Here is a 57671-nt window from a genome sequence, read left to right as displayed (position 1 = left end):
TATTTACGGAAAACTGGAAACCCGTGGTTTAGCGACAACAATCAAAGCCGCTAAAAAAATGGTTGAGCGCGAAGAAGCGGTTGTTTGGGATATCTTAGATGAAGTTATCCGCGAACACCCAGTAATGCTAAACCGTGCACCAACACTTCACCGTTTAGGTATTCAGGCATTTGAACCAATCCTTATCGAAGGTAAAGCTATTCAGTTACACCCACTCGTTTGTGCGGCATATAACGCCGACTTCGATGGTGACCAAATGGCGGTTCACGTACCACTGACATTAGAAGCACAGTTAGAAGCTCGTGCGCTGATGATGTCAACAAACAACATTCTGTCTCCAGCAAGTGGTGACCCAATCATCGTTCCTTCACAGGACGTTGTATTAGGTCTGTACTACATGACTCGTGACTGCATCAATGCCAAAGGTGAAGGCATGGTGTTAAGTGGTCCTAAAGAAGCTGAACGCGTTTATCGCGCAGGTTTAGCCTCTTTACACGCACGCGTTAAAGTACGTATCACTGAAGAGATCAAAGATGGCGAAGGTAACATCACCACTGAAACTAGCTTAAAAGACACAACTGTCGGCCGAGCTATTTTATGGATGATCGTACCAAAAGGCCTACCTTACGCGCTGGTTAACCAACCATTAGGTAAGAAAGCAATTTCTAAAATGCTGAATACCTGTTATCGCGTATTGGGCTTGAAGCCAACGGTTATTTTTGCTGACCAAATCATGTATACCGGTTTTGCTTACGCAGCACGTTCAGGTGCTTCAGTAGGTATCGATGACATGGTTATCCCTGCGAAAAAAGCAGAGATCATTGCAGAAGCAGAAGCAGAAGTTGCAGAAATTCAGGAACAGTTCCAATCCGGTCTGGTAACAGCGGGCGAACGTTACAACAAAGTTATCGATATTTGGGCTGCGGCGAATGAGCGCGTAGCGAAAGCGATGATGGAAAACCTGTCTACTGAAACCGTTATTAACCGTAATGGTGAAGAAGAACAACAAGTATCTTTCAACAGCATCTTTATGATGGCTGACTCCGGTGCTCGTGGTTCTGCAGCTCAGATCCGTCAGTTAGCAGGTATGCGTGGTCTGATGGCTAAGCCAGATGGCTCAATCATCGAAACACCAATCACAGCGAACTTCCGTGAAGGTCTGAACGTACTCCAGTACTTCATCTCAACCCACGGTGCTCGTAAAGGTCTTGCGGATACCGCACTGAAAACAGCAAACTCCGGTTACTTGACTCGTCGTTTAGTTGACGTTGCACAAGACTTAGTCGTTACAGAAGACGACTGTGGTACAACCGAAGGTGTTATGATGACTCCGGTTATCGAAGGTGGTGATGTTAAAGAACCACTGCGTGAACGTGTATTAGGTCGTGTGGCTGCAGAAGATATTCTGAAACCAGGTACTGCCGATATTCTTGTTCCACGTAACACCCTGTTGAACGAAAAACTGTGTGACTTGTTAGAAGAAAACTCTGTTGACAGCGTAAAAGTTCGTTCAGTTGTAACCTGTAACACAGACTTCGGTGTGTGTGCGAATTGTTATGGTCGTGACCTTGCTCGTGGTCATATCATTAACAAAGGTGAAGCTATCGGTGTTATCGCAGCACAGTCAATCGGTGAACCAGGTACACAGTTAACGATGCGTACGTTCCACATCGGTGGTGCGGCATCTCGTGCGGCAGCAGAATCTAGCATTCAAGTACGTAACAAAGGTACTCTGAAGCTGTTCAATGCGAAGTTCATTACTAATACTGCGGGTAAATTAGTTATCACCTCTCGTAACACAGAATTACGTTTAATTGACGAATTCGGTCGTACGAAAGAGAGCTACAAAGTGCCTTACGGTGCTCAATTAGCGAAAGGTGATGGCGAAGCAGTTAACGGTGGCGAAACTGTTGCTAACTGGGATCCACATACAATGCCAGTTGTGAGTGAAGTATCTGGTATCATCCGTTTTGCAGACATGGTTGATGGTCAAACTATCACACGTCAAACAGATGAATTAACAGGTCTTTCTTCACTGGTTGTTCTGGATTCAGCAGAGCGTACAGGTAGCGGTAAAGATTTACGTCCAGCATTACGCATCACTGATGCACAAGGCAATGACGTATTAATCCCGAACACTGATATGCCAGCACAGTACTTCCTGCCAGGTAAAGCGATTGTTCAGTTAGACGATGGCATTGCAATTAACGCAGGTGACACTTTAGCGCGTATTCCACAAGAATCTGGCGGTACTAAAGATATCACCGGTGGTCTGCCACGCGTTGCTGACCTGTTTGAAGCTCGTCGTCCGAAAGAGCCTGCAATCCTTGCTGAAATCAGCGGTATTGTTTCGTTCGGTAAAGAGACTAAAGGTAAACGTCGTCTAGTTATTTCTCCATTAGACGGTAGCGATGCATACGAAGAGATGATCCCTAAATGGCGTCAGCTCAACGTATTCGAGGGTGAGGTTGTGGAACGCGGTGATGTTATTTCCGATGGTCCAGAATCACCACACGACATTCTGCGCTTACGTGGTGTTCATGCGGTTACTCGCTATATCACTAACGAAGTACAGGAAGTTTACCGTTTACAAGGCGTTAAGATTAACGATAAACACATCGAAGTTATCGTTCGTCAAATGCTACGTAAAGTTACCATTGAGAACGCAGGAAGCTCTGAGTTCCTCGAAGGTGAACAGGTTGAATACGCTCGCGTTAAAGTATCAAACCGTGTTCTGGAAGATGATGGCAAAGTACCAGCAACGTATGCTCGTGACCTGTTAGGTATCACGAAAGCGTCTCTGGCAACAGAATCCTTCATCTCTGCTGCATCGTTCCAAGAAACAACTCGTGTTCTGACGGAAGCTGCGGTAGCGGGTAAACGTGATGAATTACGTGGCTTGAAAGAAAACGTTATTGTTGGTCGCTTGATCCCAGCTGGTACTGGATATGCGTATCACCAAGATCGTATGAAGCGTCGTCAATCACAATTGCCGACAGATGAAACTGAAACAACAATCAGTGCTGATGAAGCATCTGCAAACTTAGCAGAATTACTGAATGCTGGTTTCGGCGGATTAAAAGACTAAAATCTAATCTAGGTTAGATTGAAATGCCCTCCATTGTGAGGGCATTTTTTGTTTCTGTTCTACATAAGTAGGCGAAATGATGAGAGTAATAGCGAATAGTTTGATTATTCTATGTTTTATTTTTACTGGATTTGCTTCAGCAGTACCTTATGAACGAGGCATTCCAACAGAAGCTCAATGGGATTTAAAAACCCCCATCACAACACTGATGCAACTACGTCAACAAAAAACGCTATATGCGTTTGTGGGGGATAAATTGCGGCCTGTTGCAGAGCTTTGCCCTAATCAAGGTTTTTATGCATCAGTTGCGAAGGGGGATTACCACAAAATACAATTTGGAAATGCCCAAGGTTATCTTGAAGCGGGCTATCTAGAAGATGGCTATTTTGAAGATATTGCCTCAATGAAACCGGATAAAAAAACACGTTTCTTATCAGATAGCACGAAGAAAACCGATTATCCTATCTACGAATATTTAATTACGACAAAAAATACGCCCATCTATAGTGATAAAGATATTGCTAGCCCACAAATAGCGACACTCTTACCCAATTTACGTTATCCCGTGTTATCTCGCACAATAAAAGAAGATACTAATGAAAGTAAAATCAATTGGTTTGAAATCTCTTTAGGTGATCGCTTAGGTTATATTTCATCAAGGGATGTAAAACCTGATTTAGGAATACCGGTACTTACTTATCACCATATTCTTAAAGCAACGGAAAACCATAATTTTCGCCATACATCAACAACAACATCATTAACTGCCTTTACAGAGCAGATGAATTATTTAAAAGAAGCTGGATACGAAACGCTTTCGCTCAATCAAGTGGCTGGCTATTTAAATAAGAGTGTTAATTTGCCAGGCAAAGCGGTTGCATTAACATTTGATGATGGTCTGCAATCCGTTTATCGCTATGCTTATCCCCTTTTAAAAGAAAATGGTCAACGAGCAACACTATTTGTTATCTCATCACGAATAAAATCCAAAACACCTAAGTGGGCGCCTAATTCATTACAATTTATGAGTTGGCAGTCACTTAAATCGAGCCGTGATGTTTTTGATATCCAATCGCACTCCCATTTTTTACATCGTTTAGATAATAATAAAAAACCTATCATTTTTAGCCGTCAGTCCCACACGATTATATTAGATTTACAACGCTCACAACGTGTATTGCGATTATTAAACCCACATCAATATGCCTTTGCATACCCTTTCGGTGGATATAATCAAAGGGCAATTACGGCAGTCAAAGCGTCTGGTATGACATTGGCGGTGACGACTCAGCAAGGAAAAGTTCGTTTAGGTGATCCTCCTTTTGCGCTAAAACGGCTCTATGCTTTGAGTACAGATCCTATTGAGAAATTTGCCAGAATGGTGGGTAATGATGAATATGAAGTCGTTAATAAAAATATCGTTGTTGATAAATAATTAAAAATAAAATTTATAATCTTAAAAAATACCTTTGATATTTATTGAAGGTATTTTTTATTCTCCTCTAACTTATTCAGGTAAGATCAATAAATAACTTATATTTTTCAGATAATTATGATGATTTTTTAGTAAGGGAAATACATTTTTTTCTGTAAGCTGGCAGTCCAAATTCGGCATGGAGTCAGTTATGAATAAATCCATATCAATTTCTACTCATGATTCTGCATTCAAACGTTTTATGATGAATGTCAGTAATGCGAAAGATTTTTTCTTTATCCACTTACCTGAAGAATTAAAAAGCCAGTGTGATTTTTCGACTTTGCAATTACAGAATTCTTCTTTTATTGATATAAAATTACGTTCTCGTATGTCTGATATTTTATATTTGGTGAAAACCAAAGAGGGTGATGTTCCCATTTATTTACTTGTAGAACATCAATCTAGACCTGATAAAATGATAGCTTGGCGTATGATGCACTATGCATTTTGCACCATGAATCAGCATTTACAGCAAGGTTATAAGTCTTTGCCTCTCGTTGTTCCAATCTTGTTTTATCATGGAAAGAAGAAACCTTATCCTTTTCCTGTTAATTGGATGAAATGTTTTCCACTTTCTTCACTTGCTAATCAACTTTATTCTAATGACTTCTCTTTAATTGATTTGACCTCAATTGATGACGATATTTTGCTGACACATAAAAAAGCGGCAGTAATGGAAATTGCGATGAAACATGTTAATAGTTGTAAAGATATTAATAAGATTGCAATGCTGCTATCAAAAGCAATAAATCAGAAAAACTGCAGAGATGAAGACACTGTTGCTGTTGTACAATATTTATTCTCAATCATGGATGCATCAGATTTTGAATTCATCATAAATAAGATAGCTGAACAAGTAGATAACCATAGAGAGACAATTATGAATATAGCGTGGAGATTAGAAAATAAAGGATTTAAATTAGGTATAGATGAAGGGTTTGAAATAGGAAAAAATGAAGGTATCGAATTAGGAAAAACGGTAGGTATTGAAATAGGAAGAAAATCAGTGCAGTTAGAATTGGCAAAAAATTTATTAAAAGAGAATTTTGATCTTTCATTTATCGAAAGAGTATCTGGTTTAAGTATACAAGAAATTGAAGAATTGACCGTAGCATGATAATGCATAATAAATAGAATTCGATAAAAATAATAACAGTTGTTCTAATTTTTTTTCTAGTTAATTGCTAAATTCTAAAAAAATTAATATATAGCGTGTAATATCGTTATTATCTTTTTTAATTATGTTTTCTTAATTATTTTTTATTATTAATTATTTTAATAAAAACCACCCTTGTTATTTTTAATTAAATAAATTAAAGGTGGTTTTATATTATTTAAATTTTAATTAACGACCCAAGTAATTATCCCAGTCCTTCCATACAGGTTGTAATCCTCGCTCTTTTAATACGTTAATAACATCATTTACATGGCGATTATCATTAGGTGAAAACTGTTCTAACTCTTCATGACTATCAGAATATCCACCGGGTTGAGTTTTAGAACCTGCGCTAATGTTATTAATGGCTAATGGCACCGTGTTATCGCGAAAATAAGGCGATTCTCGTGTTGAAAGTGAAAGCTCCACATCCGGTGCTAAAATGCGAAAAGCACAGATAAGTTGTACTAATTCTGCTTCACTCATTACCGATGCAGGGCTAAGCCCACCAGCGCAAGGGCGTAACCGAGGAAAAGAGATAGAATAACGACTTTTCCAATAGCGTTTTTGTAAGAACAAGAGATGTTCTGCCACCATATAGCAATCGCTACGCCACTGGCTTGAAAGACCAATCAATGCACCTAATCCAATCTTATCAATGCCTGCTTGCCCTAATCTATCAGGTGTTTGCAGCCGCCAGTGAAAATCTTGTTTTTTGCCTTTTAGGTGATGAAGCTGATAAGTGGGTTCATGATAGGTTTCTTGGTAAACCATCACGCCATCAATGCCTAGTGTTTTTAATTCTGCATATTCTTCTGTTGCAAGAGGTTGTACTTCCATCATTAATAAACTGAAATGCTGTCGAATGAGAGGGATGTACTGGCGAAAATAATCCATACCCACTTTTCTTTGGTGTTCTCCAGTCACTAATAACAAGCTATCAAAACCTAACTGCCTGATACTATTACATTCGGCAACTATTTCACTTTCATTTAATGTTTTACGTTTAATGGCATTACTCATTGAAAAACCACAATAAGTACAGTCATTCGCACATAAATTAGAAAGATAAAGCGGCACATACAGTCCCACTACATTACCAAAACGTTGTCGAGTGAGTTGTTGAGCGCGTTGTGCCATTGGCTCTAAATAATGTCGCCCTGCAGGCGAAATCAGTGCCATAAAATCATCAAGTGTAAGGGAATGGCGATTTAATGCGGCTTCAACATCTGCATTAGTTTTACTATTGAGTTTTAATGTAATGTCATCCCAGTCGAGTTGTTGCCAATAATCAGAAAAAGTGTCCATTAGAATGCCTCTAAATATTGAGTTAATGGGCTAGAGGCTTGTGCTTGCATATTCACAACTGAAGTGGGTGTAGCAAGCCCTGATTGTCGAGCAAGTTCACCAGCATCAAGGGCTGCTTTAAAGGCTTGTGCCATTAGAACAGGATTTTTGGCAACCGCAATTGCGGTATTAACTAATACTGCATCAGCACCTAACTCTAAAGCTTCGAGTGCATGACTTGGTGCGCCAATACCCGCATCAACAACAACAGGAATTGAGGCTTGTTCAATGATAATTCTTAGAAAATCACGAGTCTGTAAGCCTTGATTGGAGCCAATAGGAGAACCTAAAGGCATTACAGCGGCACAGCCAACTTCTTCTAAACGACGACATAAAACAGGATCAGCACTGCAATAAGGCAAAACAACAAACCCTTCTTTAACGAGGGTTTCAGCAGCTTTAAGTGTTTCAATAGGATCGGGTAATAAATATTTGGTGTCAGGATGAATTTCTAATTTTACCCAATGGGTACCAAAGGCTTCTTTAGCTAAACGAGCTGCAAAAACCGCTTCTTGTGCTGTTTTTGCGCCCGATGTATTAGGTAATAATTTAACCCCTAATGATTTAAGTGGTGCGATTAAATCATCATTAGCATTCTTCAAATCCACCCGCTTCATTGCCATCGTTACTAATTGGCTACCCGAAGCTTTAATAGCTTCTGTCATTAGCGTTGGTGTTGCAAATTTTCCTGTACCTGTAAAAAGTCTAGATGTGAATGTTGTATCAGCAATTTTTAACATATCAGCCCCCTGCAATTGCTTGGAAGAGAAGAATAGTATCGCCATCATTAATAAAATGTGTTTCCCAATTTTCACGGGGAACAATGGTTTCATTGATAGCAAGTGCTACACCAATGGATGGTTGCTCTAACTGAATAAGGAGCTGACAGAGAGTGACAGGCATATCCAGAGAATATTGTTCGTCATTTACGGTAATGTTCATGCTACCCCTCGACAAACAGGACATGTTTTTGATGGTGTTAAATGCAAAGTACTCCAATTTTGTTTTCTACCATCGAAAAGGCGGAGTTTTCCACTTAGAGAGCAAGGTAAACCAGAAAGCAATTTAATCGCTTCAAGTGCCTGAAGTGTGCCAATTACGCCCACAACAGGGCCTAGAATTCCGGCTGTTCTGCAATTTCTTTGTGGTTCAGTCTCATCAGGATAAAGGCAGTGATAGCAACCGTGAGTAAAAGGAGGTTCAAACACCATAAGCTGACCACTAAACCCTACGGCACTGCCACTAATAAGCGGAGTTTGCTGTGCAACACAAGCACGATTAATCGCTTGGCGTGTGAGCATGTTATCGGTGCAATCTAAAACTAAATCGACCTTTTTAACTAATTTAGATAATGAATCATCATCAATACGTTGTTTATAAGAGGTAATTTTTATATCCGGATTTAGTGCATGTAGAGACTGCTTTGCGACCTCTGATTTTGCATCAGGAATATCTTGAGTACGATAAAGAATTTGACGTTGTAGATTAGAGACATGTAACTCATCATCATCCACTAAAATAAGCTCACCAATACCTGCACCAGCAAGATAAAGTGATGCGGGAGAGCCTAATCCACCAAGCCCAATAATCAGTACTTTTGCTTGTTGAAGTTTGTTTTGACCTTCTAAGCCAATATCTTCTAACATTACTTGTCGGCTATAACGCATAAAATCATTATCATTTAGCATGATGGTTTTCCTTCTACTAATTCTAATAATTTACGAGTCACTTGTTGCCAATCTGGCGCTTTTGTTATTGCACTGACCAAGGCAACGCTCCCCACACCGGTTGCAACAACATCAGGTACTCTTTCTAGTGAGATCCCACCAATAGCAACTATTGGAAAATCAGGTGTCTGCTCTACTTGATGTCTGAGTGCCTTTAAACCTTGAGGTTTAGATGGCATATCTTTTGTGGTGGTTGGAAATATATGCCCTAGCGCGATGTAAGATGGACGTAATGTTTTCGCTCTTTGTAATTCAACTTCGTCATGAGTGGAAATACCAAGGCGTAATCCTGATTGTTTAATGGCATTAAGGTCGGCAATATCGAGATCTTCTTGACCAAGATGAACACCGTAAGCGTGATGTTTAATGGCGAGTTGCCAATAATCATTGATAAACAGTCTTGCATGATACTGTTTGCCCAATTTTATCGCTTCGATGATCTCTTGTTCAACGTCGTCTGGCTGTTTATCTTTTATGCGTAATTGCAGGGTGGTAACGCCTGTTTTTAACAGGCGCTCGATCCATTCAACAGAATCAACAACAGGATAAAGCCCCAGCTTTTTTTCTGTTGATGCAAAAGGTGTGTTAGAGGATCTGTTCATTTTCAGTTACCTCAACACTGGCGATTTCTGCACTGTGGTATAACTCACTGCCATGCTCTTTAAAGGTTTGGGACATTTGTTCCATACCCGCCGCATAATCACGCACTTCTTGCGTTATTTTCATTGAGCAGAATTTAGGACCACACATCGAACAGAAATGAGCGACTTTTCCTGAAGCCTGAGGGAGCGTTTCATCGTGATATTGACGCGCGGTTTCAGGATCAAGCGCCAAGTTAAATTGGTCTTCCCATCTAAACTCAAAGCGTGCTTTCGACATTGCATTATCACGAATTTGAGCGCCGGGATGCCCTTTGGCTAAATCGGCTGCATGAGCGGCAATTTTATAAGTGATAAGACCTTGTTTCACATCTTCTTTATTAGGTAAGCCAAGGTGTTCTTTAGGGGTGACATAACAGAGCATTGCACAACCAAACCAGCCAATCATTGCCGCACCAATACCTGAGGTAAAGTGATCATAACCCGGTGCAATATCTGTAGTGAGCGGACCTAATGTATAAAATGGTGCTTCATGACAATGTTCCAATTCTTCGGTCATATTGCGGCGGATCATCTGCATTGGCACATGACCAGGACCTTCAATCATCACCTGAACATCATATTCCCAAGCAATTTTTGTCAGCTCACCTAAGGTATGTAATTCAGAAAATTGTGCTTCATCATTGGCATCTTGAATAGAACCCGGTCTTAACCCATCACCCAATGAGAGGGAAACATCATAAGCGGCACAAATTTCGCAGATTTCACGGAAATGTTCGTAGAGGAAATTTTCTTTATGATGTGATAAACACCATTTCGCCATTATCGAACCGCCACGAGACACAATACCCGTTAGACGTTTTGCTGTCATTGGCACATAACGTAACAATACACCGGCATGAATAGTAAAATAATCAACCCCTTGCTCTGCTTGCTCAAGCAAGGTATCGCGGAACATTTCCCAAGTGAGATCTTCAGCAATACCGTTAACTTTCTCCAGTGCTTGATAAATTGGAACTGTACCAATAGGAACAGGGCTATTGCGAATGATCCACTCACGCGTTTCATGAATATAACGACCTGTTGAGAGATCCATTACGGTATCCGCTCCCCAGCGTGTAGACCAAATTAGCTTTTCAACTTCTTCTTCAATCGAGGAAGTGACCGATGAGTTTCCGATATTGGCATTCACTTTGACTAGGAAATTACGACCAATAATCATTGGCTCTGATTCTGGGTGATTGATATTGGCAGGAATGATTGCGCGACCCGCTGCAACTTCTTGGCGAACAAACTCAGGGGTAATATTGTCAGGGAGATGAGCGCCAAAGCTAAATCCTGCGTGCTGTTGGCGTAAAACTTTGCTACGAATTCTCTCTCGCCCCATATTTTCACGAATAGCAATAAACTCCATTTCAGGCGTAATAATGCCTTGGCGAGCATAATGTAATTGCGTCACTCTTTTGCCATTTAACGCTTTTTTCGGCTTTGGTTTTAAGGGGAAACGTAGATGTTCTAATCCAGCATCAGAAAGGCGCTGTTGGGTGAAATCCGAACTTAAAAGTGAAAGCGTTTCGGTATCATTGCGCTCATCAATCCATGGTTGGCGTATTTTTTTTAATCCAAGATTAACGTCAAGTTGAGAAGCCGGATCGCCATAAGGACCTGATGTGTCATACACAGGTACAGGTTCATTATCTTCAAAAACAGGGGAGTCTTTAGAGCCTCCGACTAGCGTTTTATCAAGTTGGATCTCACGCATTGGTACTTGAATGTCAGTACGTGATCCTTCAAGGTAAATACGGTTTGAATTTGGGAAACTTACGCCTTGAATAGTGCTAATAAACTCTTGAGCTGCATCACGCTGCTCTTTTCGTGGACGCTGTTTATTGTTTGTTGGTGAAATATCTTTAACGGATATAGTTTGATTTTGGGACATAGCATTTCCTAATAAATATCATGCAGGCGGTAGCCTGTCGGGTGAATATTGAGAAAAATGCTTGTCTGGAGGTCGCAGGGAGTATCGACAGATAGGTGTATATAGATGTGTAAAAAATATACGCAATGAAGCTATCAAAAGGTCGAATCACTCTTGTTCCCTTCGCGGGTATTAACCCGATCAGGTTCCGCGGATCCCGAATTAACGGTCTCAGCCTGTGTTTATAATAGCCTTATAAACACTAGGCACTCCGACAAGAAGATGTCCAGTATATGAAAGATTTTAAAAACTACAAGTCCGACATGGGTTATTTATTTAACGCCCAGTGTTGCTGTTCCCATGCTTTTTCATCTGCAGTTTGTACTAATTTGGGGTCGGCATTAACCGCTATAACATGATTGGCTTGGTAACATAAAGGGAGGTCATTGGATGAATCCGTATAGAAATAAATATAAATATTATTTATGTTATTGGCTTTTTTCCATTGATTTAAACGCTCAACTTTTCCTTCTCGAAATGTAGGAATACCTTCAATCAATCCAGTGTAATGATTGTCCTTAATTTGCATATCAATGCCCATTGAAATATCCGCATTGAGTTGCTTTGCAATCACATGAACTAAAAAAGACATTGTTGCTGAAATAATCATAACGGGAATATTTTGTTGTCGATATTGTGTAATTATTGATATTCCTTGTGGATAAAGCAGAGGTTGAATTTTTGTTTTAGTGAAGTCATTAACCCAATGATTTATCTTATTTATATCGTAATGTTTAAAGTAAGCTAAATGTTGAAAAAGATATTGGTTTATATCTAGTTTTTCAGCGTAATAGTCTGCGATCATTTGCTCATCTAGTTTTAAAAAATGAGGATCTGTGACTATTTTTTTATCCCACAAATAGTTTGTCCATAAGCGACTAGAGTCGCCAGCTAAAAGCGTTTCATCTAGATCAAAAATAGCAATCTTGTTTTTTGTTTTATCTGTCATTCTAAGGGTTCTTATTATTAATGGAATTTATGTTTATATTTTAAGAATGTTAATGAATTATAGAAGATAGTCATAATTCATTGAGTGCTTCTTGCTAAAGAGAGTATCCTTTATTCTATATCATTATTTTGGATAAAATGGTCGTTATGCATTTATATACATTAACAGGCTCCGAAAAAGGCTGGTGGACAGTCAGTCTTGGTGGGCGAGTATGGTTACCTAAAGGTGAACTGCCGTTTGGTTTAGCTAAAGATTGGGATCTCATTGGTCAGCACGCTAAAATTGTGGGGGAATGGCAAGGTGAAACAGTTTGGCTTATTCATGGAAAAATGGATAACGACATGTGCTCACCAAGACTTATCGCTTCACAAGATGAAAATTTATTTAAATTAGTCGGTCGTGGTGTCCAACTGGCTGAATTTTATCGTTCTCACCGTTTTTGTGGTTATTGTGGTTCTAAAATGCGCCATAGTGAGAGTGAATGGGCATGTTTATGCGATAATTGTCATGAACGTTATTATCCACAAATTGCTCCTTGTATTATTGTCGGTATTCGCCATGAAGATAAAATCTTATTAGCACATCATGTTAGACATAAACATTCACCGCTTTACACGGTACTCGCTGGTTTTGTTGAAGTTGGTGAAACACTAGAAGAAGCCGTGGCTCGTGAAGTGTTTGAAGAGAGCAATATTCGTATTCGCAATATTCGCTATGTATCATCTCAGCCTTGGCCGTTTCCTCATTCCTTAATGATGGGCTTTTTAGCTGATTATGATGGTGGCGAGCTACAACATGATCCTTCTGAATTAATGAGTGCGGGTTGGTATCGTTACGATCAATTACCTCAGATCCCACCACCTGATACTATTGCTCGACGCTTGATAGAAGACACGATAGCGAATATTAGACAAGATAAAGAAAAGAACTAAATAAAGACGCTGTCTGCCAACAGTTATTTTTCTAGCATGTTACAATGCATGCTATTTTGCGGCCCTATTACTGTTAATGGAGTTAGTCATGAGTGAGTTGAAAAACGACCGCTATTTACGTGCGCTGTTGCGCCAACCTGTTGATGTCACCCCTGTTTGGATGATGCGTCAGGCAGGCAGATATCTTCCTGAATACAAGGAAACACGGGCACAGGCGGGAGATTTCATCTCATTGTGCAAAAATACAGAACTAGCATGTGAAGTGACATTACAGCCTTTAAGACGTTTCCCTTTAGATGCCGCTATTTTATTTTCTGATATTTTAACTATTCCTGATGCAATGGGGCTAGGTCTTTACTTTGAAACAGGTGAAGGTCCTCGTTTTAAATCACCCATAAATAGTCTTGATGACATTAAAAAATTGCCTATTCCTGATCCTGAAGATGAACTGGGATATGTGATGAATGCAGTACGCGCTATTCGTCATGCATTGCAAGGTAGTGTGCCATTAATTGGTTTTTCAGGAAGCCCTTGGACATTGGCAACCTATATGGTTGAAGGTGGAAGTAGTAAGGCCTTCACAAAAATTAAAAAAATGATGTATTCAGAGCCTCAAGCACTACATCTATTACTGGATAAACTGGCAGATAGCGTTATTCTTTATTTGAATGCTCAAATTAAAGCGGGCGCACAATCTATCATGATCTTTGATACATGGGGTGGTGTGCTAACGGGGCGTGATTACCAACTCTTCTCATTACACTATATGCATAAGATTGTTGATGGTCTTATTCGTGAATATGATGGAAGAAAAGTACCAGTCACTTTATTTACTAAAGGTGGTGGCCGCTGGTTAGAAGCGATGGCGGCGACAGGTTGCGATGCATTAGGACTTGATTGGACTATTGATATTGAAGATGCACGCCGTCGAGTTGGGGATAAAGTTGCGCTACAAGGTAATATGGATCCTTCTATGCTGTATGCACCACCTACCAGAATAGAACAAGAAGTCGAAACTATTCTTGCTGGATTTGGTAAAGGCAACGGTCATGTCTTTAATCTTGGGCACGGTATTCATCAAGATGTTCCACCTGAACATGCTGGAGCATTCATTGATGCGGTTCACCGTTTATCGAAGCCTTATCATCAGGATAATGATTAATACCCAACAATTACGTCAAGAGCAGACAGAAAAAGCTCAACAGATTATTTTAACAGACCAATTTACAGCACCAACTTATATAGCCGGTGCTGATGTTGGTTTTGAAGACGGTGGCGCGGTCACTCGCGCCGCCATCGTGATTATGCATTACCCTTCTTTTGACATTCTTGAATACCAAATCGCGCGAATTCCTACAACACTTCCTTATATCCCAGGTTTGCTTTCATTTAGAGAGTGCCCAGCGCTCATGGCTGCGTGGCAATTAATCAAACAGAAGCCTTCTCTTATTTTTGTCGATGGGCAAGGTATTGCTCATCCTAGAAGGCTTGGTGTTGCAAGTCATTTTGGTTTATTAGTGGATACACCGACTATTGGCGTGGCAAAAAGTCGTTTATGTGGCATTGATAAATCCGTTAATGAAGAGATGGGAAGCAAGGAGCCGTTAATGGATAAGAATGAGCAAATAGGATGGATTTATCGCAGTAAGAAAAAATGCAAACCCCTGTATATTTCTCCGGGTCATAAAGTGAGTATGGAAGGTACTTTACAGTGGGTTGAGCTGTGTATGAAGGGGTATCGATTGCCAGAACCAACGCGTTGGGCTGACGGTATTGCTTCAAATAGGCGATTATTTGAGCAGTTGAATAAGAATAAGCTCTAAATGACCGGGAAATATGTGGATATTTTTAATTTTCAGGTAAACTGCGCCTAAGTTAAGAAAATGAGTAATCACGAATGTTGAAGAACCCAATCCATTTACGTTTAGAAAAGCTAGAAGCTTGGCAACACCTGACGTTTATGGCATGCCTGTGTGAGAGAATGTACCCAAATTATCAGGTATTTTGTCGTGAAACAGGTTTTACCGATCCAATGCTTTATCGCCGTATTCTCGATCTGGTTTGGGAAACTTTAACGGTGAAAGATGCAAAGGTTAATTTTGATTCTCAATTAGAGAAATTAGAAGAAGCTATTCCTGATGCATCTCAGTTCGAGATTTATGGTGTCTATCCTGCGATTGACGCCTGTGTTGCACTTAGTGAAATTGTTCACTCTCGTTTAAGCGGTGAATCGTTAAGTCACGCTATTGAAGTGAGTAAATTATCAGTAGGGACAGTTGCTTCACTTGAAATGACACAAGCAGAAAGAGAAATGAGTGAAGAAGAACTTAGATCTCTACCTGCTGTTATTGAAGAGTTCGATATCCAATGGGAAATTTACCGTCTACTTGTAGAATGTGAAGAAAGAGATGTCGAACTGATCAAAGGTCTACGTGCAGACCTTCGTGAAGCTGGAATGAGCAATATCGGTATAGAATTAACGCACTAAATCAGAAAAACGTGATTTAGTGCTTGAAAAGCGACGTTTAAAGACTTCACATCACCCCCGTGTATGTTCTACATTGGGTACGAAAAGAAGTGGCTCAGGTGTTTTACTTAATTTATCCTCTTAAAAAGATAAGTTAAGTTTTTTCACCAGATGTTTTTCAAACGATAAAACATACTTTAAGGACTATTTTATGAACAAAGCTGAATTAACCGAATCAGTTGCTGAAAAAGCGGATCTGACAAAAACTCAAGCAAAAGCTGCTATTGAAGCGTTTATCGATTCAGTAACAGGCGCTCTGAAAGAAGGCGATTCTGTACAGTTAGTTGGTTTCGGTACATTCAAGGTGAATCACCGTGCAGAGCGTACTGGTCGTAACCCTCAAACTGGTAAAGAAATTAAAATTGCAGCAGCTAACGTTCCTGCATTTACTGCCGGTAAGGCACTGAAAGACGCAGTAAAATAATTCCTTTGAACGGAATGAACAATAGAGGGGGATTTACTCCCCTTTTGTTGAAACGACAGGGGCTGTTAGCAATAGGATCTGCTTTTTTGCTCAGCGCCTGCTCCTCTACTGTGCAACTACCTGAATTTTCTGCAACAGGTTATATCGCGGATGAAGGTGTTGTGCGACTATGGCGTTTAAATAATACAGCGTCAGAACCTCAAGTGATCATGAGCGTTTATAGCTTTTATAAAAAGCCAGAAACTATCATCACATTCTATGAGTATCGCCAAAATAAGCTTTGGCAAGTCCGCTCTGAAGTTATCAATCCTAACGATCCATCATCTTGGCACCTTCGTTTAAATAAACGAGGTGAAGTTATTTTCATGCAACAAGAAAGCCATAAGCAAAAACGAGCATTAACAGAAGATGAACGTTTAAGAATGGTATTTGCTGCAAGTAAAGAGCGTGAAATTAGCGAAGCGCTTACTATCGGGAAAGTAAATTTAGTACAGGGTGTCTGGTATCAAAATACAATGACAACATGTGCTGGCGAGAAGGTGAGTGTTTCATTTGAAGGTCCTGAACAACGCTGGTTAAAAACAAGATCGCGCAATTCAAATAAGCCTTCTTATGTTGCTTGGCTTGATTCACCAGAAGGTAAGCAATTACTTATGGTTGCAGAACACGATTTTTGTAAATGGGAACCAACAAAAGAGAGCTTGTGATCACTCCCTTTTGCCGTTGTTAATTTATTTCTTTAAGCGAGCAATCGCTCGATAGCCGATATCATGGCGATAAAAACTACCATCCCAATGAATACCTTTCGCTAAAGCATAAGCATTTTTTTGAGCTTGTTCGATATCATCACCTAATGCAGTTGCACAGAGTACCCGCCCACCGGCAGTGATGACCTCGCCTTTCTCATTGAGTGTTGTTCCAGCTTGAAATACTTTGGCCGTTGTTGACGATGTTGGTGTTAAGCCTTCGATAACATCACCTTGACGATAATCCGCAGGATAGCCGCCAGCTGCAATCACAATCCCTAAAGCCGGACGAGGGTCCCAATGGGGATTTTTATCTTTTAAATTACCGTTTGCTCCAGCTAAACAAAGCTCTACTAAGTCAGATTGCATACGCATCATAATAGGTTGAGTTTCTGGATCACCAAAACGACAGTTAAACTCAATAACCTTAGCAACACCTTGTTTATCAATCATCAGCCCAGCATAAAGGAAACCTTGGTAGCGATGTCCTTCAGAAGCCATTCCTTTTACTGTTGGATAAATGATCCTTTCCATTACTTGCTGGTGGATTTTTGGTGTAACAACAGGTGCTGGCGAATATGCACCCATTCCCCCAGTATTAGGACCTGTATCGCCATCGCCGACACGCTTATGATCTTGGCTTGTTGCCATTGGAATAACGTGTTCACCATCAACGATGACAATAAAGCTAGCTTCTTCACCATCAAGATATTCTTCGATAACAATACGATGCCCTGCATCACCAAAAACATTGCCAGCCAGCATATCTTTAATTGCAGCTTCAGCCTCAGCTTGTGTCATTGCAACAATAACGCCTTTACCTGCTGCTAAACCGTCTGCTTTGATAACAATGGGTGCGCCCACTTTATTGAGGTACTCAAGTGCAGGTGCTATTTCTGTAAAATTTTGATAATCCGCAGTTGGAATTTTATGACGAGCTAAAAAATCTTTTGTGAAGGCTTTCGAACCCTCTAATTGAGCGGCACCTTTTGTTGGGCCAAAAATGGTCAGCCCCGCTGCTTTAAAGGCATCAACAACACCAATAACAAGTGGGGCTTCAGGGCCAACAATCGTTAAATCAATATTATTTTCTAGCGCAAAGGCAACTAATGCAGGAATATCCGTTGCACTGATTGCAACATTTTGTACGCCTTGCTCTAACGCTGTTCCAGCATTACCCGGTGCAACAAAGACTTGTGTAGTAAGCGGTGATTGAACCGCTTTCCAAGCTAAAGCATGTTCACGACCGCCATTACCAATAATCAAAATCTTCATATCAATACCCTATTAATGACGGAAGTGGCGCATATTGGTGAATATCATTGCGATGTTATGTTCATTTGCAGCTGCAATCACTTCATCATCACGAATTGAGCCACCAGGTTGAATAACACAAGTCACACCAGCAAGTGCGGCTGCATCAATACCATCTCGAAATGGGAAGAATGCATCTGATGCCATTGCACAGCCTGCAACTTCTAAACCTTCATCAGCGGCTTTAATACCCGCAATTTTGGCAGAATACACACGGCTCATTTGTCCTGCGCCAATACCGACGGTCATATCGTTTTTAGCGTAAACAATAGCATTTGATTTTACAAATTTTGCGACTTTCCAGCAAAACAGTGCATCTTTAAGTTCACGTTCACTTGGTTGACGCTGAGTAACCACTCTTAAGTTTTCTTCTTTTACCATACCCAAGTCACGATCTTGAACTAACAGCCCACCATTAACACGTTTGAAATCTAACGCTGGTTTAGCTTCTTGCCATTGACCGCAAGCTAATACACGAACATTTGGTTTTGTTTCTAAAATTGCTAGTGCATCTTCATTAATAGAAGGAGCGATGATCACTTCGACAAATTGACGTTCAATGATTGCACTTGCTGTTTTTGCATCTAATGGACGATTAAATGCGATAATGCCACCAAATGCAGAAGTTGGATCGGTTTTAAATGCGTTGTCATATGCTTGTGTGAGAGTGTTCGCAATTGCAACGCCACACGGGTTTGCATGTTTCACAATAACACAAGCAGGCTCGGAGAATGATTTCACACATTCTAACGCTGCATCAGTATCTGCAATGTTATTATAAGAAAGCGCTTTGCCTTGTAATTGGTTTGCAGTGGCAATAGACGCTTCTTCTATATTCTCTTCTATATAGAAAGCGGCTTGCTGATGAGCATTCTCACCATAACGCATATCTTGTTTCTTTATATAGTTCAGATTTAAGGTACGAGGGAAAGTGCCTGATGGTTGTGAAGTATCACCATAATAAGGTGCAACCTTTTGACCAAAGTAGTTAGCAATCATTCCGTCGTAAGCCGCTGTATGTTCAAAAGCTTTAATCGCCAAATCAAAGCGTGTATCTAAAGTAAGGCTATTCTCGTGATTATCCATTTCTTCAATCACTCTTTCATAGTCATTACTATTTACTACAATCGTCACATCCTTATGATTCTTCGCGGCAGAGCGAACCATGGTTGGTCCACCAATATCGATATTCTCCACAGCATCTGCTAATGAGCAATCTGGGCGAGCGACTGTTTTAGCGAAAGGATAAAGATTTACGACGACCATATCGATAGGACGAATTTCATGTTCTTCCATAATTGCATCGTCTTGCCCACGACGACCTAAAATTCCACCATGTACTTTAGGGTGCAGCGTTTTCACTCTGCCATCCATCATTTCTGGGAAACCTGTGTAATCGGAGACTTCAATAACCGGTAAGCCAGCTTCTGCTAATAGACGTGCGGTTCCGCCTGTCGATAAGAGTTCTACTTCTCTTTCAACAAGTGCTTTAGCAAATTCTAAAATACCTGCTTTATCAGACACACTTAAAAGTGCACGGCGGATAGGACGAAGATGTTGCATGAGTTTTATCCCTTGGGTTTGGTATAACGGTAGTAATGGTAGAGTTAAATCACATTAATACAGTGAAATTGTGTTTGCTTAACTAACATTTCAGAAGATGGACACAAAATCAATCTTACTTAATCGACCGTCATAATAGCGCAAACGTTTGCGTTTGACATGCTAATTTTATGTAAAAAGGCAGTCTGTGGATAAAATTGTTGATAAGTGCGTATAAGTGGGCGTTTTGCTGTGGAATTAAGCAAACGATTTTTTTTCTTAAAAAAACTATTGCCAGCCTCAGAAAACTCCCTATAATGCGTCCTCGTTGTCACGGCAAACCACGCTAAGTGAGTTAGCCGAGAGAACGAAGAAAAAAGTGAAAAGCCTTGAAAATAAACGCTTGACACTGAATGAGGAAGATGTAGAATGCACCTCCTCGCAACAACGCAGAAGACCGGAAACGGCAGCGAAAGTTGCACCGCTCTTTAACAAATTATCAGACAATCTGTGTGGGCACTCGCAGAGACGATATCTTCTAAAATATTAGATGTATCAAGTCTTGAAGAGTGAACAACAAAAGTAAATTCATTTATGAATAGCTAAGTTTTCGATTTCTTTGAGCATCAAACACTTTTAATTGAAGAGTTTGATCATGGCTCAGATTGAACGCTGGCGGCAGGCCTAACACATGCAAGTCGAGCGGTAACAGGAGAAAGCTTGCTTTCTTGCTGACGAGCGGCGGACGGGTGAGTAATGTATGGGGATCTGCCCGATAGAGGGGGATAACTACTGGAAACGGTAGCTAATACCGCATGACGTCTACGGACCAAAGCAGGGGCTCTTCGGACCTTGCGCTATCGGATGAACCCATATGGGATTAGCTAGTAGGTGAGGTAATGGCTCACCTAGGCGACGATCTCTAGCTGGTCTGAGAGGATGATCAGCCACACTGGGACTGAGACACGGCCCAGACTCCTACGGGAGGCAGCAGTGGGGAATATTGCACAATGGGCGCAAGCCTGATGCAGCCATGCCGCGTGTATGAAGAAGGCCTTAGGGTTGTAAAGTACTTTCAGCGGGGAGGAAGGTGATAAAGTTAATACCTTTGTCAATTGACGTTACCCGCAGAAGAAGCACCGGCTAACTCCGTGCCAGCAGCCGCGGTAATACGGAGGGTGCAAGCGTTAATCGGAATTACTGGGCGTAAAGCGCACGCAGGCGGTCAATTAAGTCAGATGTGAAAGCCCCGAGCTTAACTTGGGAATTGCATCTGAAACTGGTTGGCTAGAGTCTTGTAGAGGGGGGTAGAATTCCACGTGTAGCGGTGAAATGCGTAGAGATGTGGAGGAATACCGGTGGCGAAGGCGGCCCCCTGGACAAAGACTGACGCTCAGGTGCGAAAGCGTGGGGAGCAAACAGGATTAGATACCCTGGTAGTCCACGCTGTAAACGATGTCGATTTAGAGGTTGTGGTCTTGAACCGTGGCTTCTGGAGCTAACGCGTTAAATCGACCGCCTGGGGAGTACGGCCGCAAGGTTAAAACTCAAATGAATTGACGGGGGCCCGCACAAGCGGTGGAGCATGTGGTTTAATTCGATGCAACGCGAAGAACCTTACCTACTCTTGACATCCAGAGAATCCTTTAGAGATAGAGGAGTGCCTTCGGGAACTCTGAGACAGGTGCTGCATGGCTGTCGTCAGCTCGTGTTGTGAAATGTTGGGTTAAGTCCCGCAACGAGCGCAACCCTTATCCTTTGTTGCCAGCACGTAATGGCGGGAACTCAAAGGAGACTGCCGGTGATAAACCGGAGGAAGGTGGGGATGACGTCAAGTCATCATGGCCCTTACGAGTAGGGCTACACACGTGCTACAATGGCAGATACAAAGAGAAGCGACCTCGCGAGAGCAAGCGGAACTCATAAAGTCTGTCGTAGTCCGGATTGGAGTCTGCAACTCGACTCCATGAAGTCGGAATCGCTAGTAATCGTAGATCAGAATGCTACGGTGAATACGTTCCCGGGCCTTGTACACACCGCCCGTCACACCATGGGAGTGGGTTGCAAAAGAAGTAGGTAGCTTAACCTTCGGGAGGGCGCTTACCACTTTGTGATTCATGACTGGGGTGAAGTCGTAACAAGGTAACCGTAGGGGAACCTGCGGTTGGATCACCTCCTTACCTAAGAGATACGTGTTATGTGCAGTGCTCACACAGATTGTCTGATGAAGAACGAGCAGAAATACCGGTATAGGCTTGTAGCTCAGGTGGTTAGAGCGCACCCCTGATAAGGGTGAGGTCGGTGGTTCAAGTCCACTCAGGCCTACCAAATCGTATTGATACTGCGTTATGAAGCAACTCGTTTACTTAAAGTAAACTTCGTTACTCCATGCCTTGTCTCACTACGATTAGCTCTCTTCTTAATTAAAGGAACATTTCCGATAAGAGAGAATGCTGAGTAACAAAAAACGGTATTAAGAATGCATTATGGGGCTATAGCTCAGCTGGGAGAGCGCCTGCCTTGCACGCAGGAGGTCAGCGGTTCGATCCCGCTTAGCTCCACCATAATCTCTTGAATAAAAAATAATAATTCAGAGTATATTAGCAATAGTATACTGCGAATTATTTTGCTCTTTAACAATCTGGAACAAGCTGAAAAATTGAAAACAAATCAATATATCACCGAGGTATATTGATGAGTCTCTCAAAATCTCAAACTTTGAATGTGTTTTTGACATCAAAGTGGGATGAGCGAGCAATTTACAGTTCGAGGCGGCCAGCGCACAGCAAGCGGAACATACTAAAGTATGTGAGCATTGCGAGCACTGCCCAACGATGAAATGTAATCTGCGCAGCCATCACCACCAAGAGAGTCATCGAAAAAGACACCTTCGGGTTGTGAGGTTAAGCGAATAAGCGTACACGGTGGATGCCTAGGCAATCAGAGGCGATGAAGGACGTGCTAATCTGCGATAAGCGTCGGTAAGGTGATATGAACCGTTATACCCGACGATTTCCGAATGGGGAAACCCAATATCCAATGGATATTATCATTAACTGAATACATAGGTTAATGAAGCGAACCGGGAGAACTGAAACATCTCAGTACCCCGAGGAAAAGAAATCAACCGAGATTCCCCTAGTAGCGGCGAGCGAACGGGGAACAGCCCAGAGTCTTAATCAACAGCAGCATCAGGAGAACGGTCTGGAAAGTCCGGCAGTAAAGGGTGATAGCCCCGTATCTGAAGATGCTGTTATTGTGAACTCGACGAGTAGGGCGGGACACGTGTTATCCTGTCTGAATATGGGGGGACCATCCTCCAAGGCTAAATACTCCTGATTGACCGATAGTGAACCAGTACCGTGAGGGAAAGGCGAAAAGAACCCCGGCGAGGGGAGTGAAAAAGAACCTGAAACCGTGTACGTACAAGCAGTAGGAGCCTCTTCGTGAGGTGACTGCGTACCTTTTGTATAATGGGTCAGCGACTTATATTCTGTAGCAAGGTTAACCGTATAGGGGAGCCGTAGGGAAACCGAGTCTTAACTGGGCGAATGAGTTGCAGGGTATAGACCCGAAACCCGGTGATCTATCCATGGGCAGGTTGAAGGTTGGGTAACACTAACTGGAGGACCGAACCGACTAATGTTGAAAAATTAGCGGATGACTTGTGGATGGGGGTGAAAGGCCAATCAAACCGGGAGATAGCTGGTTCTCCCCGAAAGCTATTTAGGTAGCGCCTCGTGAACTCATCTTCGGGGGTAGAGCACTGTTTCGACTAGGGGGTCATCCCGACTTACCAACTCGATGCAAACTGCGAATACCGAAGAATGTTATCACGGGAGACACACGGCGGGTGCTAACGTCCGTCGTGAAGAGGGAAACAACCCAGACCGCCAGCTAAGGTCCCAAAGTCATGGTTAAGTGGGAAACGAAGTGGGAAGGCTCAGACAGCCAGGATGTTGGCTTAGAAGCAGCCATCATTTAAAGAAAGCGTAATAGCTCACTGGTCGAGTCGGCCCGCGCGGAAGATGTAACGGGGCTAAACCATGCACCGAAGCTGCGGCAGCGACACTATGTGTTGTTGGGTAGGGGAGCGTTCTGTAAGCCTGCGAAGGTGTACTGTGAGGTATGCTGGAGGTATCAGAAGTGCGAATGCTGACATAAGTAACGATAATGCGGGTGAAAAACCCGCACGCCGGAAGACCAAGGGTTCCTGTCCAACGTTAATCGGGGCAGGGTGAGTCGACCCCTAAGGCGAGGCTGAAAAGCGTAGTCGATGGGAAACGGGTTAATATTCCCGTACTGGTGGTAACTGCGATGGGGGAACGGAGAAGGCTAGGTTGTCCGGGCGACGGTCGTCCCGGTTCAAGCATGTAGGCAGAGTGATTAGGCAAATCCGGTCACTTAATGCTGAGGTGTGATGACGAGCCACTAAGGTGGTGAAGCAATTGATGCCCTGCTTCCAGGAAAAGCCTCTAAGCTTCAGGTTACCAACAATCGTACCCCAAACCGACACAGGTGGTCAGGTAGAGAATACTCAGGCGCTTGAGAGAACTCGGGTGAAGGAACTAGGCAAAATGGTGCCGTAACTTCGGGAGAAGGCACGCTGGCGGTAAGTGAAGTCCCTCGCGGACGGAGCCGAAGCCAGTCGAAGATACCAGCTGGCTGCAACTGTTTATTAAAAACACAGCACTGTGCAAACACGAAAGTGGACGTATACGGTGTGACGCCTGCCCGGTGCTGGAAGGTTAATTGATGGGGTTATCCTTAGGGAGAAGCTCTTGATCGAAGCCCCAGTAAACGGCGGCCGTAACTATAACGGTCCTAAGGTAGCGAAATTCCTTGTCGGGTAAGTTCCGACCTGCACGAATGGCGTAATGATGGCCAGGCTGTCTCCACCCGAGACTCAGTGAAATTGAACTCGCTGTGAAGATGCAGTGTACCCGCGGCAAGACGGAAAGACCCCGTGAACCTTTACTATAGCTTGACACTGAACATTGAGCCTTGATGTGTAGGATAGGTGGGAGACTATGAAGTGTGGACGCCAGTCTGCATGGAGTCAACCTTGAAATACCACCCTTTAACGTTTGATGTTCTAACCTAGGTCCATAATCTGGATCGGGGACCGTGTCTGGTGGGTAGTTTGACTGGGGCGGTCTCCTCCTAAAGAGTAACGGAGGAGCACGAAGGTTGGCTAAGCATGGTCGGACATCATGCGGTTAGTGCAAAGGCATAAGCCAGCTTGACTGTGAGAGTGACGGCTCGAGCAGGTACGAAAGTAGGTCTTAGTGATCCGGTGGTTCTGAATGGAAGGGCCATCGCTCAACGGATAAAAGGTACTCCGGGGATAACAGGCTGATACCGCCCAAGAGTTCATATCGACGGCGGTGTTTGGCACCTCGATGTCGGCTCATCACATCCTGGGGCTGAAGTAGGTCCCAAGGGTATGGCTGTTCGCCATTTAAAGTGGTACGCGAGCTGGGTTTAGAACGTCGTGAGACAGTTCGGTCCCTATCTGCCGTGGGCGTTGGAAGATTGAGAGGGGTTGCTCCTAGTACGAGAGGACCGGAGTGAACGCACCACTGGTGTTCGGGTTGTCATGCCAATGGCATTGCCCGGTAGCTAAGTGCGGAAGAGATAACCGCTGAAAGCATCTAAGCGGGAAACTTGCCTCGAGATGAGTCTTCCCTGTCACCTAGAGTGACCTAAAGGAACGTTTAAGACTAAGACGTTGATAGGCTGGGTGTGTAAGCGTAGCGATACGTTGAGCTAACCAGTACTAATGAACCGTGAGGCTTAACCTGACAACACCGAAGGTGTTTTGTCTGAGAGACGACAGTAGATGAAGTAAGCTTGTTTAAGATTGAAATTGCTGGTTACTGAGGAAGAAACAACAGTAACGGGTAATAAAACCGAATTTGCTTGGCGGCCATAGCGCAGCGGACCCACCTGAATCCATGCCGAACTCAGAAGTGAAACGTTGTAGCGCCGATGGTAGTGTGGGGTCTCCCCATGTGAGAGTAGGGAACTGCCAGGCATTAAATAAGACGAGAAAGCCAACCCAATGGGTTGGCTTTTTTGCGTTTGGGGTTTTTAAAAGATCAAAAGAATGAGCAAGTTATTTTATATTTAGGTTATTAATAAGATAATTGCTAAATAATGCCTTGGCTCCAACGAGAAAATTGCTCAATCCCCATTCGATTTAATATATAACGAAACCAAGCACTGTAATTTTGTGGGTTTTCTTCGGTATCTTGATAGAGTGTATCTAAAGAAATCCAACGATAATTCATCACTTCATCTGGATTGCTATGTGGTAATTCGTTACTAAATCCAAGAAATAGGTGATCAAATTCATGCTCTATCAGATCATCTGTCACTTTTTCGTTATACAGAATAGTTCCAATAGGTTGCATATCACATTTCATGCCTAATTCTTCATTTAAACGACGATGAATAGCATCTGAAAGTAATTCGTTTGGAAGCGGGTGACTACAACATGTATTTGCCCATAAACCACCAGAGTGATATTTAGAAATTGCACGTTGTTGAATGAGTAATTGCTGTTTTGAATTAAAAATAAATATTGAAAAGGCTCGATGCAAGGCGCCTACAATATGAGCTTCAAGCTTTGGCATTGTTCCCAGCTCATTATCATTTTTATCTACGAGAATAACAGCGTCTTCCACAAGAAATCACCTTAATAAAATAATACATTGTTATAGCGCGAATATAACATGACTGTATATCAAATAACGATTTATTGTGTTGTTCTTTTTATGGCATCACATTGCGATGCCATAAAATAAAAGGAAAGAAAGATCTAAGGGGTATAATATTGAACACCAATCTTAATAAGTTCTCTACCTTGTGATTTGCGATGCTTATTTGTATCTCTTAATGAATAAATACATCCACAATACTCTTGTTGGTAGAATTGTTCACGCTTACTTATTTCGATCATCCTGGCAGAGCCACCTTTTTTACGCCAATTATAATCCCAATAAATCATATTAGGATAAGGCGCTACAGCCCTTTCTCCACAACCGTTTATTTGTTTCATGTCTTTCCATCGGGAGATCCCAAGTGAACTTGAAATAATGGAAAAGCCATTCTCAGCCGCATAAAGAGCGGTTCTTTCAAAACGCATATCAAAACACATTGTGCATCGAATACCTCGTTCGGGTTCTTTCTCCATACCTTTTGCTCTTTCAAACCAATTATCAGTATCATAATCAGCATCAACAAAAGGAATATTATGTTTTTTAGCGAAACGAATATTCTCTTCCTTACGAATCAAATACTCTTTTTGAGGATGGATATTGGGATTATAGAAAAAAATAGTGTAATCAATACCTGAAGCTTGTAATGCTTCCATGACTTCACCAGAACAAGGAGCACAGCAAGAATGTAGTAAAAGCTTATTTTGATTTGCAGGTAATGTGAGCTTTTCTCGAATAAGAGCCATAGATGATCCTAAATAACATTATTTAGTTGTAAAATGATGCTTTTATTATAGTGATAAATACGTGGATAATCTGCTTTTTTAAAATTATTTAAAAATAACTATTTGTTTTATATAAATTAAAAATAATAAATTAGAATAATTTAGATAATGACTATCAGAGAGTTTACTAGATTCATATTATGATGAGAGGTAAGATGAAATACTAATTCTGCTACTGTTTGTAGTAAAATCTAAAATAAAGGAATTTAGTTATGTCATCTATATTACCTCGCTCTGTAACCTCGCCAAAAAAATTCTTTATTGGTAGCCAATTACTGTCTTCTGTCGGTAAATATGTAAAAGATTTTGGTGATAACGCATTTATTATTAGTGATGAGTTTTTTTTAGACAAAGTAACTAAAGAAGCAGTTCCTTCTTTAAAAGAAAATGGCATTGTTTCACTGGTTGAAAAATTTAATTACGAATGTACTGAAGCAGAAGTTAATCGCCTTGGTAAAATTGCGATTGAAAATAAAGCGAATGTTATTATTGGTATTGGGGGTGGTAAGACATTAGACGTGTCTAAAGCCGTTGCTTATTATCAGCACATTCCTGTTATTTTATTCCCAACTATCGCTTCAACTGATGCACCTTGTACTGCATTGTCTGTGTTATATAAAGAAAATGGTGAGTTTGATAAATATTTATTCTTACCACAAAACCCAGATGTTGTTATTGCCGATACCGCTATTATTGCATCCGCTCCACAACGCTTTTTCTCAGCAGGCGTTGGTGATGCTCTAGCAACTTATTTTGAAGCACGAGCTTGCTATCAAGCAGACGGCTTAAATTTAGTCAATCAACGTCCATCACGTACAGGTCTTGGTTTAGCACAACTTTGTTTTGAAATGTTAAGTGAAAACATTGATAAAGCAATGGATGCTATTCGCCATAAAATTACTACCCCTGCATTAGAGCAAACTATTGAAGCGACAATTTACCTTAGTGGTGTTGGTGCTGAAGCCGGTGGTTTAGCGGCTGCTCACGCAGTAAATAATGGTATGTCTGCTGTTGAGTCTTTACACCGAGTCCAACATGGTGAAAAAGTGGTATTCGGTTTATTAACTCAATTAGTGTTAGAAAATGCACCACAAAAAGAAATTGATGAAGTGATCCGTATTATTAAAGCGGCAGAATTACCACTGACACTTGAAGATATGGGCATGAAAGAATTTATTGAAAGTGAATGGCGCACTGTTGCTAAAATCGCCTGTGCTGAAGGCGACACTATGGGTAATATGCCAATGAGAGTAACTGAAGAAGATGTTTATAATGCAATGATCGCAGCTAACGCATTGGCTCATCGTTATAAATAATTCTTAGTTTAGTAAATGATTATCTTAAAACCCCAAATTGATTTTGGGGTTTTTCTTTAATCTAATGTAGGGTTCATTTGGGCAAGATCGAACGGTGTTATCTGATAAACATAGTAGTTCAACCAATTTGCAAACAATAAATGTCCATGACTACGCCAAGAAGCGATAGGTTTTTTACTCGGATCATTATTAGGAAAATAGTTTTCGGGTAATTGAGGGTCTAACCCCGCTTTAACATCACGATGATATTCATCTGCTAGTGTATTGGGATCGTATTCTGGGTGCCCAGTTGCAAAAACAACCCTTTTATCCTTTGACGCAAATAAATAAGCGCCAGCTTCTTCTGATGTTGCAAGGATTTCTAAATCAGTATTATTTTGAATAAAGTCGATAGGGAAACCAGCATAACGAGAATGCGGAGCAAAGAAAGTCTCATCAAACCCGCGTGTTAACAGTGAAAATGGTGAGCAAGTGTTATGACTATATACGCCTGAAATTTTTTGTTCTAGCGTGTATTTAGGCAGGCCGTATAAGATATTCAATCCAGCTTGAGCTGCCCAACATATAAAGAGTGTAGAAGTCACATGCTCTTTAGCCCACGTAATGACTTCTTTTATTTCATCCCAATAAGCCACATCTTCAAATTCAACTAGCCCTAATGGCGCGCCCGTGACAATAAGCCCATCGAAATTTTGTTCTTTAATTTGGTCAAAATCACAATAGAAAGTATCGAGATGCTCTACCGGGGTATTTTTAGGAACACGAAAGTCAATACGCAATAATTGAATATCAATTTGCAGAGGGCTATTAGAAAGCAATCGTAGAAATTGATTTTCTGTTTCTATTTTTTTGGGCATTAAATTAAGGATAAGCACTTTTAAAGGGCGAATATCTTGAATACTCGCTCTACTGGATGTCATAACAAAGACATTCTCTTTTTGTAAACAACGGACTGCGGGTAGCTCATCGGGTACTCTAATTGGCATTTCAATAACCTCTAAAAAACATCTAGACATCTAGAAGCCTGAATTTAGCTAATAACCTTTTCAATGTCGAGGTCTTCATGTTGTGTATGAAGAATATTCATATAAGAAAAAGCTATATAGGCACAATCATCAAATATTAATCTTCCTTTTTCTCTGTCTATTATCGATCTCTTCCAGATCCCTCGAATTATTTTGAAATTCTGATTTTTGTACAATAAAAAAACACCGATGTAATCACATTGTTAAAAATTATTTAAATAAAAATGGAATTCATTTTTGATTTTTGTAAAAACTGCATTAATCTTAATCAGGTGTGTAAAAGATTTTAGGGGAATACAGAATGTCACAATCGTTAACTACAGAAGAATTAGATTTTACGCAATCTTTTGGTGAGCAGGAAAAAGATATATTAAATCATGATGTTAAGTTATTTTTAACTGATTTGGTAAATCATTTCTCAGATAGACGCCATGCTTTATTAGCTGAAAGAGATAGCTGGAAACATAGAGTTGATAATGGCGAACTTCCTAATTTTATTTCGGAATCAGATTCCATTATAAAATCTGAGTGGAAAGTTAATCCCATACCTAAAGATCTTCAAGACCGTCGTGTGGAAATAACCGGACCTGTCGATCGCAAAATGGTTATCAATGCACTAAATGCGAATGTGAAAGTCTTTATGGCGGACTTTGAAGACTCTTTAGCGCCTACATGGGACAAAGTGATTGATGGTCAGATCAATTTGCGTGATGCCGTCAAAGGCACGATTTCTTATACCAATGAACAAGGTAAATGTTATCAACTTAAAGCGTCACCTGCGGTATTGATTGCAAGAGTAAGAGGGCTTCACCTTCCTGAAAAGCATGTGCTATGGCAAGGAAAGCCTATTGCAGGGGGATTATTTGATTTTGCTTTGTATTTTTACCATAACTACAAAGCCTTATTAGAAAAAAGGAGTGGCCCTTATTTTTACATTCCTAAATTGCAAACATGGCAAGAGGCTAAATGGTGGAGTGATGTTTTTCATTTCACTGAACAGCGTTTTGGTTTAGCAACAGGAACCATTAAAGCCACCGTATTAATTGAAACCCTACCCGCTGTTTTTCAAATGGAAGAAATTCTCTTTCATATGAAAGAGCATATCGTGGGGCTTAATTGTGGTCGTTGGGATTATATTTTTAGCTATATCAAAACATTAAAAAATTATCCAGATCGTGTATTACCTGATAGACAGGGGATCACGATGACTCAACCTTTCTTAAGTGCTTATTCACGTTTACTGATCCAGACGTGTCATAAACGAGGTGCTTTTGCTATGGGTGGAATGTCGGCATTTATCCCAAGTCGAGATCCTGAGCAAAACGGCATTATTTTGAAAAAAGTATTTGATGATAAAGAATTTGAAGCAACAAATGGCCATGATGGTACTTGGATTGCTCACCCCGGTCTTGCTGAAACGGTATTAGCTGCTTTTGATCCTATTTTAGGATCTCGACAAAACCAACTCGATGTACAACGCAATGAGAAAATAACGGCAGAAATGTTATTAGCACCTTGTACAGGCGAACGTACAGAAAAGGGCATGAGAGCTAATATTCGCGTTGCGGTGCAATATATTGAAGCGTGGATTTCTGGTAATGGTTGCGTACCTATCTATGGATTAATGGAAGATGCAGCAACAGCAGAAATATCGCGTACCTCTATTTGGCAATGGATCCGCCATCAAAAAACACTGTCTGATGGGCAAGTCGTGACTAAAGATCTCTTTCGTAAAATGCTGAAAGAAGAGCTTGAAGTGATACGCCAAGAAGTCGGTGATACTCGTTTTGAAGAAGGACGTTTTAAAGAAGCGGCTTCTTTGATGGATAAGATTACAACCCAAGATGAATTAGTCGATTTTCTGACTTTACCGGGTTACCAACTTTTAAATTAAAAAAGATACGTTAAAACGTATTTATAAACTGCAAACATCATCACTACCGTATTTATAGGAGCTGTTTTTATGACTATTAGTAGATCAGAGCAAATCGCCCAATTAGAGAAAGAGTGGGAACAACCTCGCTGGAAAGGTATTACCCGTCCTTATAGCGCTGAAGATGTCATTAAATTAAGAGGTTCGGTTAACCCAGAACATACCTTAGCAAGACGTGGCGCTCAAAGGCTTTGGTCATCATTAAATGGTAAATCGAAAAAGGGTTATGTTAATGCATTAGGAGCTTTAACTGGTGGGCAAGCGTTGCAACAAGCAAAAGCAGGGTTAGAAGCTGTTTACCTTTCAGGATGGCAAGTGGCTGCTGATGCTAACACCGCAGCAAGTATGTACCCTGATCAATCTCTATATCCAGTTGATTCTGTTCCTAATGTTGTTCAGCGTATCAATAATACGTTTAGACGAGCTGATCAAATTCAGTGGTCAAATGGTATTGGTCCTCAGCATAAAGATTATATTGATTTTTTCCTTCCTATTGTGGCTGATGCGGAAGCCGGTTTTGGTGGAGTATTAAATGCCTTTGAATTAATGAAGGCGATGATTGAAGCTGGAGCGGCAGGTGTTCACTTTGAAGATCAGTTAGCGGCAGTGAAAAAATGTGGTCATATGGGAGGAAAAGTATTAGTTCCTACTCAAGAGGCTGTACAAAAGCTTGTTGCTGCACGTTTAGCCGCAGATGTGTCTGATGTGCCAACATTACTTGTTGCAAGAACAGATGCTGATGCTGCTGATCTCTTAACTTCAGATTGCGATCCTTATGATAGCTCATTCTTAACCGGAGAGCGCACACCTGAAGGTTTTTTCTGTACCCATGCGGGTATTGATCAAGCAATTAGCCGCGGGCTTGCTTATGCACCTTATGCTGATCTGGTGTGGTGTGAAACATCACTTCCTGATCTGAAAATGGCTGCTAAGTTTGCAGAAGCTATTCACGATAAATACCCCGGAAAAATGCTGGCTTATAACTGCTCGCCTTCTTTTAACTGGAAAAAGAACCTTGATGATCGCACGATTGCTCATTTCCAAGATGAGCTATCAGCAATGGGATATAAATTCCAGTTTATTACCTTAGCGGGCATTCACAGCATGTGGTTCAACATGTTTGATCTGGCACATGATTACGCTAAAGGTGAAGGCATGAAGCATTATGTAGAGAAAGTGCAAGAAAAAGAGTTTGCTGCACTTAATCAAGGTTATACCTTCTCCTCGCATCAGCAAGAAGTGGGAACAGGGTATTTTGATAAAGTGACCACGATTATTCAAGGTGGTATGTCTTCAGTGACGGCACTAACAGGCTCTACAGAAGAACAACAATTCTAGTTTGCGCAAGCCACAAGTTTTAAAAATATCATTATCTGTTTTTGTGGTGATAATTCAGGAGCAGGATGCTCCTCTTTTTCGTGAGGTTGTTAATGACGCCAGAAGATTTAATTGCTCAAACAATTTTACAAGGCTTTGATGCCCAATATGGTCGCTTTCTCGAGATAACGTCAGGGGCGCAATATCGTTTTGAGCAAGCGGATTGGCATGGTGTTCAAATCGCGATGAAGGAACGCATCCGGTTATACGATAATCATGTTGGATTAGTGGTTGAACAACTTAGGTGTATTCGACATGATATTGATAAAGAAAGCCTTTTCCTACAAAGAGTGAAAGAGAACTATACGCAATTATTACCCAATTACCCTCGATTTGAGATCGCAGAGAGCTTTTTTAATTCTGTTTATTGTCGTCTGTTTTACCATCGTGAATTGAATAAAAAAAACCTATTTGTTTTTTCATCCCAACCAGCTTATCGCTTTACACAAGCACCTCGACCGTTATCAAAGCAGTTTGTTATTCAAAGTGATTTACCCACATTACTGCAAGACATTTTATCTCGCTTACCTTTGCGACTACCGTGGCAAAATAAACAGCGTGATATTCATGCTATTTGTAATGTACTTACTGCCCAGTTCTCTTCTGAACAATTGCAGAGTGCGGTATTTCATATCGCAAACGAACTTTTTTATCGTAATAAAGCGGCTTGGTTGATTGGTAAAATAGTGATTAATGAGCAATATATTCCATTCTTATTACCTATTCATAATGTTGAGCAACAATTACTGATTGATACTTGCCTTATCTCGGCAGATGAAGCGAGTATCGTTTTTGGTTTTGCCCGTTCTTATTTTATGGTTTATGCCCCATTTCCAGCAGCATTAGTTGCATGGTTAAGAGATATATTACCGAGCAAATCTATCGCTGAGCTTTATATGTCAATAGGGTGTCAAAAACATGGTAAAACAGAATACTATCGTGAATACCTCGCCTTTATGAATTTTTCATCAGAGCAATTTATTGAAGCTCCCGGTGTAAAAGGTATGGTGATGTTGGTATTTACATTACCCACTTATGATCGTGTTTTTAAAGTGATCAAAGATAAGTTTGCGCCCCAAAAAACGATCACTGCAGAGCGTGTAAAAGAGTGCTATCAATTAGTTAAAGAACACGATCGTGTCGGGCGCATGGCGGATACCCAAGAGTTCGAAAACTTTATGATCGATAAGAAAAGAATTAGCCCTGAATTAATGGCTGTTTTTGAACAAGAGATCCCCAATAAGCTAGAAGATCTGGGAGATAAATTATTGATCCGTCATCTGTATATGGAACGTCGAATGACGCCACTTAATATCTATATGGAACAGTGTGATGACAATCAGCTTAAAGCGGTCGTTGAAGATTATGGGCAAGCGTTGAAAGAGCTTATTGCAGCGAATATTTTTCCCGGTGATATGCTGTTTAAAAACTTTGGTGTGACTCGTCATCATCGTGTGATTTTCTATGACTATGATGAAATTAGTTATATGACAGACATGAATTTTCGTGCGATCCCTCCTGCCCGTTACCCTGAAGATGAATTAGCGAGCGAGCCTTGGTATAGCGTTGCACTCAATGATGTATTTCCTGAAGAATTTCGCTATTTCCTATGCAGTGATAAGCGGGTTTGCGACTATTTTGAAGCTCTACATCGTGAGCTTTTATCACCAGAATATTGGCAACAACAGCAGCAAAAAATTAAAGACGGGTATATTGAAGATGTTTATGCCTATTCCCAAACCAAGCGATTTACTTAATAAATTGCCTTAGGAAAAGATAAAAATAAAGATAGGTACAAGGGGATACCTACCTTTATTAGATAAAACCTATTTTTGTACTGAGATCATTAACGTTGAGTACCCGCAACAGCTTCTTTAGCTAATTCAGTAATACGTTGGAAATCACCTGCTTTCACTGCATCATTAGGTACTAACCAAGAACCACCAATACAAAGCACACTCTCAAGTGCAAGGTAATTACGGTAGTTTTCTGGCGAAATACCGCCAGTTGGGCAGAAACGGATGGTTGAGAATGGTCCTGCAATGGCTTTTAATGCCTTTACACCACCATTAGCTTCTGCGGGGAAAAATTTAAATTCATTTAAACCGTAGCTCATTCCCAGCATTAATTCAGAAACTGTTGAAATTCCTGGAATTAAAGGAATAGTTCCCGCAACGGCTGCTTTGAGTAATGCTTCTGTTAATCCTGGGCTAATAGCAAATTGAGCGCCTGCTTCAGTAACTTGTGCTAATTGTTGAGGATTAATTACCGTACCCGCACCCACAATGGCTTCAGGAACTTCTTTTGCAATACGGCGGATAGCTTCAATTGCACATTCTGTACGTAATGTCACTTCTAAAACTTTGACACCACCGGCGACTAACGCTTTTGCAACAGGGACTGCATCATCAATATGGTTGATAACAATAACAGGAACAACAGGCCCTGATTTTAGTACAGACTCTGCACTTGTATTCCAATGATCCATGATTGTATTTCCTAATCAGAAAATGGTGAGCAAATATATTTAATCTGCTCCTCGTTAAGCCTTAAAACTTGTCTACATTAAAAATCGATGCAACAAGCACCTTGTTCAGCACCTGATAAATGACGGCGTAAATTAACGAATAACTCACGACCACAGCCTGTATTGTTGGCACTTAAATCAGGGATTTTATCTTGGCGAGCATTTAATGTTTGCTCATCAACAAGCAACGTTAACTCACCTGTTTTACCATTAACACGAATGATATCACCATCACGCACTTTGGATAATAAGCCACCATTTACAGCCTCTGGTGTAACATGAATTGCGGCGGGAACTTTACCGGAGGCTCCTGAAAGTCTGCCATCTGTAACTAATGCGACTTTGTAGCCTTTATCCATTAACACTCCTAACGGCGGCATTAATTTGTGTAATTCAGGCATCCCATTGGCTTGTGGTCCTTGATAACGCACAACGACCACACAATCTTTATTTAACTCACCAGCTTCAAATTTAGCGGCAATATCATGTTGGCTATTAAAAACAACAGCTGGCGCTTCGATAATTTTATTCTCATCGGGTACCGCAGAGGTTTTCATTACCGCTCTACCTAAATTACCTTGCATCACTTGTGTACCACCATGTGATGAGAATGGCGTATTTATATCAGCAATCACATCTTTATCTAAAGAGCTTATCGCACCTTCACGCCAATCAAGTTTGCCGTCATTTAACCAAGGCTCTAAGGTATAGCGTTCAATACCAAATCCAGCCACCGTGTTTACATCACGATGAATTAAGCCTTTTTTCAGTAATTCACGAATAATGAGAGCAATTCCTCCAGCCGCTTGGAATTGGTTAATATCAGCAGGGCCATTAGGATAAATGCGAGCAATAAGTGGAACAACTTGCGAAAGCTCAGAGAAATCATCCCAATTAATAATAATACCTGCTGCACGAGCCATTGCGACTAAGTGCATAGTGAGATTAGTGGAACCGCCTGTTGTTAACAGAGCAATAATGCCATTTACAATCACTTTCTCATCAACTAATTGCCCGATAGGAAGATAGTTACCCGAGTTTTCAGTGAGACGCACAATTTGGCTCGCGGCTGCGTCAGTCAATGCATCACGCAATGGTGTATTAGGATGTACAAAAGAAGCTCCAGGTAAATGTAACCCCATTATTTCCATCACCATTTGGTTGGAATTCGCTGTGCCATAAAAGGTACAAGTTCCAATACTATGATAAGAAGCGGCTTCTGCTTCTAACAAGGCATTACGATCCACTTTACCTTCAGCATAAAGCTGGCGAATACGGACTTTTTCTTTATTGGGTAAACCGCTAGTCATAGGACCCGCAGGAACAAAAATAGCAGGAAGATGACCAAAAGAGAGTGCCGCCATCGCTAATCCGGGAACGATTTTATCGCAGATCCCTAAATAGAGCGCGCCATCAAACATATTATGGGATAAGCCCACTGCCGCTGACATTGCAATAACATCACGGCTAAGGAGCGATAGCTCCATACCATCTTGCCCCTGAGTGACACCATCGCACATTGCAGGAACACCGCCTGCCACTTGTCCTACGGCACCAACAGCATGTAATGCTTTTTTAATTTTTTGAGGATAATCTTCATACGGTTGATGAGCCGACAACATATCATTGTAAGCAGTGATAATGGCAATATCATTATGAACCATATTTTTCAGAAGATTTTTATCGTCAGCCTGACAAGCTGCGAAACCATGAGCCAAATTACCGCAAGCCAATTGAGCACGATGTACTGTTTGACTTTTTGCGGCTTCAATTTTTTTCAGATAAGCACGACGTGTTGTTTGTGAACGAGCAATAATGCGTTCAGTCACCTGTTTTACTGTTTCGTTAAGGGGAACAACGTCGTTCTGAATTGGGTCATGATTTTTAGGGGTCATAATGATGCTTCCTTTAGTCACACAAGGGTGATGAGCGTTACTATTAGCTTTAAAAAAAGAGAATACTTAAACTCGCTATAGTATTTGTTACCGGTAACATTGTTACGGGTAACAAGCAGAGTTGCAATACTCTTAATGCACCATAAACAACATCTGTGATCAGCATCAATTTTTTGGGGTGAGAAATAACAGTTTTTTAATATTTAACGAAAATAAAGCATAAAAGCTGTCATTTTAAAAAGCTGAATCGGTTTAATTTTGGAGATACCTTCCTCATTATTTGCAATGAGGAAGGTGAAAAAGAGGGGATTAACTTTTTACGCCACCGTATTCACGGCTAATTTGTTTTGCTGCTTTTATCACCATGGCTCCTAATTCAGTGATGCGAGAATCCGTCATTCTAGAAACTGGGCCAGAAAGCGAAATCGCCGCAAAAGGCTGGTGGTGTTCATCATAAATACAAGCACCTATACAGCGTAAGCCCAAAGCATGCTCTTCATCATCGAAAGAAAAACCTTGTTTGCGAGCTTGCTCTAAGCTTTCTTTTAGGGAAGAGGGAAGTGTTCGGGTGTGAGGTGTATAAGCCATTAAGCCTTTTTTCTGGAGCAAAGGCAGTAATTTATTTTCTGGTAAAGTAGAAAGAAACGCTTTACCTGCGCCCGATGCATGCATCGGTAATTTACCGCCAATAGGTGCGGACATTCTCATTAACGCATTACATTGCACTTGATCGACAATTACCGCATCAAATTCAATTTGGTCAAGAATTGCCAGATTAACGGTTTCACCCGAGTCTTCCATCAACTGACGTAAAATAGGATGCACCATTACCAAAAGATTGCGGGTTTGTAGAAAGCTACTGCCAACAATAAAGGCGTGTGTCCCTACCACCCATAATCCTAAATCTCCGACTTGGCGAACAAAACCATGCTGTTGAAGTGTCGTGAGTAGGCGGTGTGTTGTGGAATTGGGTAACCCAGCTTGGAAGGCGAGATCAGTTAGAGCGATCCCCCCCGGAGATTCGGAAATATATTCCAATAATGTCAGCCCACGACTTAATGACTGAACTGGACCTCCTTGTGCAGTGCTTTGAGTGGCAGTTGTTTTTGTCTTACGTACTTTTTTATTTGTAGGGGAAACTGTCATGCATACACTCCAGAAATGCTATCCATAATAATATCTATTATGAACTATCTCGTATAATAAAACTCCTCCGATCACTACATTTTTCAAAACAAAATATGTGATAAGAAATATTTATCAAGAGTGTTTATCACTGAGTGAAAATCTCTCATCTTCGTCTTAGAAATCTTTGTAAAAAGGTATGGTAGGATAAAAAAGCAACGAAATAACAATAAAGAAAAAACCAGCACAAAAGCATTCTCAATTGAGAGGAAACAACGTGGCAAACATAAAACAACAACTGGTAGAAGCATTAGGAAAACGTATCTTAGTACTTGATGGCGCAATGGGGACGATGATCCAGCAATATCAACTTACAGAAATTGATTATCGTGGTGAGCGTTTTGCTCATTGGGATTGTGATGTTAAAGGAAATAATGACCTTTTAGTCTTAACACAACCCCAGATCATTGCAGATATACATGATGCTTATTTTCAAGCTGGCGCTGATATTGTTGAAACCAACACCTTTAACTCGACATCTATCGCGATGGCTGATTATCACATGGAGTCACTCTGTTTTGAGCTAAACGAAGAGGCTGCAAAATTAGCCAAAGCCTGTGCCGATAAATGGAGTGCTTTAACACCGGATAAACCTCGTTATGTTGCAGGTGTTTTAGGGCCAACAAACAGAACGGCATCTATCTCTCCTGATGTTAATGATCCTGCCTTTCGTAATGTTTCATTTGATAAGCTGGTGGAAGCCTATCGGGAAGCAACGCGTGGATTAATTAAAGGTGGTGTTGATTTAATTATGGTCGAAACTATTTTCGACACACTAAACGCGAAAGCGGCTATTTTTGCCATTAAATGTGAGTTTGAATCGCTCAATATTGAATTACCTGTGATGATCTCTGGCACCATTACAGATGCTTCAGGAAGAACCCTAACGGGTCAAACAACAGAAGCTTTTTACCACTCTTTGCGTCATGCTGATGCGCTCTCATTTGGTTTAAACTGCGCATTAGGCCCTAAAGAATTACGCCAATATGTTCAAACACTTTCACAAATTTCTGAAACTTATGTCAGTGCTCATCCTAATGCGGGTTTGCCTAACGCCTTTGGAGGCTATGATTTAGATGCCCAAGAAATGGCTGAGCAAATTAAAGAGTGGGCGCAAGCCGGTTTTCTTAATATTGTCGGTGGGTGTTGCGGAACAACACCTGCGCATATTCTCGCCATTTCACAAGCGGTAGAAGGTATTGCACCAAGAGTATTACCTTCCTTGAAAAAAGCATGTCGTCTTTCCGGTCTTGAACCATTAGTTATTGATGAGAATTCACTGTTTGTGAATGTGGGTGAACGAACTAATGTCACAGGCTCTGCTAAATTTAAGCGTTTGATAAAAGAAGGTAATTATCAAGAAGCGTTAGATGTTGCCCGTCAGCAAGTTGAAAATGGCGCTCAAATCATTGATATCAATATGGATGAAGGCATGTTAGATGCTGTCGAAGCCATGACACGTTTTCTTAACCTTATTGCTGGAGAGCCTGATATTGCTAAAGTTCCGGTGATGATTGATTCCTCTAAATGGGAAGTGATTGAAGAGGGACTAAAATGCATTCAAGGCAAAGGCATTGTTAACTCCATTTCAATGAAAGAAGGAGAAATCCCTTTTCTTGAACACGCTAAATTGGTGCGTAAATACGGCGCTGCTGTTGTTGTTATGGCATTTGATGAAGTCGGGCAAGCAGATACTAGAGAGCGCAAAATTGAAATTTGTCGCCGAGCGTATCAGTTATTAACCGAGCAAGCGGGTTTTCCTCCAGAAGATATTATTTTTGATCCTAATATATTTGCTGTCGCCACAGGCATTGCAGAGCATAATAATTATGCAGTTGATTTTATTGAAGTTTGTGCGGATATTAAATCTCAACTACCTTATGCCTTAATTTCTGGTGGGGTATCTAACGTTTCATTCTCATTTAGAGGTAACGATCCTGTTCGTGAAGCCATTCACTCTGTTTTTCTTTATTACGCAGTAAAAAAGGGTATGGATATGGGGATTGTTAATGCGGGGCAACTTGCCATTTACGACTCTCTACCTGATGAACTGCGTAATGCAGTCGAAGATGTCATATTAAACCGCCATGAAGAGAGTACAGATAATTTATTAGCATTGGCAGAGCGCTACCGTGGCACTAAAGGTGATGAGCAAAATCATCAGTTGGCAGAATGGCGACAATGGAATGTTGAGAAACGTCTAGAGTACGCTTTAGTGAAGGGGATCACGGAGTTTATTGTTGAAGATACCGAAGCTTGTCGTCAACAAGCATCAAACCCTATTGAAGTGATTGAAGGGCCATTGATGAATGGCATGAATACTGTTGGCGATTTGTTTGGTGAAGGAAAAATGTTTTTGCCTCAAGTGGTGAAATCAGCAAGAGTGATGAAACAAGCCGTTGCTTATCTGGAGCCTTATATTCAGGCATCTAAACAAGCGGGTAGCTCAGCAGGTAAAATCTTACTGGCTACGGTAAAAGGAGATGTTCACGATATTGGCAAAAATATTGTCGGCGTTGTTTTGCAATGTAACAACTATGAGATCATCGATCTGGGGGTGATGGTTCCCTGCGATAAGATCCTACAAACAGCGATTGATGAAAAAGTCGATATTATTGGGCTTTCAGGGCTGATCACGCCTTCACTTGATGAGATGGTGAATGTTGCCAAAGAGATGGAAAGGCGCGGTTTTTCTTTACCATTAATGATTGGTGGAGCAACAACGTCCAAAGCGCATACTGCAGTAAAAATAGAACCCAATTATAGTCATCCTACCGTTTATGTTCAAAATGCATCAAGAACCGTAGGTGTTGTTGCTGCACTATTATCTAAAACACAACAAGCTGATTTTATTGCTAAAACACGTCGTGAATATGAAGTGGTACGTCAGCAATACGCCAGAAAAAAACCGCGTACACCGCCTGTTTCTTTAGAGGTTGCGCGAAAAAATGCGCTACAAATTGATTGGCAAAATTACACACCACCAAAACCCAATCAATTAGGCGTGCAGGAGATCACTGCAAGTATTGAAATCTTACGTGAATATATCGATTGGACGCCTTTCTTTATGACGTGGTCTTTAGCGGGGAAATATCCGCGTATTTTAGAAGATGATGTAGTCGGTGAAGAGGCAAGACGTGTATTTGCCGATGCAAATGCGATGTTGGACAAATTAAGCCGTGAAAAATTATTAACACCGAAAGGAATTGTCGGGATATTCCCCGCTAATCGTCTGGGTGATGATATTGTGATTTATCAAGATGAAAGCCGACAACATGAATTATTACACAGTTGCCATTTGCGTCAGCAAACAGAGAAAAATGATTTTCCTAATTACTGCTTAGCTGATTTTATTGCTCCTGTTGAAAGTGGTGTTGCTGACTATTTTGGTGCTTTTGCCGTTACGGGAGGATTAGAAGAGGATGCTCTCGCGAATGCTTATGATAATGCCCATGATGACTACAATAAAATCATGGTAAAAGCGCTGTCAGATAGATTAGCAGAGGCTTTTGCTGAATATCTTCATCAACGGGTTAGAACTCAAATTTGGGGTTATAGCCCTGATGAAAACCTCTCCAATGACGAACTTATTCGAGAAAAATATCAAGGAACGCGACCTGCGCCGGGGTATCCTGCCTGCCCTGAGCACACAGAAAAAGCCAAAATTTGGCAATTACTTGATGTTGAAAATCGCATTGGGATGAAACTGACCGATGCGTATGCCATGTGGCCTGGTGCTTCAGTATCGGGTTGGTATTTTAGTCATCCTGATAGTAAATATTTCGCAGTTGCTCAAATTCAAAAGGATCAGGTTGAAGATTATGCAAAACGTCGAGAAATGAGCGTGAGTGAAGTTGAACGTTGGTTAGCGCCTAATTTAGGGTATGAGTCTTAGTTTATTTTTGTTTTCAGATCTCAATAATGTAATAAATAGTGAGGGGATAGCAATATCTCCTTGTTATTTCCTCTAGCCGTTCCCATTAAAGATGTTTAAGCTATAAGCCTGTATCAGAAAAAAGGACATTACAATGAGCTATACTTTGTACCTTCAGAAAACACCACCTGCTGGCGCTGAGGTGCCGTTTCCTTCTTTAGCAAAAGGAAATTATCCATTAAGTGAAGTTTTAATTAATGCTTTTTTAAATCTGATGCAACTAACTGGAAACTTAGACACTGATGCTGTTTTAGATGAAAAAGCATTTGATAAAATTTGGCTAAAAGCAGAAATGACGCCTGCACGAATCGAAGAAGTCGGGGACTATATTTATCATAAAACTCCGACTTCCCCAGAGCCTGTTGAAGAAGAAATAGCATTATTTAAACAGGCAATGAAAGAAGAAGAAGCGTTGCTTGCTCAAGAGAGTAAAAAAGAAGGGAATATCCCTATTCATAAATTTGCTACTAATGATGGTTGGATTGTCACGCCGAAAGAGTGTGAGATTATTGCTTCTACACTGACCGCTAAACAGCTAGAAGATAACCGCGTTTTTGTCGAAAAAATTGCGAAGATGTCTCATTTATCGCATAAGACTTTAGAGATTGCCTTAATTGATTTCGGTAAATTTAATCAATTTGCGAAAAAATATAACGGTTATCGGGTGTATTAAATTATTAAGAAATAGGCTTCTTATTAGAAGAAGCCTAATCTCAAAGGTTGACTTAATGGGTTAAAAATTAGCGTTTATTTTTTTGAGCTTATCTATATGTTTGTTGATGATATCTGATAGCATTTCACTACTTAAATGAGATTTTGGTTTATTTTCTTCATCTAAAATAGGGATATAGTCAGAAACCATTAATTTTAAATCCTGAATCACATTGTCTAGTTTTTTATTAAATACTGCTGCTTTTGTTATATCTCTTTGTATTGTATTTTCATCTACTTTATGAGATTTCAATAAATGATTATTAATAACTTCTCTCGAGAAAATTAATTCTTGTTTATTATATTCTGCTTGTTTCTCTACGATGGTAATACCCTCATTTCTTCTTTGTAGTTCTTCTATGCATGATTGAAAATAGATACGAGTTGTATCGGTGACTTTTTTTATCTCATTGTTGGCTTGATTAATTACATTTAATAATTTCGGATATTTCTTTATTATTTCATTTTTTTCAATAGACTTATTTCGCTCATGAGCTTCTATATTTGCTAATACACTACTATATTGAATGATTGAGTCTATATTTTTGATCTTTTGTTTTTGATGAAGTTGGATCATTGAATGAATACATTCTTTATTAACCAATAATGGATTACAGATAGAATGTATATTTTCGAAGAGATATCTGCCTGTTTCTACGTAATTAAGTATATTAAGTGTATTTTGCGCTGGTTGCTTATAACCTGCAACTGATGTGTTATGAAGAGAAATAATCTTTGTTTTTATATTGGCAAGTGCTTTTTTATCAGACTTTGTATTTAATATTTCATTTTTTATTATATTATGAATATTATTGTTTTCTGTAATATATAGCTTCATTCTTATTACTCCATTAATAGAAAGAAGTTTTCATTTTAATGGGGCTTTAATGAAGTTCTTTAATACTTAAGACACTCCTTTCATTAGGGTTGAATTTTGAGAGAGATAAAAGTTATCTCTCTCAATATCGTTATTTAAAACAACGTATCATGCAATTTACGCACAATATTATCTGCATCTTTGCCATTAACTAATAAACATAAGTTATGCGTACTTGCTCCATGGCTTATCATACGAATATTATAATTTTCTAATGCGCCAAAAATTTTACTGCCTAAACCATTAATTTGTGAAAGTGAATTACCAATCACGGCAACTAATGCCAGATCTTCTTCTACTTCAACACGACATAATGCAGAAAGCTCGGTTAATAAGGCATTTGTTAAGAGACTGCCTGATGAATTTGTTGTACCTGTTGTATCAAGGGTTAAAGCAATACTGACTTCAGAGGTTGTTATCACATCAACGGAAATATGGTGGCGTGATAAGATAGTGAAAATTTCAGCCAAGAAGCCACGCGCATGAAGCATTTTTAGGCTATGTAATGTGAGCAACGTTTGCTTTCTACGTAATGCAATCGCACGGAATACCGGCGGATTTTCTGTTTGAGCGCAAACTAAAGTGCCCCCTTCTTCGGGTGCTTTGCTGGAGCCAACAAACACGGGAATACCACTACGTACAGCGGGTAATAATGTCGCTGGGTGTAATATTTTAGCGCCAAAAGTGGCCATTTCAGCCGCTTCATTAAAGGCGATTTGATCAATACGATGTGCCTCTGGCACTATTCTTGGATCGGTACTGTAAATGCCAGGTACATCCGTCCAAATATCCACACGAGACATTTCGAGTGCTTCACCAATAAGTGCAGCCGTATAGTCACTACCACCACGACCGAGTGTTGTGGTTCTCCCTTTAGGCTCTTGACCAATAAAACCTTGAGTGACAATAACGGTTTCTTCTAGACGAGGTTGGATCAGGCTTTTTGTAAGCTCGGTAAGCTGCGCCATATCAGGTTCAGCATGACAAAATAGATCATTGGTTTTCATCACTTTTCTGACATCAAACCAATCTGCCTGTATGCCTTTTTCACGTAATAATTCAACAAATAGCAAGGTTGACATTAATTCACCGTGACTGACTAATTCGTCTGTCAATGCATCAGATGTGGCAAGTGAAGCTGCTTCAGAGAGCATCTCAATATTCTCAAGCAGGCGATTTATTTCTTGAGAAATAATTTCTGGCTGAGAAAGCTGGTTGATAATTGCATACTCAATATCACGAACTTGTGAGAGTAAAGCTTCCCGTTGTGAAGGCTCTGTACCTGCTGCAAGCTCAATTAACAAATTAGTAATGCCAGCAGATGCTGAAAGAACCACGACACGAACTGACTTTTGTTTCAGGATAATATCTGCGCATTTTTCCATTGCTGAAAAGTTAGCAACACTGGTGCCACCAAATTTAGCGATAGTGTATGGCGATGATGCAGATGAAGGCGTAGCAGTATTATCAGTCATTGTCGTATTCCTTTAGGCAAAAATGAGATGTTGGACACACTTAGGAATATCGGTTATTAAGTAGAGAGTCAATGCAGAGTGAAGAATAATCAATTTAATTAATAATCAGCTCCACATTATCGGTTTTACCTATGTAAGTAATTAGTACTAGATTTGTTGAATGGTTTTGACCAATATCATCAAATGAGAAAGAATTGACTGTAACTATTAAATGTCAGGCTACAATCTGAGAATATTGGATTGTAATCTTAAGAGAGTATTGTGAATGAAAAATGTAAACCCAACCCAAACCCTAGCCTGGAAGGCATTAGAAAACCATTTCTCGGTTATCAAAAATACCGAGATGAAAACACTGTTTGCTCAGGAACCATCACGCTTTGAGCAATTTTCAAAAACGTTTTCAGACCAAATTCTAGTGGATTTTTCAAAAAACCGTATTACGAAAGAAACATTAGAGAAATTGCAGGCTTTGGCTAAGGAATGTGACGTTAAAGGTGCGATAAATAGCATGTTTGCGGGTGAGAAAATCAACCGCACTGAAGATCGTGCTGTATTGCATACTGCATTACGTAATCGTAGCAATACTCCCGTTATCGTTGATGGCAAAGATGTTATGCCTGAAGTTAATGCTGTACTGAATAAAATGAAAACATTCAGTGAGCGCATTATTAGTGGTGAATGGAAAGGTTATACAGGCAAAGCAATTACTGATGTTGTAAATATTGGTATCGGTGGTTCTGATCTTGGTCCTTATATGGTGACAGAAGCATTACGTCCATATAAAAACCATCTTACTATGCATTTTGTTTCTAATGTTGATGGTACGCATATCGCAGAAACACTGAAAAAATGTGATCCTGAAACGACGCTATTTCTTATTGCATCAAAAACCTTTACCACACAAGAAACCATGACAAATGCACACTCAGCAAGAGATTGGTTCTTAGCTTCGGCTAAAGAAAGTGCATTTGTCGCTAAACACTTTGTGGCGTTATCCACAAACAGCACAGAAGTAGCTAAATTTGGTATTGATATTGCCAATATGTTTGAATTCTGGGATTGGGTTGGTGGTCGTTATTCATTATGGTCAGCAATTGGTTTATCTATCGCATTATCTGTTGGTTATGACAATTTTGAGCAATTGCTGGAAGGCGCTCATGCAATGGATAATCACTTTAGAACAACCGATGCTGAAAATAACATCCCAATGATCCTCGCTCTGATTGGCATTTGGTATAACAATTTTTTTGGCACAGAAACTGAAGCGATTCTGCCATACGATCAATACATGCACCGTTTTGCGGCTTACTTCCAACAAGGCAATATGGAATCGAATGGTAAGTATATTGATCGCGATGGAAACAAAGTGAGTTATCAAACGGGTCCTATCATTTGGGGCGAGCCGGGTACAAACGGGCAACATGCGTTTTACCAACTGATCCACCAAGGTACAAAAATTATCCCTTGTGATTTCATTGCACCTGCAATTAGCCATAATCCACTATCTGATCATCATGCAAAATTGATGTCTAACTTCTTTGCACAAACCGAAGCCCTCGCTTTTGGTAAAACCCGTGAGCAAGTTGATGCGGAATTTGTCGCAGCAGGAAAAGATCCTAAAACTATGGGATATGTTGCACCTTTCAAAGTATTCGAAGGTAACCGCCCAACTAACTCTATTTTGTTAAAAGAAATTACGCCTTATTCATTAGGTGCATTGATCGCAATGTATGAACATAAAATCTTTGTACAAGGTGTTATTTTCAATATCTTCACCTTTGACCAATGGGGTGTTGAATTAGGCAAACAACTGGCTAATCGTATTCTTCCTGAATTAAAAGGTAAGGAAAGTGTTAACAGCCATGATAGCTCAACAAATAATCTGATTAATCGTTATAAAGCATGGCGTTAATCGAATAAACTGAATATAAGTAGTTGGTTAGATAGAAAGGAGGTTTTTATGACCTCCTTTGTTTTTTGATTGTTTAGTGCTCCATCTGATTTTCTTTTAACGCTTTTTTAGATTATTTATGCGAAATGTTATCAGCTTTTAACTTCCCTTAGTCACATCATGATATCCTTATGCATCATGACTCACACTAGTTAGGATCATCAAAGCGTGATGATGAATAAATGTTCAAAAAATCAATAATTACCCCTGCACCTATCCATTGGCTACCCAGTGAGGAACATGCAAGTATTCAAGAAAGTACATTAAGTTGGTTAATGGAATTAGGCTCCATGACAAGGCGATTTGAACAATATTGCCAAAAAGTCACTGTAATGCCTTATCAAGAAGGATTTATTGACATTATTGAACCCGCTGACGAAAGAGCGTGTTTACCCAAAAGTCAGCGTTATTGGTTAAGAGAAGTGGTATTGTGTGGTGACGATATTCCTTGGTTATTAGGGCGGACGTTAGTACCAGAAGAGACATTGACAGGCGAAGACAGAAAACTGGTCAATCTAAGAACCGTTCCACTTGGGCGTTATCTGTTTCAGGAAACAACATTAAGCCGGGACTTTATTCATATCGGGCAACAAAATGGGTATTGGCTACGCCGTTCTCGTTTCCAGCTTTCAGATAAACCTTTATTATTAACCGAGATGTTTCTACCGGCATCACCAGTGTATGAGAAGTAATTAGGGGGAGCTAAAATTGGAGGGAAGTATGACGCAAAGTAAATGGCAAGCATATAGCCGTTTAATGCGTATAGATAAACCTATCGGAGCGCTATTATTACTTTGGCCAACTTATTGGGCTTTATGGATTGCCGCTAAAGGTTTTCCTGATTGGCATATTCTGATTGTCTTTACTATTGGCGTGTTCTCTATGCGTGCCGCTGGGTGTGTAATAAACGACTTTGCTGACCGGAAAATTGATGGCAGTGTTGAACGAACTAAAAATCGACCATTACCTAGTGGGGCTGTGACAGAAAAAGAGAGCAAAATTCTATTTATCGTTTTGGTACTCTTGTCCTTTGCATTAGTTTTAACACTTAATACTATGACTATTTGGCTCTCTGTGGCAGGGCTTGCACTGGCGTGGTTTTATCCTTTCGTTAAACGGTTTAGTAATTTACCCCAGCTTATTTTAGGTATGGCTTTTGGCTGGTCAATCCCGATGGGATTTGCTGCCGTTTCTGAAAGTTTGCCATTAGTGTGTTGGCTATTATTCCTTGTCAATATTGTCTGGTCTGTAGTTTACGATACACAATATGCCATGGTTGATCGTAATGATGATATAAAAATTGGGGTTAAATCTACCGCCATTTTATTCGGTCGTTATGACAAAATTATTATCGGTATTTTACAGCTGGTGATGTTGGCATTATTAGTGGGTATCGGTATTTTGCTGAGTCTGAAAGGTATCTACTACTGGTCGCTATTGTTAGTCACAGCGCTGTTTATTTATCAGCAGAAACTTATTGCAGAGCGTGAAAGAGCGCCGTGTTTCCAAGCTTTTATGAATAATAACTATGTTGGTTTTGTTTTATTTGCGGGCATTTTATTTAGTTATTTTTAACAGATCATAAGTGCTAAATGGTTCTCTACAATCGAGTAGAAACAAAAAGGGATAAGCAATGCGCTTATCCCTTTTCTATTTCAGTCATGGCTCTATTTACTGATTACTCATCAGCTTTTGGCTCACTTTTTTCGTCAATAGTCTGTGCTGAATTGTTATCTTCAGTGATCCCCACGCTTTCAATGGTTAAGCGAATTTCTGGTGACATTAATTTTGCAATCACTTGGTAAAGGGCAGAAGCATCTGCTTTTAGAATATCTTCATTATCATTGAGATACCCTTCTTCACGTAGCGTTGAAACTAAAGTAGAGAACACCGCTTTATCAAAGAACTCAGGCGCGTTGATACCATGCAGGACTGAAAGACGTTGTGCCAAGATACGGCTCTCTTTTTCCAATAATGCACGGCTAATTTCAGGGGCAAAATTGAGTAAAGAAAGTGTAATACCATAGCGCTGTAATGTTTCTCTGACACTGGCAGCTAAAAGCTGTAATGGGCGAATACGTGCTGGGTTGATACGCAGTAAGCCATCACTATCACAACAAATCAGGCGCTGACGGCACAATTCCGCGATTAACGTATTAATGACTTCAGGGAGTTCTTCTTTCTCATAACGAATAAATAGTTCTGCTTTAATAAGAGGGAAGATTAGCTCAACTTGTTTCATTAAATCATCACGATGAATTTTTTCATGATGTAAGATGATGCTGGCAATTAATGACGGAGTGACCATTAAGTGGATTGTGTTATTACGGTAATAAGTCATTAATACCGCGCTTTCACGAGGAAGCACCACAATATCACCCAGACTGTCTTTTTCGACTTGGAATTTATCTGATTGTAAAGCGTGTTCTAATAAGGCTTCAGCATTTTTATCAGACACAATCATATCTACCGAATAAGGCACATTGCGTAATAATTGCAGATAACAATCTACTTGCTCTAACAGTTGCTCTCTTGTGAGTGCGCGCTGGCGTGATGCCAACAAGGCTGTTGAAACAAGGTTGATCGCATTAATTGATGCTGCATTATTGATATGAACCATAATGTTATCAGCGAGGGTGCTTACTGCTGGGTTTAACCAACTTGGGCGTTGTGGCTCAATAGGATCAATATCATCACGCCATTGTGGCACAGCCTGATTTAAATATTGTACAACAGAAATTGGCTCACCAAAGTTCACATAGCCTTGACCAAGGTTACGTAATTTACGTAATCCTCTGACCATCTGCATAAGGCCTTCTTTCTCTTTTGTTGCTCCGCGTAACTCTTTGGCATAGGTTGCCACTTCCATTACGTGCTCATACCCAATGTAAATTGGAACAACAGAAATAGGACGTGTTTCACCGCGTAACATGGCTTGTACCGTCATTGAAAGTGTTCCTGTTTTAGGATCTAACAATCGACCTGTACGAGAGCGTCCACCTTCAACGAAATATTCAATGGAATAGCCTCGTGTAAATAGCTCACCTAAATATTCGCGGAAAATAGTGGAGTAAAGCTTGTTACCCTTAAAGGTTCTTCGGATAAAGAAAGCCCCTAAACGGCGGAAAATCGGACCTGCTGGCCAGAAATTAAGGTTAATCCCTGCCGCAATATGTGGTGGTACTAAACCTTGGTGATAAAGCACATAAGAAAGCAGCAAGTAGTCCATGTGGCTACGGTGGCAAGGAACATAAACGATCTCATGCCCATCTTGCGCGAGTTTGCGCACGCGTTCGGCATTATAAACGTTGATACCTTGGTAGAGCTTATTCCATGTCCAACTTAATACGCGATCACTCATACGCACCGCTTCATATGAGAAATTAGCTGCAATTTCTTCCATGATATCAGTGGCATTTTTACGCGCTTTATCCAGTGAGATTTTCTTCGCTTTTGATTCATCTTCAATTGCTTTTTCAATGGCTTTCGATGAAAGCAATTTATTGAAGAGATCTTGGCGTGCTGGCAATTTAGGGCCAACTGCCGCTAAACGTTGACGTGAAAAGTGGATACGCGCAACGCGAGCGAGTTTTCGAGCTATACTGGTGTCAGTGCCGTGTTCGTTCGCCATTTCACGCATTGATACAGTGGGTGAAAAACGAACAAAACTATCACGACCTAACCAGAGGATAGCGATAAATTTTTGGATACCATTAAGCACACGTAAATGTGGAACACCATTATGGCCTTCACGACCTGGAGAGCGTCCAAACATCACAGAAACAGGCAACATCTCGATATCAAGATGTGGGTTATTACGATGTGCATCAAGATAAGCGTGAAATGTCTTCACGGAATCTTTTCGAGGATCGGGAGAGTAGTAACGGAATACTCTTGGACCGTCATCAATAAAGACGTATGCAGGAAGTTTTGTTCCGCCTATTTCAATAGGTTGCAGTGGATCTGGCAATCCTAATGATAGACATTGCTGCCTTAAAGTCAGTAAGTCTGCCTTGGAATGATAAGGCAGAACATAAAGAAAAGATCGCGACGTATCTAATCCTAATTCTGTGATAGGGTTAGTCGGAACTCGTTTGCTTTTTACCAGTAATTTTAGTGGTAAATTCAATGTGTTATAATATAGTTTACGCCAAGCTGACATAAATAGTTGTAGCCTCTTATTAGCAATACTTCGAAAGCATAACAGAAAGTCTTTCGTAGATCTGTGGTGCTGTGACAATATTAATAGAGAAAAGTGGCAAAATAATCGTTTGTTTTCGATAGAGTTTATTATGGCTAATCAAAATAAAGGTCTTACCCGAATCATTAAAGCTGGTGGCTATTCATACAAAGGCATTCGTGCCGCTTGGATTAATGAAGCCGCTTTTAGACAAGAAGCTATTGTGACCTTGGTTGCAATTATCCTTTCATTTTTCATCGATGTCAGTGGTCTAGAGCGCATTTTACTCATTGGTTCCGTTGTGTTGGTTGTGATCTTGGAACTGGTAAATAGTGCGATAGAAGCCGTTGTCGATCGAATTGGATCTGAATACCACGAATTATCCGGACGTGCAAAAGATATGGGCTCTGCCGCCGTTCTGCTCGCTATTATATTGGGATTATTTACTTGGGTAACCATTCTTTGGGGGCATTTCTTCGCATAAAGTTAAAAAATTCGATTTTTGTCGAAAAATAATCCAAAGATGCGTGTTTTATATTCATTTAAGGTTTCAAATCGTCATATACCTGTATATACTCACAGTCTGACTGTATAAACAAACAGGGGGCGGAATGAAAGCATTAACTGCAAGGCAGCAGCAGGTTTACGATTTGGTTCGTGATCACATTTCGCAAACGGGTATGCCACCAACACGGGCTGAAATAGCTTCCCAACTTGGGTTTCGCTCACCAAATGCGGCAGAAGAGCACTTAAAAGCTCTTGCTCGTAAAGGTGTGATAGAAATTGTCTCTGGTGCATCCAGAGGTATCCGTTTGCTAATGGAAGAAGAGCCAGAAGGATTGCCATTAATTGGGCGAGTCGCAGCTGGCGAACCACTTTTAGCGCAAGAGCATATTGAAAGCCATTATCAAGTTGACCCAACATTATTTAAACCAAGTGCAGATTTTTTATTGCGCGTTAATGGTATGTCAATGAAAGATATCGGTATTATGGATGGTGATTTACTCGCTGTGCATAAAACGCAAGATGTTCACAACGGGCAAGTCATTGTGGCTCGTATTGAAGATGAAGTGACAGTAAAACGCCTTAAGAAAAGCGGTAATAAAATAGAGCTTCATGCAGAAAACCCTGAGTTTTCGCCTATTATCGTCGATTTACGCGAACAAAGCTTTACTGTGGAAGGTTTAGCCGTTGGGGTTATTCGTAACGGCGAATGGCTGTAATTTGTACCAATGTAAGTCAACACAACTTATTTTAAAAAGATGCAGATGATGTGTAAAACCACAAAATCATCTGCATTTTTATTTTGTATAAAAAAACATCATTGCACTACAAATGTAATTACAATATGATGAGTTTTAATTATGGAGGTGTTTATGACAACAATACAAGTTAGAGTAGACGATGAGCTAAAAAAAGAAGCTTATCAAGTATTTGAAAAAATGAATCTATCTCCTTCAGATGCTATAAGATTGTTTCTACGTTATGTTTCTGAAAATGAAAAGTTACCTTTCTCTGAAGTTTCTGTCGTTGTTGGTGAACAAGACGAAGATGAGGATATTTTAGCTGTTGTACGTGAGCGTTTGAAGAAACCATGTAAACGTATAAGAGTAAATATTGATGATCTTTAATATTGAGTTTGATAAGCGTGCATTAAAAGAATGGCAGAAACTTGATCAAAGCATTAAAGAACAATTTAAAAAGAAATTAAAAAAATTACAGGAAAACCCTTATATAGAGTCTGCTCGCTTAAAAGGTGATCTCTCGGGTTGCTATAAGATTAAATTACGAGCATCTGGTTTTCGATTGGTTTACCAAATCATTGATTCAGAAGTCGTTATTTTAGTTATTGCTATTGGTAAGCGTGAAGAAAGTAAAGCGTATTCATTAGCTGAAATGAGAATTCAAAAGTAGAACACGTATTAGCCAGCATTTAGCTGGCTTTTTGTATTTTATAAGCTTAACGAGGTTTATAGTCACCGGTTTTTTTCTGCTTAAGATTATCATCCATACTGTGATCATGATGACAACCTTCCGGATGTGTACACTCTTGTGCTTCGTGGCACTGTGAACACAATCCATGAATTTCGATGACGCTATGTCGTAAATGAAATCCACTCTCTTTTGCCAGTAATGAAATTGAATTTTCGATTTTATGACTGTTCTTTTCCGTGACAGATAAACAACGATCACAAATTAGCATTACTGACGTATGTTCAACATCATCAAAATGATGACAAAGTACATAACTGTTGGTGGATTCAATTTTATGGATAAATCCTTGCTCAAGTAAAAACTCTAACCCACGATAGACGGTTGGTGGTTTTGCTTGTGGCTCTATTTGGCGTAATAAATCCAATAAGTCGTATGCGCTGATAGCAGAAGGTTGCTGCATTATCAGACGTAATACTGCCAGACGTTGTGAAGTCAGGCGAACACCTCGTTTCTGGCAGATCTTTTCTGCCTGAGCGAGCAATTTATCTTCATTCATGGGGATCAGATGCTCTCAGACGTTATTAATGGCACAGATCCTATCATATTTTTCAAGAGTAAACCTTTGTGTAAAGTGGGGTTTTATGAAAATAACTTTTCATGGTGATCTATCATGATCATCAACAAAAAACCCAGCCTAAGCTGGGTTAATTTTTTAGATGGTTTTTTCTGAAATATTATCTTAAAGTTTATATTCACCTATTACCTATACAACACCATAAAGACAAATTATATAAAGTATAAAAAATATAATGCAAAGAATTATATAAGATTATAGTTTGCGATTAGTTTAAAACTTTACTTTTTGTAACACCAATCGAATTCAACTCAATCAATTCGGCAATAGCCTGAGCAGGAACATTTGCTAACTCTTTAGGCTCCATTTTATGCATCCCACCACCATAGACCCGTCCTTCATCAAGAAGCTCATTCACTGTAATATTATTCAAAGCATCTATCACCATCTCATGTAGCGCAGAACAATTATTTAATGCAGCCTGAAGGTTAGGCAAGGGATATAGTATCAAATACGAGTTTGCTACAATTGCATCAGAGTTATTCAAGATAAAACGAAATGGTTTCCTCCCTTCCGCATTGGATCTACCAATATATGTACAGTAAAAGCGACTTTCTTGACGATTTTCCTGAGAATACCAAATCTTACGATTCTTACACAAATAGCGTTCAGAAACTCCTAATTCAATTCCATGCTGCAAGTATTCAAAAAGTGCAGGGTATTTAGACTCTACTTCAGTTAAAGGTATCTTCGAATCCAATACGAAAAGTTGATTATCAATCATAGGATAACCTACTTCATCCCTTTCAATATACGACTCTTTCAAATACCTCGGGCTTGGTAAAATTGGTCTAAACTGTTCGAGTGGCAACCCTTTTTCCTCAATTTGAGTCCGGTTCAATACAAAAAATTTATTATCACCTGTTGCAATACCGCGTTTAACAGTAAAGAAATCGCTTATTTTTAAGTTAACGTCGTTTTTTCTTACTTTATTCAGAGGAAACCTTGTCCACTTTTTCTCATTCCATAATGCAGAGGATGCGATATTTTTTTCTACCGCTGGTTCATCTAATGTTCCGCCATAGGAAAACCGCACTTTGTGATTCTTCGGAGGTTTCTTGTTTTTTATCCAAACAACAGCAGATGAAACCAACGCATCGTCAAACTGAACATTATTTGGATCATAACGATGTATCTGGAGCAAAGTGACTTCTTCTAATAAATATTTTTTTACAGCGTCACCATAATTTACATCCATAAATTCACTTGGTATTAGCCAACCTGCGATTCCATTTTCTGCCATCCACGGATGGGCAAGAGCCATGAAGTAACAGTACAAACCGGCCAAACTAGATAGTTCCATATTGGATGCTTGCTTGGCTAAACGTTGCAGTATTTCTTTTTTACCAACTATGTGGTGATGTCTAACATATGGCGGGTTGCATATCAGCAAGTTGACTTTCTCATCTTCGGAAGGTGGAGAGATTTCAGTAAAATCAGCCAACTGATAGTCAAGTATACTTTGCTTCCATAGCTCTTTTGAAGGAACTGCGTAATGAGGATCGACTTCAATTCCTAATGCCGACTCAATGCTCTTCTCAGGAAAAACAGTGTTCAAAGCACTAAAAAATGAACCAGTTCCAAAAGCAGGATCAAGAAATTTTACCTTCTCACGTTTTGGAAATATCATTCTAGCGTGCGACAACACTTCAAGTGCCAATTTGTTAGGGGTGGAAAATTGCCCCATGACATTTCGTGCCTCTTGAGTTTTCATTGCATCGAGTTCGACTTGAATATTTTGTCGCTCTCTTTCTATATCATTAATCACCACTGTTAAAATCCAAATTTCTCAAAATCATTGATTCTATGTTCCCACACCCAATCAATTCCTTCTGCGGCTTCATAACCTAGGTAGCCAGAGTCAAAATAACCACACAAAAACAGATCAAAAGTTACTTCGTGTCCATACGTTCTGCGCAATTGTTGAATCTTTATTGCTTCTTCTTTTCGTCGTTTATTCGTGTTGGTAAAATCTCCAGCAGACTTTGCCTCGAATAGCGCGGGGAATTCTCCTTTTTGAGCATATTTCCGCTTAATTACAGCATCTACAGGAATGTTAACTCCAAAACCAGCCCCGTTAGAGACAGGTATATTAAATCTAAATGAAAATGTCCCATTTGGCATTTCTCGCCAATCATTAACCGCTCCTGGAAGTAGCTCTCGATACCCCCTTGCTTCAAGCCAGTTTTTAATTGCTAGTAACTGTCTTTGTTCTTGAGCATTCCGAATAATGGGATCTGCTTCGGAACCACAGAGGCGATCTGCGACAATGGTAGATGCACGACGAACCTCTTCATATGTACCAGTATCGCCCCTATGCTTCCAAACAAAAATATCTGGGTCAGCCATCTTTTCAATGATTGAACCAATCCTATTTAATTGATCAAATAAATCATAATCAGTCATCCTAGGAGGAATACGCCCAAATTTTTCCATAGATAAAACCAGATTTGGCGATACCCCAGCTAAACCAATTAGTCGATCACGAGCTATAGGAGGACATGTAGTCATTCTTAGCATAGAAATAACCCATGGATGACGTATTAAAGTGTCAGGATTAATGTCTGTCAAATTACGAGTACTTATAAGGGCTTCCTCTACTTTAAAAGTAGTTTTTACTCGTGTTTCTCGGAAAGCTTTAGGCGCAAAATTCAAGAACCAGTTATTATAAAAATCAACAGATTTAGCTATATCTAACTTCCATTGATCTATATTATATTTATTTACCGCCATTATAGCTTACCCCTATTAATGATGTTTATTTATACTTGATGAATCAAAAAGTGACTATAGCTTACCGTTTTTGATTATCTGAACGCTCACGATCACTTTTTAGCAAGGGTATGTTAAGTAGAGACTCCTTAATCCCTTTTTTGTATGCATTGTATTGCCATATCGTAAACATCTGTTTATATTTTCGATTTTGCTCTTTTACTTCTGCCAATTCAGCTTCAAAGTTTGCAATACGTGAAGCAGTAGCGTTTAAACTCGCTGGTCTAGGTTTTTTTGAGGTTTTCCCTTTTAAGGTATCTTTTTTTACTTGATAAGCTGTTGTTATGGCTTCATGCGTATTGAGCGACAGCCTTGTAGGTAGCTTCCCTAAGCTAATCCATTCTTTACACTAAAAACTCAATCACAAAAACAAAAAAGCCCTTTTAGTTAAGGGCTTAATTCTAATCTTTTACATAAAACATCTCAGGTGACCGTTAGAACGGAATATCGTCATCAAAGTCCATTGGTGGTTCATTGCTTGGTGCTGGAGCCGCTGCGGGTTGTTGTGCAGGGCGAGATTGTGCGCCACCGCTAAATTGTTGTGATGCTTGTGGTTGTTGTGGTTGACCCCAACCGCCTTGACCGCCTTGTGAAGGTGCGCCATCTTGACCACCACGGCCACCTAACATCT

44 protein-coding genes, 2 tRNA genes, 3 rRNA genes and 1 riboswitch (2 of these 50 only partly in view) are annotated in these 57671 nt (G+C 40.2%); of the genes, 27 read left to right on the top strand and 22 right to left on the bottom strand.

Going from position 1 to position 57671, the window contains the following annotated elements; all coding sequences use genetic code 11:
- From rpoC to QQS39_RS17075, 3 genes are all read left to right on the top strand, one after another.
- Positions 1–3088 carry the 3' portion of a DNA-directed RNA polymerase subunit beta' gene (gene rpoC, locus QQS39_RS17085; protein ID WP_151436282.1) on the top strand. The gene continues 1139 nt to the left of window position 1, outside the view, so 3088 of the gene's 4227 nt are visible here — the last part of the coding sequence; the start codon falls outside the window, past its left edge; its stop codon occupies positions 3086–3088.
- A 79-nt stretch (positions 3089–3167) separates the two neighbouring features.
- Entirely contained in the window at positions 3168–4523 is a 1356-nt protein-coding gene (locus QQS39_RS17080; RefSeq protein ID WP_285805028.1) for a polysaccharide deacetylase family protein, read from the top strand.
- 190 nt (positions 4524–4713) lie between these two features.
- Complete coding sequence (locus tag QQS39_RS17075; RefSeq protein ID WP_285805027.1) at positions 4714–5682, top strand: Rpn family recombination-promoting nuclease/putative transposase; 969 nt, start codon at positions 4714–4716, stop codon at positions 5680–5682.
- Positions 5683–5910: 228 nt separating this feature from the next.
- Here QQS39_RS17075 and thiH read toward each other — a convergent pair whose 3' ends face one another.
- From thiH to QQS39_RS17040, 7 genes are all read right to left on the bottom strand, one after another.
- Positions 5911–7029 carry a 2-iminoacetate synthase ThiH gene (gene thiH / locus QQS39_RS17070; RefSeq protein WP_196571643.1) on the bottom strand — a complete coding sequence of 373 codons (1119 nt, stop codon included), beginning with the start codon at positions 7027–7029 and terminating at the stop codon, positions 5911–5913.
- On the bottom strand, positions 7029–7808 hold the full coding sequence (locus tag QQS39_RS17065; RefSeq protein ID WP_285805026.1) for a thiazole synthase: 780 nt from the start codon (positions 7806–7808) through the stop codon (positions 7029–7031). The genes thiH and QQS39_RS17065 overlap by 1 nt, the downstream gene beginning before the upstream one ends.
- 1 nt (position 7809) lies before the next feature.
- Positions 7810–8010: a sulfur carrier protein ThiS gene (thiS, locus tag QQS39_RS17060; protein WP_099074912.1), complete on the bottom strand. Its 201-nt coding sequence runs from the start codon at positions 8008–8010 to the stop codon at positions 7810–7812.
- Positions 8007–8756 carry a thiazole biosynthesis adenylyltransferase ThiF gene (gene thiF, locus QQS39_RS17055; protein WP_285805025.1) on the bottom strand — a complete coding sequence of 250 codons (750 nt, stop codon included), beginning with the start codon at positions 8754–8756 and terminating at the stop codon, positions 8007–8009. Before thiF ends, thiS begins: the two co-directional genes overlap by 4 nt.
- On the bottom strand, positions 8750–9397 hold the full coding sequence (thiE, locus tag QQS39_RS17050; RefSeq protein ID WP_285805024.1) for a thiamine phosphate synthase: 648 nt from the start codon (positions 9395–9397) through the stop codon (positions 8750–8752). Before thiE ends, thiF begins: the two co-directional genes overlap by 7 nt.
- Complete coding sequence (gene thiC, locus QQS39_RS17045) at positions 9381–11333, bottom strand: phosphomethylpyrimidine synthase ThiC (protein ID WP_285805023.1); 1953 nt, start codon at positions 11331–11333, stop codon at positions 9381–9383. The genes thiE and thiC overlap by 17 nt, the downstream gene beginning before the upstream one ends.
- A gap of 140 nt (positions 11334–11473) precedes the next feature.
- A riboswitch (TPP riboswitch) is annotated at positions 11474–11596 on the bottom strand.
- 44 nt (positions 11597–11640) lie between these two features.
- On the bottom strand, positions 11641–12321 hold the full coding sequence (locus QQS39_RS17040) for an HAD family hydrolase (RefSeq protein WP_285805022.1): 681 nt from the start codon (positions 12319–12321) through the stop codon (positions 11641–11643).
- A gap of 146 nt (positions 12322–12467) precedes the next feature.
- On the opposite strand from QQS39_RS17040, the gene nudC reads away from it, so the two are divergent.
- The 6 genes from nudC to QQS39_RS17010 all read left to right on the top strand — a co-directional run bounded on the left by nudC (position 12468) and on the right by QQS39_RS17010 (position 16911).
- Positions 12468–13253 (top strand): NAD(+) diphosphatase, encoded by a 786-nt coding sequence (gene nudC, locus QQS39_RS17035; RefSeq protein WP_099074922.1) that lies wholly within the window; start codon positions 12468–12470, stop codon positions 13251–13253.
- Between the two features lie 88 nt (positions 13254–13341).
- Entirely contained in the window at positions 13342–14415 is a 1074-nt protein-coding gene (hemE, locus tag QQS39_RS17030; RefSeq protein WP_285805021.1) for a uroporphyrinogen decarboxylase, read from the top strand.
- On the top strand, positions 14408–15076 hold the full coding sequence (nfi, locus tag QQS39_RS17025; RefSeq protein WP_285805020.1) for a deoxyribonuclease V: 669 nt from the start codon (positions 14408–14410) through the stop codon (positions 15074–15076). Before hemE ends, nfi begins: the two co-directional genes overlap by 8 nt.
- A gap of 74 nt (positions 15077–15150) precedes the next feature.
- Complete coding sequence (locus tag QQS39_RS17020; RefSeq protein ID WP_023583105.1) at positions 15151–15741, top strand: YjaG family protein; 591 nt, start codon at positions 15151–15153, stop codon at positions 15739–15741.
- A gap of 190 nt (positions 15742–15931) precedes the next feature.
- Positions 15932–16204, top strand: a complete 273-nt coding sequence (locus QQS39_RS17015) for an HU family DNA-binding protein (protein WP_004246922.1) — start codon at positions 15932–15934, stop codon at positions 16202–16204.
- 44 nt (positions 16205–16248) lie between these two features.
- Complete coding sequence (locus tag QQS39_RS17010; RefSeq protein WP_285805019.1) at positions 16249–16911, top strand: DUF1481 domain-containing protein; 663 nt, start codon at positions 16249–16251, stop codon at positions 16909–16911.
- A gap of 24 nt (positions 16912–16935) precedes the next feature.
- Here QQS39_RS17010 and purD read toward each other — a convergent pair whose 3' ends face one another.
- Both purD and purH read right to left on the bottom strand, forming a co-directional pair.
- The gene (gene purD, locus QQS39_RS17005; RefSeq protein WP_285805018.1) at positions 16936–18225 is read right to left on the bottom strand and encodes a phosphoribosylamine--glycine ligase; all 1290 of its coding nucleotides are present in this window, start codon (positions 18223–18225) and stop codon (positions 16936–16938) included.
- Between the two features lie 12 nt (positions 18226–18237).
- Positions 18238–19827 carry a bifunctional phosphoribosylaminoimidazolecarboxamide formyltransferase/IMP cyclohydrolase gene (gene purH, locus QQS39_RS17000; protein WP_285805017.1) on the bottom strand — a complete coding sequence of 530 codons (1590 nt, stop codon included), beginning with the start codon at positions 19825–19827 and terminating at the stop codon, positions 18238–18240.
- 616 nt (positions 19828–20443) lie between these two features.
- On the opposite strand from purH, the gene QQS39_RS16995 reads away from it, so the two are divergent.
- From QQS39_RS16995 to rrf, 5 genes are all read left to right on the top strand, one after another.
- A 16S ribosomal RNA gene (locus tag QQS39_RS16995) occupies positions 20444–21986 on the top strand.
- 71 nt (positions 21987–22057) lie between these two features.
- A tRNA-Ile gene (locus QQS39_RS16990) sits at positions 22058–22134 on the top strand.
- Positions 22135–22294: 160 nt separating this feature from the next.
- A tRNA-Ala gene (locus QQS39_RS16985) sits at positions 22295–22370 on the top strand.
- 337 nt (positions 22371–22707) lie between these two features.
- Positions 22708–25610: ribosomal RNA gene (locus QQS39_RS16980) — 23S ribosomal RNA — on the top strand.
- A gap of 117 nt (positions 25611–25727) precedes the next feature.
- Positions 25728–25843: ribosomal RNA gene (gene rrf / locus QQS39_RS16975) — 5S ribosomal RNA — on the top strand.
- Together the 16S, 23S and 5S rRNA genes with 2 tRNA genes alongside form the textbook arrangement of a ribosomal RNA operon.
- A gap of 115 nt (positions 25844–25958) precedes the next feature.
- On the opposite strand, the gene idi is transcribed toward rrf, so the two are convergent.
- Both idi and QQS39_RS16965 read right to left on the bottom strand, forming a co-directional pair.
- Positions 25959–26495, bottom strand: a complete 537-nt coding sequence (gene idi / locus QQS39_RS16970; protein ID WP_151436269.1) for an isopentenyl-diphosphate Delta-isomerase — start codon at positions 26493–26495, stop codon at positions 25959–25961.
- A gap of 134 nt (positions 26496–26629) precedes the next feature.
- Entirely contained in the window at positions 26630–27274 is a 645-nt protein-coding gene (locus QQS39_RS16965) for an epoxyqueuosine reductase QueH (protein WP_285805016.1), read from the bottom strand.
- A 251-nt stretch (positions 27275–27525) separates the two neighbouring features.
- Between QQS39_RS16965 and QQS39_RS16960 the strand changes: the two genes are divergently transcribed.
- Positions 27526–28629, top strand: a complete 1104-nt coding sequence (locus tag QQS39_RS16960) for a glycerol dehydrogenase (protein WP_151436267.1) — start codon at positions 27526–27528, stop codon at positions 28627–28629.
- Positions 28630–28685: 56 nt separating this feature from the next.
- Here QQS39_RS16960 and metA read toward each other — a convergent pair whose 3' ends face one another.
- Positions 28686–29615 (bottom strand): homoserine O-acetyltransferase MetA, encoded by a 930-nt coding sequence (metA, locus tag QQS39_RS16955; protein ID WP_285805908.1) that lies wholly within the window; start codon positions 29613–29615, stop codon positions 28686–28688.
- 340 nt (positions 29616–29955) lie between these two features.
- Here metA and aceB point away from each other — a divergent pair, with 340 nt between their 5' ends.
- From aceB to aceK, 3 genes are all read left to right on the top strand, one after another.
- On the top strand, positions 29956–31548 hold the full coding sequence (aceB, locus tag QQS39_RS16950; protein ID WP_285805015.1) for a malate synthase A: 1593 nt from the start codon (positions 29956–29958) through the stop codon (positions 31546–31548).
- Between the two features lie 69 nt (positions 31549–31617).
- Positions 31618–32925: an isocitrate lyase gene (aceA, locus tag QQS39_RS16945; RefSeq protein ID WP_072065199.1), complete on the top strand. Its 1308-nt coding sequence runs from the start codon at positions 31618–31620 to the stop codon at positions 32923–32925.
- Between the two features lie 86 nt (positions 32926–33011).
- Entirely contained in the window at positions 33012–34721 is a 1710-nt protein-coding gene (gene aceK, locus QQS39_RS16940; protein WP_432711560.1) for a bifunctional isocitrate dehydrogenase kinase/phosphatase, read from the top strand.
- Positions 34722–34810: 89 nt separating this feature from the next.
- Here aceK and QQS39_RS16935 read toward each other — a convergent pair whose 3' ends face one another.
- The 3 genes from QQS39_RS16935 to iclR form a co-directional block, all read right to left on the bottom strand.
- The gene (locus QQS39_RS16935; protein WP_151436264.1) at positions 34811–35452 is read right to left on the bottom strand and encodes a bifunctional 4-hydroxy-2-oxoglutarate aldolase/2-dehydro-3-deoxy-phosphogluconate aldolase; all 642 of its coding nucleotides are present in this window, start codon (positions 35450–35452) and stop codon (positions 34811–34813) included.
- A gap of 77 nt (positions 35453–35529) precedes the next feature.
- A complete protein-coding gene (gene edd, locus QQS39_RS16930; protein ID WP_285805013.1) occupies positions 35530–37386 on the bottom strand; it encodes a phosphogluconate dehydratase in 1857 nt (618 codons plus the stop codon).
- A 309-nt stretch (positions 37387–37695) separates the two neighbouring features.
- Positions 37696–38532, bottom strand: coding sequence for a glyoxylate bypass operon transcriptional repressor IclR (gene iclR / locus QQS39_RS16925; protein WP_151436262.1), 837 nt, complete (start codon positions 38530–38532; stop codon positions 37696–37698).
- A 256-nt stretch (positions 38533–38788) separates the two neighbouring features.
- On the opposite strand from iclR, the gene metH reads away from it, so the two are divergent.
- Entirely contained in the window at positions 38789–42466 is a 3678-nt protein-coding gene (gene metH / locus QQS39_RS16920; RefSeq protein ID WP_285805012.1) for a methionine synthase, read from the top strand.
- Positions 42467–42599: 133 nt separating this feature from the next.
- On the top strand, positions 42600–43178 hold the full coding sequence (locus QQS39_RS16915; protein WP_285805011.1) for a hypothetical protein: 579 nt from the start codon (positions 42600–42602) through the stop codon (positions 43176–43178).
- 60 nt (positions 43179–43238) lie between these two features.
- Here the strand turns inward: QQS39_RS16915 and QQS39_RS16910 are convergent, their stop codons facing one another.
- Complete coding sequence (locus QQS39_RS16910; RefSeq protein WP_196736518.1) at positions 43239–44054, bottom strand: hypothetical protein; 816 nt, start codon at positions 44052–44054, stop codon at positions 43239–43241.
- A gap of 134 nt (positions 44055–44188) precedes the next feature.
- Positions 44189–45568: a lysine-sensitive aspartokinase 3 gene (lysC, locus tag QQS39_RS16905; RefSeq protein WP_151436258.1), complete on the bottom strand. Its 1380-nt coding sequence runs from the start codon at positions 45566–45568 to the stop codon at positions 44189–44191.
- A 265-nt stretch (positions 45569–45833) separates the two neighbouring features.
- Here lysC and pgi point away from each other — a divergent pair, with 265 nt between their 5' ends.
- The 3 genes from pgi to ubiA all read left to right on the top strand — a co-directional run bounded on the left by pgi (position 45834) and on the right by ubiA (position 49094).
- Positions 45834–47480 carry a glucose-6-phosphate isomerase gene (pgi, locus tag QQS39_RS16900; protein ID WP_285805010.1) on the top strand — a complete coding sequence of 549 codons (1647 nt, stop codon included), beginning with the start codon at positions 45834–45836 and terminating at the stop codon, positions 47478–47480.
- A gap of 221 nt (positions 47481–47701) precedes the next feature.
- The gene (gene ubiC, locus QQS39_RS16895; RefSeq protein WP_023583078.1) at positions 47702–48211 is read left to right on the top strand and encodes a chorismate lyase; all 510 of its coding nucleotides are present in this window, start codon (positions 47702–47704) and stop codon (positions 48209–48211) included.
- Positions 48212–48239: 28 nt separating this feature from the next.
- Positions 48240–49094 carry a 4-hydroxybenzoate octaprenyltransferase gene (ubiA, locus tag QQS39_RS16890; RefSeq protein ID WP_151436256.1) on the top strand — a complete coding sequence of 285 codons (855 nt, stop codon included), beginning with the start codon at positions 48240–48242 and terminating at the stop codon, positions 49092–49094.
- A gap of 103 nt (positions 49095–49197) precedes the next feature.
- Here the strand turns inward: ubiA and plsB are convergent, their stop codons facing one another.
- On the bottom strand, positions 49198–51681 hold the full coding sequence (gene plsB, locus QQS39_RS16885) for a glycerol-3-phosphate 1-O-acyltransferase PlsB (RefSeq protein WP_285805009.1): 2484 nt from the start codon (positions 51679–51681) through the stop codon (positions 49198–49200).
- A 130-nt stretch (positions 51682–51811) separates the two neighbouring features.
- Between plsB and QQS39_RS16880 the strand changes: the two genes are divergently transcribed.
- The 4 genes from QQS39_RS16880 (at position 51812) to QQS39_RS16865 (ending at position 53613) form a co-directional block, all read left to right on the top strand.
- Complete coding sequence (locus QQS39_RS16880) at positions 51812–52183, top strand: diacylglycerol kinase (RefSeq protein ID WP_151436254.1); 372 nt, start codon at positions 51812–51814, stop codon at positions 52181–52183.
- A 127-nt stretch (positions 52184–52310) separates the two neighbouring features.
- On the top strand, positions 52311–52922 hold the full coding sequence (gene lexA / locus QQS39_RS16875) for a transcriptional repressor LexA (RefSeq protein ID WP_151436253.1): 612 nt from the start codon (positions 52311–52313) through the stop codon (positions 52920–52922).
- 153 nt (positions 52923–53075) lie between these two features.
- Positions 53076–53330: a type II toxin-antitoxin system RelB/DinJ family antitoxin gene (locus QQS39_RS16870; protein ID WP_023583073.1), complete on the top strand. Its 255-nt coding sequence runs from the start codon at positions 53076–53078 to the stop codon at positions 53328–53330.
- Positions 53320–53613 carry a type II toxin-antitoxin system RelE family toxin gene (locus tag QQS39_RS16865; RefSeq protein ID WP_099076302.1) on the top strand — a complete coding sequence of 98 codons (294 nt, stop codon included), beginning with the start codon at positions 53320–53322 and terminating at the stop codon, positions 53611–53613. Before QQS39_RS16870 ends, QQS39_RS16865 begins: the two co-directional genes overlap by 11 nt.
- Positions 53614–53659: 46 nt before the next feature.
- Here QQS39_RS16865 and zur read toward each other — a convergent pair whose 3' ends face one another.
- The 4 genes from zur to ssb1 form a co-directional block, all read right to left on the bottom strand.
- Entirely contained in the window at positions 53660–54190 is a 531-nt protein-coding gene (zur, locus tag QQS39_RS16860; RefSeq protein WP_151436251.1) for a zinc uptake transcriptional repressor Zur, read from the bottom strand.
- Positions 54191–54476: 286 nt separating this feature from the next.
- Complete coding sequence (locus tag QQS39_RS16855) at positions 54477–56039, bottom strand: Eco57I restriction-modification methylase domain-containing protein (protein ID WP_285805008.1); 1563 nt, start codon at positions 56037–56039, stop codon at positions 54477–54479.
- Positions 56040–56041: 2 nt separating this feature from the next.
- Positions 56042–57001: a XamI family restriction endonuclease gene (locus tag QQS39_RS16850; protein ID WP_285805007.1), complete on the bottom strand. Its 960-nt coding sequence runs from the start codon at positions 56999–57001 to the stop codon at positions 56042–56044.
- A 473-nt stretch (positions 57002–57474) separates the two neighbouring features.
- Positions 57475–57671 carry the 3' end of a single-stranded DNA-binding protein SSB1 gene (gene ssb1 / locus QQS39_RS16845; RefSeq protein ID WP_099076296.1) on the bottom strand. It continues 331 nt past the right edge of the window, so only the last 197 of its 528 coding nucleotides appear in the window; its start codon lies beyond the right edge, outside the window — the gene reads right to left on this strand; it ends in the stop codon at positions 57475–57477.

It is taken from the genome of Proteus appendicitidis (genome assembly GCF_030271835.1).
Taxonomy (GTDB): Bacteria; Pseudomonadota; Gammaproteobacteria; order Enterobacterales; family Enterobacteriaceae; genus Proteus; species Proteus appendicitidis.
The sequence above is the reverse complement of the archived record's forward strand: the minus strand, read 5'-3'. Positions and strand labels throughout refer to the sequence as shown.

Excerpts from the sequence above, each read along its gene's own strand:
- purD (WP_285805018.1), bottom strand. The coding sequence starts at position 18,225 with ATGAAGATTTTGATTATTGGTAATGGCGGTCGTGAACATGCTTTAGCT.
- thiE (WP_285805024.1), bottom strand. The coding sequence starts at position 9,397 with ATGAACAGATCCTCTAACACACCTTTTGCATCAACAGAAAAAAAGCTG.
- QQS39_RS16965 (WP_285805016.1), bottom strand. The coding sequence starts at position 27,274 with ATGGCTCTTATTCGAGAAAAGCTCACATTACCTGCAAATCAAAATAAG.
- hemE (WP_285805021.1), top strand. The coding sequence starts at position 13,342 with ATGAGTGAGTTGAAAAACGACCGCTATTTACGTGCGCTGTTGCGCCAA.
- ubiC (WP_023583078.1), top strand. The coding sequence starts at position 47,702 with ATGTTCAAAAAATCAATAATTACCCCTGCACCTATCCATTGGCTACCC.
- nudC (WP_099074922.1), top strand. The coding sequence starts at position 12,468 with ATGCATTTATATACATTAACAGGCTCCGAAAAAGGCTGGTGGACAGTC.
- edd (WP_285805013.1), bottom strand. The coding sequence starts at position 37,386 with ATGACCCCTAAAAATCATGACCCAATTCAGAACGACGTTGTTCCCCTT.
- thiF (WP_285805025.1), bottom strand. The coding sequence starts at position 8,756 with ATGCTAAATGATAATGATTTTATGCGTTATAGCCGACAAGTAATGTTA.
- QQS39_RS17065 (WP_285805026.1), bottom strand. The coding sequence starts at position 7,808 with ATGTTAAAAATTGCTGATACAACATTCACATCTAGACTTTTTACAGGT.
- QQS39_RS16915 (WP_285805011.1), top strand. The coding sequence starts at position 42,600 with ATGAGCTATACTTTGTACCTTCAGAAAACACCACCTGCTGGCGCTGAG.
- QQS39_RS16880 (WP_151436254.1), top strand. The coding sequence starts at position 51,812 with ATGGCTAATCAAAATAAAGGTCTTACCCGAATCATTAAAGCTGGTGGC.
- thiC (WP_285805023.1), bottom strand. The coding sequence starts at position 11,333 with ATGTCCCAAAATCAAACTATATCCGTTAAAGATATTTCACCAACAAAC.
- purH (WP_285805017.1), bottom strand. The coding sequence starts at position 19,827 with ATGCAACATCTTCGTCCTATCCGCCGTGCACTTTTAAGTGTGTCTGAT.
- pgi (WP_285805010.1), top strand. The coding sequence starts at position 45,834 with ATGAAAAATGTAAACCCAACCCAAACCCTAGCCTGGAAGGCATTAGAA.
- aceA (WP_072065199.1), top strand. The coding sequence starts at position 31,618 with ATGACTATTAGTAGATCAGAGCAAATCGCCCAATTAGAGAAAGAGTGG.
- QQS39_RS16865 (WP_099076302.1), top strand. The coding sequence starts at position 53,320 with ATGATCTTTAATATTGAGTTTGATAAGCGTGCATTAAAAGAATGGCAG.
- plsB (WP_285805009.1), bottom strand. The coding sequence starts at position 51,681 with ATGTCAGCTTGGCGTAAACTATATTATAACACATTGAATTTACCACTA.
- QQS39_RS16935 (WP_151436264.1), bottom strand. The coding sequence starts at position 35,452 with ATGGATCATTGGAATACAAGTGCAGAGTCTGTACTAAAATCAGGGCCT.
- QQS39_RS16870 (WP_023583073.1), top strand. The coding sequence starts at position 53,076 with ATGACAACAATACAAGTTAGAGTAGACGATGAGCTAAAAAAAGAAGCT.
- ubiA (WP_151436256.1), top strand. The coding sequence starts at position 48,240 with ATGACGCAAAGTAAATGGCAAGCATATAGCCGTTTAATGCGTATAGAT.
- QQS39_RS16910 (WP_196736518.1), bottom strand. The coding sequence starts at position 44,054 with ATGAAGCTATATATTACAGAAAACAATAATATTCATAATATAATAAAA.
- QQS39_RS17015 (WP_004246922.1), top strand. The coding sequence starts at position 15,932 with ATGAACAAAGCTGAATTAACCGAATCAGTTGCTGAAAAAGCGGATCTG.
- metA (WP_285805908.1), bottom strand. The coding sequence starts at position 29,615 with ATGCCAATTAGAGTACCCGATGAGCTACCCGCAGTCCGTTGTTTACAA.
- thiS (WP_099074912.1), bottom strand. The coding sequence starts at position 8,010 with ATGAACATTACCGTAAATGACGAACAATATTCTCTGGATATGCCTGTC.
- aceB (WP_285805015.1), top strand. The coding sequence starts at position 29,956 with ATGTCACAATCGTTAACTACAGAAGAATTAGATTTTACGCAATCTTTT.
- iclR (WP_151436262.1), bottom strand. The coding sequence starts at position 38,532 with ATGACAGTTTCCCCTACAAATAAAAAAGTACGTAAGACAAAAACAACT.
- QQS39_RS16850 (WP_285805007.1), bottom strand. The coding sequence starts at position 57,001 with ATGGCGGTAAATAAATATAATATAGATCAATGGAAGTTAGATATAGCT.
- nfi (WP_285805020.1), top strand. The coding sequence starts at position 14,408 with ATGATTAATACCCAACAATTACGTCAAGAGCAGACAGAAAAAGCTCAA.
- QQS39_RS17080 (WP_285805028.1), top strand. The coding sequence starts at position 3,168 with ATGAGAGTAATAGCGAATAGTTTGATTATTCTATGTTTTATTTTTACT.
- QQS39_RS17020 (WP_023583105.1), top strand. The coding sequence starts at position 15,151 with ATGTTGAAGAACCCAATCCATTTACGTTTAGAAAAGCTAGAAGCTTGG.
- thiH (WP_196571643.1), bottom strand. The coding sequence starts at position 7,029 with ATGGACACTTTTTCTGATTATTGGCAACAACTCGACTGGGATGACATT.
- QQS39_RS17075 (WP_285805027.1), top strand. The coding sequence starts at position 4,714 with ATGAATAAATCCATATCAATTTCTACTCATGATTCTGCATTCAAACGT.
- lysC (WP_151436258.1), bottom strand. The coding sequence starts at position 45,568 with ATGACTGATAATACTGCTACGCCTTCATCTGCATCATCGCCATACACT.
- zur (WP_151436251.1), bottom strand. The coding sequence starts at position 54,190 with ATGAATGAAGATAAATTGCTCGCTCAGGCAGAAAAGATCTGCCAGAAA.
- QQS39_RS16960 (WP_151436267.1), top strand. The coding sequence starts at position 27,526 with ATGTCATCTATATTACCTCGCTCTGTAACCTCGCCAAAAAAATTCTTT.
- lexA (WP_151436253.1), top strand. The coding sequence starts at position 52,311 with ATGAAAGCATTAACTGCAAGGCAGCAGCAGGTTTACGATTTGGTTCGT.
- QQS39_RS17040 (WP_285805022.1), bottom strand. The coding sequence starts at position 12,321 with ATGACAGATAAAACAAAAAACAAGATTGCTATTTTTGATCTAGATGAA.